54 protein-coding genes (1 of these 54 only partly in view) are annotated in these 55,988 nt (G+C 66.6%); 18 read left to right on the forward strand and 36 right to left on the reverse strand.

Annotated elements, in window-relative coordinates; all coding sequences use genetic code 11:
- Window positions 1-147, forward strand: the end of a protein-coding gene (locus SMD14_RS00720; RefSeq protein ID WP_157239982.1) for a flavin reductase family protein. 372 nt of this gene lie to the left of the window's left edge; the window shows 147 of its 519 coding nt (coding positions 373-519); the start codon falls outside the window, past its left edge; it ends in the stop codon at window positions 145-147.
- 38 nt (window positions 148-185) lie between these two features.
- Here SMD14_RS00720 and SMD14_RS00725 read toward each other — a convergent pair whose 3' ends face one another.
- A complete protein-coding gene (locus tag SMD14_RS00725; RefSeq protein ID WP_321214956.1) occupies window positions 186-1,571 on the reverse strand; it encodes an MBL fold metallo-hydrolase in 1,386 nt (461 codons plus the stop codon).
- Window positions 1,572-1,724: 153 nt separating this feature from the next.
- Window positions 1,725-2,192, reverse strand: a complete 468-nt coding sequence (locus SMD14_RS00730; protein WP_321214957.1) for an Hsp20/alpha crystallin family protein — start codon at window positions 2,190-2,192, stop codon at window positions 1,725-1,727.
- A 329-nt stretch (window positions 2,193-2,521) separates the two neighbouring features.
- Here SMD14_RS00730 and SMD14_RS00735 point away from each other — a divergent pair, with 329 nt between their 5' ends.
- The 3 genes from SMD14_RS00735 (at window position 2,522) to SMD14_RS00745 (ending at window position 4,950) form a co-directional block, all read left to right on the forward strand.
- A complete protein-coding gene (locus SMD14_RS00735) occupies window positions 2,522-2,989 on the forward strand; it encodes a DUF4383 domain-containing protein (RefSeq protein ID WP_321214958.1) in 468 nt (155 codons plus the stop codon).
- 105 nt (window positions 2,990-3,094) lie between these two features.
- The gene (locus SMD14_RS00740) at window positions 3,095-4,423 is read left to right on the forward strand and encodes an erythromycin esterase family protein (protein WP_321214959.1); all 1,329 of its coding nucleotides are present in this window, start codon (window positions 3,095-3,097) and stop codon (window positions 4,421-4,423) included.
- A 71-nt stretch (window positions 4,424-4,494) separates the two neighbouring features.
- On the forward strand, window positions 4,495-4,950 hold the full coding sequence (locus SMD14_RS00745; RefSeq protein WP_321214960.1) for a universal stress protein: 456 nt from the start codon (window positions 4,495-4,497) through the stop codon (window positions 4,948-4,950).
- A 681-nt stretch (window positions 4,951-5,631) separates the two neighbouring features.
- On the opposite strand, the gene SMD14_RS00750 is transcribed toward SMD14_RS00745, so the two are convergent.
- Window positions 5,632-6,513 (reverse strand): F510_1955 family glycosylhydrolase, encoded by an 882-nt coding sequence (locus tag SMD14_RS00750; protein ID WP_321214961.1) that lies wholly within the window; start codon window positions 6,511-6,513, stop codon window positions 5,632-5,634.
- A gap of 391 nt (window positions 6,514-6,904) precedes the next feature.
- On the opposite strand from SMD14_RS00750, the gene SMD14_RS00755 reads away from it, so the two are divergent.
- The 7 genes from SMD14_RS00755 (at window position 6,905) to SMD14_RS00785 (ending at window position 13,591) form a co-directional block, all read left to right on the forward strand.
- Window positions 6,905-7,345, forward strand: a complete 441-nt coding sequence (locus SMD14_RS00755; RefSeq protein ID WP_321214962.1) for a hypothetical protein — start codon at window positions 6,905-6,907, stop codon at window positions 7,343-7,345.
- Window positions 7,346-7,456: 111 nt separating this feature from the next.
- Complete coding sequence (locus SMD14_RS00760; RefSeq protein ID WP_321214963.1) at window positions 7,457-7,729, forward strand: DUF2933 domain-containing protein; 273 nt, start codon at window positions 7,457-7,459, stop codon at window positions 7,727-7,729.
- Window positions 7,719-8,390 (forward strand): isoprenylcysteine carboxylmethyltransferase family protein, encoded by a 672-nt coding sequence (locus SMD14_RS00765; protein WP_157239969.1) that lies wholly within the window; start codon window positions 7,719-7,721, stop codon window positions 8,388-8,390. The genes SMD14_RS00760 and SMD14_RS00765 overlap by 11 nt, the downstream gene beginning before the upstream one ends.
- Window positions 8,391-8,427: 37 nt before the next feature.
- Window positions 8,428-9,534 carry an FtsX-like permease family protein gene (locus SMD14_RS00770; protein ID WP_321214964.1) on the forward strand — a complete coding sequence of 369 codons (1,107 nt, stop codon included), beginning with the start codon at window positions 8,428-8,430 and terminating at the stop codon, window positions 9,532-9,534.
- Complete coding sequence (locus SMD14_RS00775; RefSeq protein WP_321214965.1) at window positions 9,531-10,259, forward strand: ABC transporter ATP-binding protein; 729 nt, start codon at window positions 9,531-9,533, stop codon at window positions 10,257-10,259. The genes SMD14_RS00770 and SMD14_RS00775 overlap by 4 nt, the downstream gene beginning before the upstream one ends.
- Entirely contained in the window at window positions 10,256-10,933 is a 678-nt protein-coding gene (locus SMD14_RS00780; RefSeq protein ID WP_321214966.1) for a TIGR00730 family Rossman fold protein, read from the forward strand. Before SMD14_RS00775 ends, SMD14_RS00780 begins: the two co-directional genes overlap by 4 nt.
- Window positions 10,934-11,122: 189 nt before the next feature.
- Complete coding sequence (locus SMD14_RS00785; protein WP_321214967.1) at window positions 11,123-13,591, forward strand: heavy metal translocating P-type ATPase; 2,469 nt, start codon at window positions 11,123-11,125, stop codon at window positions 13,589-13,591.
- Between the two features lie 17 nt (window positions 13,592-13,608).
- Here SMD14_RS00785 and SMD14_RS00790 read toward each other — a convergent pair whose 3' ends face one another.
- The 8 genes from SMD14_RS00790 to SMD14_RS00825 all read right to left on the reverse strand — a co-directional run bounded on the left by SMD14_RS00790 (window position 13,609) and on the right by SMD14_RS00825 (window position 22,004).
- The gene (locus SMD14_RS00790) at window positions 13,609-14,007 is read right to left on the reverse strand and encodes a nuclear transport factor 2 family protein (RefSeq protein WP_157239960.1); all 399 of its coding nucleotides are present in this window, start codon (window positions 14,005-14,007) and stop codon (window positions 13,609-13,611) included.
- Window positions 14,008-14,080: 73 nt separating this feature from the next.
- Window positions 14,081-15,349, reverse strand: a complete 1,269-nt coding sequence (locus tag SMD14_RS00795) for an alkaline phosphatase family protein (RefSeq protein WP_321214968.1) — start codon at window positions 15,347-15,349, stop codon at window positions 14,081-14,083.
- On the reverse strand, window positions 15,346-17,007 hold the full coding sequence (locus tag SMD14_RS00800; RefSeq protein ID WP_321214969.1) for an alkaline phosphatase D family protein: 1,662 nt from the start codon (window positions 17,005-17,007) through the stop codon (window positions 15,346-15,348). The genes SMD14_RS00795 and SMD14_RS00800 overlap by 4 nt, the downstream gene beginning before the upstream one ends.
- 128 nt (window positions 17,008-17,135) lie before the next feature.
- Window positions 17,136-17,861 carry an SDR family NAD(P)-dependent oxidoreductase gene (locus tag SMD14_RS00805; protein WP_321214970.1) on the reverse strand — a complete coding sequence of 242 codons (726 nt, stop codon included), beginning with the start codon at window positions 17,859-17,861 and terminating at the stop codon, window positions 17,136-17,138.
- A 269-nt stretch (window positions 17,862-18,130) separates the two neighbouring features.
- Window positions 18,131-18,703, reverse strand: coding sequence for an MOSC domain-containing protein (locus SMD14_RS00810; RefSeq protein ID WP_321214971.1), 573 nt, complete (start codon window positions 18,701-18,703; stop codon window positions 18,131-18,133).
- Window positions 18,700-21,111: an excinuclease ABC subunit UvrA gene (locus SMD14_RS00815; protein ID WP_321214972.1), complete on the reverse strand. Its 2,412-nt coding sequence runs from the start codon at window positions 21,109-21,111 to the stop codon at window positions 18,700-18,702. Before SMD14_RS00815 ends, SMD14_RS00810 begins: the two co-directional genes overlap by 4 nt.
- A 24-nt stretch (window positions 21,112-21,135) precedes the next feature.
- Window positions 21,136-21,558, reverse strand: coding sequence for a VOC family protein (locus SMD14_RS00820; RefSeq protein WP_157239941.1), 423 nt, complete (start codon window positions 21,556-21,558; stop codon window positions 21,136-21,138).
- Window positions 21,546-22,004 (reverse strand): helix-turn-helix transcriptional regulator, encoded by a 459-nt coding sequence (locus SMD14_RS00825; RefSeq protein ID WP_321214973.1) that lies wholly within the window; start codon window positions 22,002-22,004, stop codon window positions 21,546-21,548. The genes SMD14_RS00820 and SMD14_RS00825 overlap by 13 nt, the downstream gene beginning before the upstream one ends.
- A gap of 265 nt (window positions 22,005-22,269) precedes the next feature.
- Between SMD14_RS00825 and SMD14_RS00830 the strand changes: the two genes are divergently transcribed.
- The gene (locus SMD14_RS00830) at window positions 22,270-22,644 is read left to right on the forward strand and encodes a CBU_0592 family membrane protein (RefSeq protein WP_157239939.1); all 375 of its coding nucleotides are present in this window, start codon (window positions 22,270-22,272) and stop codon (window positions 22,642-22,644) included.
- A 38-nt stretch (window positions 22,645-22,682) separates the two neighbouring features.
- On the opposite strand, the gene SMD14_RS00835 is transcribed toward SMD14_RS00830, so the two are convergent.
- Genes SMD14_RS00835 through SMD14_RS00865 form a run of 7 tightly spaced genes read right to left on the reverse strand, consistent with a single transcriptional unit; the run spans window position 22,683 to window position 29,926 of the window.
- Complete coding sequence (locus SMD14_RS00835; protein ID WP_321214974.1) at window positions 22,683-23,810, reverse strand: Gfo/Idh/MocA family oxidoreductase; 1,128 nt, start codon at window positions 23,808-23,810, stop codon at window positions 22,683-22,685.
- The gene (locus SMD14_RS00840; RefSeq protein WP_321214975.1) at window positions 23,795-24,493 is read right to left on the reverse strand and encodes a ThuA domain-containing protein; all 699 of its coding nucleotides are present in this window, start codon (window positions 24,491-24,493) and stop codon (window positions 23,795-23,797) included. Before SMD14_RS00840 ends, SMD14_RS00835 begins: the two co-directional genes overlap by 16 nt.
- 54 nt (window positions 24,494-24,547) lie before the next feature.
- Window positions 24,548-25,552 carry a sugar phosphate isomerase/epimerase family protein gene (locus tag SMD14_RS00845; RefSeq protein ID WP_321214976.1) on the reverse strand — a complete coding sequence of 335 codons (1,005 nt, stop codon included), beginning with the start codon at window positions 25,550-25,552 and terminating at the stop codon, window positions 24,548-24,550.
- 37 nt (window positions 25,553-25,589) lie between these two features.
- Entirely contained in the window at window positions 25,590-26,780 is a 1,191-nt protein-coding gene (locus tag SMD14_RS00850; RefSeq protein ID WP_157239934.1) for a Gfo/Idh/MocA family protein, read from the reverse strand.
- A gap of 12 nt (window positions 26,781-26,792) precedes the next feature.
- Complete coding sequence (locus SMD14_RS00855) at window positions 26,793-27,698, reverse strand: carbohydrate ABC transporter permease (RefSeq protein ID WP_321214977.1); 906 nt, start codon at window positions 27,696-27,698, stop codon at window positions 26,793-26,795.
- Entirely contained in the window at window positions 27,698-28,600 is a 903-nt protein-coding gene (locus SMD14_RS00860; RefSeq protein ID WP_321214978.1) for a sugar ABC transporter permease, read from the reverse strand. The genes SMD14_RS00855 and SMD14_RS00860 overlap by 1 nt, the downstream gene beginning before the upstream one ends.
- A gap of 6 nt (window positions 28,601-28,606) precedes the next feature.
- Window positions 28,607-29,926 (reverse strand): extracellular solute-binding protein, encoded by a 1,320-nt coding sequence (locus tag SMD14_RS00865; RefSeq protein WP_321214979.1) that lies wholly within the window; start codon window positions 29,924-29,926, stop codon window positions 28,607-28,609.
- Window positions 29,927-30,223: 297 nt separating this feature from the next.
- Between SMD14_RS00865 and SMD14_RS00870 the strand changes: the two genes are divergently transcribed.
- Window positions 30,224-31,270, forward strand: coding sequence for a substrate-binding domain-containing protein (locus tag SMD14_RS00870; protein WP_321214980.1), 1,047 nt, complete (start codon window positions 30,224-30,226; stop codon window positions 31,268-31,270).
- Between the two features lie 33 nt (window positions 31,271-31,303).
- Here SMD14_RS00870 and SMD14_RS00875 read toward each other — a convergent pair whose 3' ends face one another.
- Both SMD14_RS00875 and SMD14_RS00880 read right to left on the reverse strand, forming a co-directional pair.
- On the reverse strand, window positions 31,304-32,410 hold the full coding sequence (locus SMD14_RS00875) for a GTP pyrophosphokinase family protein (RefSeq protein ID WP_157239927.1): 1,107 nt from the start codon (window positions 32,408-32,410) through the stop codon (window positions 31,304-31,306).
- Between the two features lie 174 nt (window positions 32,411-32,584).
- The gene (locus SMD14_RS00880; protein WP_157239925.1) at window positions 32,585-32,911 is read right to left on the reverse strand and encodes a GYD domain-containing protein; all 327 of its coding nucleotides are present in this window, start codon (window positions 32,909-32,911) and stop codon (window positions 32,585-32,587) included.
- Between the two features lie 120 nt (window positions 32,912-33,031).
- Between SMD14_RS00880 and SMD14_RS00885 the strand changes: the two genes are divergently transcribed.
- Together SMD14_RS00885 and SMD14_RS00890 are read left to right on the forward strand one after the other, a co-directional pair.
- A complete protein-coding gene (locus tag SMD14_RS00885; RefSeq protein ID WP_321214981.1) occupies window positions 33,032-33,853 on the forward strand; it encodes an alpha/beta hydrolase in 822 nt (273 codons plus the stop codon).
- Between the two features lie 39 nt (window positions 33,854-33,892).
- Entirely contained in the window at window positions 33,893-34,834 is a 942-nt protein-coding gene (locus tag SMD14_RS00890) for a carbohydrate kinase (protein WP_157239921.1), read from the forward strand.
- 169 nt (window positions 34,835-35,003) lie between these two features.
- Here SMD14_RS00890 and SMD14_RS00895 read toward each other — a convergent pair whose 3' ends face one another.
- The 5 genes from SMD14_RS00895 to SMD14_RS00915 form a co-directional block, all read right to left on the reverse strand.
- Complete coding sequence (locus SMD14_RS00895) at window positions 35,004-36,185, reverse strand: ABC transporter substrate-binding protein (protein WP_321214982.1); 1,182 nt, start codon at window positions 36,183-36,185, stop codon at window positions 35,004-35,006.
- 239 nt (window positions 36,186-36,424) lie between these two features.
- Window positions 36,425-37,081, reverse strand: coding sequence for a VOC family protein (locus SMD14_RS00900; RefSeq protein WP_321214983.1), 657 nt, complete (start codon window positions 37,079-37,081; stop codon window positions 36,425-36,427).
- 117 nt (window positions 37,082-37,198) lie between these two features.
- A complete protein-coding gene (locus SMD14_RS00905) occupies window positions 37,199-37,768 on the reverse strand; it encodes a sulfocyanin-like copper-binding protein (RefSeq protein WP_321214984.1) in 570 nt (189 codons plus the stop codon).
- Entirely contained in the window at window positions 37,765-38,016 is a 252-nt protein-coding gene (locus tag SMD14_RS00910) for an SHOCT domain-containing protein (protein ID WP_321214985.1), read from the reverse strand. Before SMD14_RS00910 ends, SMD14_RS00905 begins: the two co-directional genes overlap by 4 nt.
- Window positions 38,017-38,129: 113 nt before the next feature.
- Window positions 38,130-38,810, reverse strand: coding sequence for a metalloregulator ArsR/SmtB family transcription factor (locus tag SMD14_RS00915; RefSeq protein WP_321214986.1), 681 nt, complete (start codon window positions 38,808-38,810; stop codon window positions 38,130-38,132).
- Window positions 38,811-38,917: 107 nt separating this feature from the next.
- On the opposite strand from SMD14_RS00915, the gene SMD14_RS00920 reads away from it, so the two are divergent.
- A complete protein-coding gene (locus SMD14_RS00920) occupies window positions 38,918-40,174 on the forward strand; it encodes an MFS transporter (RefSeq protein WP_321214987.1) in 1,257 nt (418 codons plus the stop codon).
- 73 nt (window positions 40,175-40,247) lie between these two features.
- Here SMD14_RS00920 and SMD14_RS00925 read toward each other — a convergent pair whose 3' ends face one another.
- The 3 genes from SMD14_RS00925 to SMD14_RS00935 all read right to left on the reverse strand — a co-directional run bounded on the left by SMD14_RS00925 (window position 40,248) and on the right by SMD14_RS00935 (window position 43,096).
- On the reverse strand, window positions 40,248-40,442 hold the full coding sequence (locus tag SMD14_RS00925; protein WP_157239914.1) for a three-helix bundle dimerization domain-containing protein: 195 nt from the start codon (window positions 40,440-40,442) through the stop codon (window positions 40,248-40,250).
- Between the two features lie 151 nt (window positions 40,443-40,593).
- Window positions 40,594-41,550, reverse strand: coding sequence for a polysaccharide deacetylase (locus SMD14_RS00930; RefSeq protein ID WP_157239912.1), 957 nt, complete (start codon window positions 41,548-41,550; stop codon window positions 40,594-40,596).
- A 16-nt stretch (window positions 41,551-41,566) separates the two neighbouring features.
- On the reverse strand, window positions 41,567-43,096 hold the full coding sequence (locus SMD14_RS00935; protein ID WP_321214988.1) for a cytosine permease: 1,530 nt from the start codon (window positions 43,094-43,096) through the stop codon (window positions 41,567-41,569).
- 109 nt (window positions 43,097-43,205) lie between these two features.
- Here SMD14_RS00935 and SMD14_RS00940 point away from each other — a divergent pair, with 109 nt between their 5' ends.
- Together SMD14_RS00940 and SMD14_RS00945 are read left to right on the forward strand one after the other, a co-directional pair.
- A complete protein-coding gene (locus SMD14_RS00940) occupies window positions 43,206-44,756 on the forward strand; it encodes a PucR family transcriptional regulator (protein ID WP_321214989.1) in 1,551 nt (516 codons plus the stop codon).
- 148 nt (window positions 44,757-44,904) lie between these two features.
- Complete coding sequence (locus SMD14_RS00945) at window positions 44,905-45,852, forward strand: DUF559 domain-containing protein (protein WP_321214990.1); 948 nt, start codon at window positions 44,905-44,907, stop codon at window positions 45,850-45,852.
- 26 nt (window positions 45,853-45,878) lie between these two features.
- On the opposite strand, the gene SMD14_RS00950 is transcribed toward SMD14_RS00945, so the two are convergent.
- The 8 genes from SMD14_RS00950 to glyA form a co-directional block, all read right to left on the reverse strand.
- On the reverse strand, window positions 45,879-46,919 hold the full coding sequence (locus tag SMD14_RS00950) for an AAA family ATPase (RefSeq protein ID WP_321214991.1): 1,041 nt from the start codon (window positions 46,917-46,919) through the stop codon (window positions 45,879-45,881).
- A gap of 165 nt (window positions 46,920-47,084) precedes the next feature.
- Window positions 47,085-47,981, reverse strand: a complete 897-nt coding sequence (purU, locus tag SMD14_RS00955; protein ID WP_321214992.1) for a formyltetrahydrofolate deformylase — start codon at window positions 47,979-47,981, stop codon at window positions 47,085-47,087.
- A gap of 3 nt (window positions 47,982-47,984) precedes the next feature.
- On the reverse strand, window positions 47,985-49,358 hold the full coding sequence (locus SMD14_RS00960; protein WP_157239901.1) for an L-serine ammonia-lyase: 1,374 nt from the start codon (window positions 49,356-49,358) through the stop codon (window positions 47,985-47,987).
- Entirely contained in the window at window positions 49,359-49,997 is a 639-nt protein-coding gene (locus tag SMD14_RS00965; RefSeq protein ID WP_321214993.1) for a sarcosine oxidase subunit gamma family protein, read from the reverse strand. It abuts the gene before it with no gap.
- Window positions 49,990-52,935 carry a sarcosine oxidase subunit alpha family protein gene (locus SMD14_RS00970; RefSeq protein WP_321214994.1) on the reverse strand — a complete coding sequence of 982 codons (2,946 nt, stop codon included), beginning with the start codon at window positions 52,933-52,935 and terminating at the stop codon, window positions 49,990-49,992. The genes SMD14_RS00965 and SMD14_RS00970 overlap by 8 nt, the downstream gene beginning before the upstream one ends.
- Window positions 52,932-53,354: a sarcosine oxidase subunit delta gene (locus SMD14_RS00975; protein WP_157239897.1), complete on the reverse strand. Its 423-nt coding sequence runs from the start codon at window positions 53,352-53,354 to the stop codon at window positions 52,932-52,934. The genes SMD14_RS00970 and SMD14_RS00975 overlap by 4 nt, the downstream gene beginning before the upstream one ends.
- A 37-nt stretch (window positions 53,355-53,391) precedes the next feature.
- The gene (locus SMD14_RS00980; protein WP_321214995.1) at window positions 53,392-54,612 is read right to left on the reverse strand and encodes a sarcosine oxidase subunit beta family protein; all 1,221 of its coding nucleotides are present in this window, start codon (window positions 54,610-54,612) and stop codon (window positions 53,392-53,394) included.
- The gene (glyA, locus tag SMD14_RS00985; protein WP_321214996.1) at window positions 54,609-55,949 is read right to left on the reverse strand and encodes a serine hydroxymethyltransferase; all 1,341 of its coding nucleotides are present in this window, start codon (window positions 55,947-55,949) and stop codon (window positions 54,609-54,611) included. Before glyA ends, SMD14_RS00980 begins: the two co-directional genes overlap by 4 nt.
- Window positions 55,950-55,988: the final 39 nt, after the last annotated feature.

Consider the following 55,988-nt stretch of genomic DNA (forward strand, 5'->3'; position numbering starts at 1 on the left):
GAGTACGACGGCGGCGACCACACCATTGTGGTGGGTGCTGTCCGCGCACTGGGGGCGCGGGAGGGCGCCGAGCCGCTCCTCTTCTTCAAGGGCGGCTACTTTGAAGGAGTGGAACCCCGTGCCAATCGGCAGGAGAAGGTGGCATGACGGGGCCAGGTCCCGGCAGCCCCTTGACCGCGTTTTCTTCAGCGCGGGTTTTCGAGTGAGATGGCTTCCAGGTGCTCGGGAATGCGGGCTTTCCATCCCAGTTGGCGTTTGATGCGGGCCCGGAGGGCGTCGGAGGCGTCCGGCTCTCCATGCGTGACGTAGGTCATCGACGGGGCCTGAGGGGCGGTCCTCATCCATTGGATCAGTTCGCTGGAGTCGGCGTGGGCGGATAGTCCTTCCATCTGGATGACTTCTGCTTCGATCCTGACGTCCTGTCCGTAGATCCGGAGGCATTTTTCGCCTGCGGCGAGTGATGCGCCCCGTGTTCCACCGGCCTGGTATCCGCTGAGGATAATGGCGTTGCGCCGGTCCGGCCCGTAGGCCGTGAGGTGGTGCAGGATCCTGCCGCCGGTGAGCATGCCGCTGGCGGAGATGATGATCATGGGTCCGCCGCGCAGGTTGAGCAGTTTTGACTCGTCGGGGCTGCGGACGGGGGTGGCCACTTTGTACATGGCTTCGAATTCGTCCTGCTTGAGCCTGTGTTCTTCGCGATGGCGCTGATACATGCCGGATGCGTCGATTGCCATTGGGCTGTTGAGGTAGACGGGGATGGAGGGGATCGCATGTTTGGCGAGAAGCCGCGACAGGTGCAGCAGGACCGTTTCGGCCCGGCCGACGGCGAACGCGGCGATCATGATGACGCCGTTTCGCTTGGCCACCCGGGTGATGATGTCGCCGAGTTCAGTTTCCGGGTTGCCCTGCGGGTGTGTCCGGTTGCCGTAGGTGGATTCGGTGACCAGTACATTGACGCGCCCCGGCGCTCTCGGCGCGTACATCAGGGGGTCATCGGCCCGCCCCAGGTCTCCAGTGAAGTGGATAGTCCGGCCGGCAAGTTGGAGGTGCACCTGGGCCGCGCCGAGGATGTGGCCGGCAGGAAGGAACGTTGCTTCAATGCCCCCGGGCAGGGGGAACGGAGAGTCGAAGTCCCGGGTTTTGAAACTGTCGAGCGATCGGACGGCGTCCTGGGCTGTGTAGAGGGGCACGGGAGGGTGATGGGTTGATGATGCCCTGTGGTCTGCGTAGCGGGCTTCCTCTTCCTGGAGGTATCCGCTGTCGGGAAGCAGCAGCTTGCACAGTTCGGCCGTGCCCGGTGTGGCATAGACGGGGCCGTGGAATCCGTCGCGCACCAGTGCAGGGATGTATCCGCTGTGATCCAGATGGGCATGGGTGAGGACAACGGCATCGATGTTCGCGGGACTGACCTGGAAAGGTACGCGGTTACGGTCGCGAAGGTGTTTATAGCCCTGGAACAGGCCGCACTCTACAAGGACCCGGTGGCCTTGCGACCGGATCAGGTATCTGGAACCTGTCACTGTGTCGGCTGCGCCGAGAAACCGCAGCGTCGGGGGATGCTGTTCTCTCATAGCAGCTCCTTCGGACACCTCACTCAGCTCAGAGGCTTCCTGGTGTCAGCCGTGGGAATCCTGGGAAGCGGCTGGCCGACGACCCCGCAAAGCTCGGCGGTGATTTTGCGGGGCACAACGGTGGTGCCGGTGTGGTTGTGGGGCGCTGCCAGGTTACCCGCGGGTGATGGGGAGCTTCTTCGGCTCCGCGGGCAGGCCCTGCTCGGGCAGCGGGGCACGGACTTCCAGGACCCCGTTGACGTAGGTGGCCTTGATGTCTTCTTCCTTAACCCCTTCAGGGAGCGGGATGTTCCGGCTGAAGGACCCGTAGCGGAACTCCGACCGGTAGCGTCCTTTGTCCTTGTGCTCTTCTTTTTCCTGGCGCTCGGCGCGAATCCGCAGGAACCCGTCGTCCATGGTCACTTCGACGTCTTTGTCCGGATCGACGCCGGGCATCTCAGCACGCACCACAAGCGTTTTACCGTCGACGAACTCTTCGACCCGGATGGGGGCGGGGCCTGTTGCCGAGTCGAACATGCGCTCTACGGAGTCCAGCAGCTCGGCCGGGGATCGCAATACGGTGTTGAAGGGGGAGGTCCACCGGGTCGATGCAAAAGGGGACCATTTGAGCAGATCAGACATGACGGGTTCTCCAGATTCCATGCAGGCAAAGGGCCGCGTGAGGGGCCGGTGTCAATCCAGTTAACACCTGCGGATGTGGTCCAGATAGGGACAAAAGACCCTCCTCCCGGGAGCCTTCGCACACGGTCTGCGTTCATGCCCGGAGCCCGGAAAATAGCGGTTTTCGCCCTTCATCCCTAACCTTCACTGACCTAAGGACTTAAGCCTCTGAAAGCCAGGCAACCGTAGCTTGAAGCTGGAAGCATAACCAGCGTGGCGCTGCACCACTCCCCGCTGGCGGCCGCACTCGAGCACCAAAGATTCCACCCCTTCAAACAAGGAAGAAAGCCATGTCGGCATCATCAGCACATCCGGGAATCGGCGCACGCCACCACCGCACGCCCCTCGAAATCACAGCCCTGGGCGCTGGAGCAGTTTTCGCTCTGGTGGGCGTCCTCGGTTTCATCCCCGGGGTCACCACGAACTATGCGGAAATGACTTTTGCCGGCACTGGGTCCGGCGCGATGCTCCTCGGCATTTTCCAGGTGTCCATCCTGCACAACATTGTTCACCTGCTCTTCGGAGCCGCCGGCCTGCTCATGGGCAGGTCCGCACTCCAGTCGAAGTACTACCTCATCGGTGCGGGCGCCCTCTATCTGGTGATCTGGCTCTACGGGCTGCTGATTGACCAGGCGTCGTCTGCCAACTTCATCCCAGTGAACACGGCAGATAACTGGCTCCACGTCGTTCTGGGAGTCGTCATGCTCGCCGTGGGGATCTTGCTTGGCCGCGGTACCGGCCAAGCGAAAGCGCGCTGATCCGCCCGGCTGCTGATCCGCCCGTCTGTCCTGCGGATCCCGATGCACCCGGGAAGCAGCCGGCTTGCCAGGGAAACAGTCCAATGACGTGCGAGGGATGATGTTGTGAACCGCGGGACCGGGGACCGGCACCATCCCCACGGGCTGGAACTGGACGAGATCCGGGCCCTGGCCCGGCCGCTGCTAACGGCGTCCCGACACCTGGACGGCCTGGTGGATTTATGTGCCCGGGCACGCTTCGTCTGCCTGGGCGAGGCTTCACACGGCACGCAGGAGTATTACCAGTGGCGGGCAGCCCTCAGCCGTCGTCTCATCGAGGAACACCAATTCAGCTGGATTGGGGTGGAGGGCGACTGGCCGGACTGTTGGCGCATCAACCGCTGGGTCCGCGGCCAAACCGACCAGAACCTCGATGCCCGGCAACTATTGGCCGGCTTCGAGCGGTGGCCCACCTGGATGTGGGCCAACCAGGAAGTGGCAGAGTTCCTCACCTGGCTGCGCGAATGGAATCTGGCCCGACCGGAAGAACAGCGCACCGGCTTCTACGGACTGGATGTCTATTCCCTCTGGGATTCCCTGAGGGAAATCTTCGGCTGGCTCAACGCCAACGCACCCGAGGCCATGCCGGCAGCAATGAAGGCCTGGCAGTGCTTTGTACCGTTCCGGGAAAACCCCCAGCGGTATGCCTCGGACACCCGCCTGGTACCACGATCCTGCGAGGCGGACGTGGTGATGCTTCTGGCCGAGGTGCACCGGCAGACCTTCGGCCGGGTGGAGGACGATGCTGTAGCTTTTGACGCAGTGCAGAACGCCGTCGTGGCGGCAAACGCCGAACGCTACTACCGGACCATGATCCGCGGTGACCGGCAATCCTGGAACATCCGGGACCACCACATGAGCGACACCATAGACCGGCTGGCACGCCACCACGGCCCCGGCTCCAAGGGACTGGTCTGGGCGCACAACACGCATATAGGCGACGCCAGGGCAACGGACATGGCGCTGGACGGCATGGTCAACATCGGCCAACTCATGCGCCTGCGCCATCACGGATCAGTAGTCCTTGTCGGCTTCGCGTCCTATGGGGGATCCGTCACTGCCGCGCCGGCCTGGGGTCTCCCGGAAGAGGTCATGAACGTCCCGGCAGCCGTACCCGGAAGCCACGAAGACCTCCTCCACGCGGCCCTCGAAAGCCCGTCCACTCTCGTGTTCGGACCGGACCGGGCGGGCCACTGGCTCTCCTCCTGGCGCGGCCACCGCGCCATCGGGGTTGTCTACAACCCCGACCGCGAGAAAGGCAACTACGTCCCCACGACCATGGGCCACCGCTACGACGCATTGCTGTGGTTCCCGCAAACAACAGCGCTGCGGCCGCTCCACCATGAACACCTGCCCAGCGAACCTGAGCTCGAAACCGAACCGACAGGCTTCTAAGCGATGCCTCGAGACAGAAGCGCAACCCTGATTGCGGTAGGGCCCGGCGAGGCGATCGAAAGGAAAGACAAGTGACCAGCACCGGTTCGTTCTTGATTATTGTTGGTTTTGACGGTTCCGGGCATTCCCGGGCAGCACTGGACTGGGCCATGGATGAGGCCCGCCAGCGCCACGGCCAGCTCCGCCTCGTCACAGCCTGGAACAAGGCTCCGTTGGCGTGGTATCCGGCTGTCCTGGAAACGGCGGCAGGCGAAATTGCCGCCGAAGAGTCTCCAGAGCAAGCCGCGCGGACGCTTCAGGGTGAGGCGCTGAAGACCGCTGCAGACGGAGGCGTGACCGCCGCAGGACACCTCGTCAATACCAATTCACCCGCTTCGGCAATACTCGACGCCGCCAAGGACGCGGACCTTATCGTCGTCGGTTCCCGGGGTCATGGCGGTTTTCCCGGGTTGCACCTGGGCTCGGTTTCGACGCAGGTCGTCAATCACGCACAATGTCCTGTTCTGGTGGTCCACTCCAGGGCGTGACCTCCCCGGAGCTTCCCTTCACTGGTCCCAATGGACATGCCCCTTCCAGCCGGCACAAAGATGCAGTTCCCGCGGGATGCGATGCGGACCGTGCCCTGTTGTAGGGCGCAGTCCGGGCGTAGACTTAAATCGCCTGCAGGTAACCATCAGATGACGCCGGGTCGTTCAGGACATGAGAATGTCCGGGCCTTCTCTTAGCGAGATCGCGAAGGTACCTGCAGGTTCTGCGCTTAAGGACTTGCGCGGCGCTTGCAAGCAGAATCCCTGCGTTCGAGCGATGCGCAGGTGCCGTCGGGAACGCCCCAAATCCACTGGAATTGCCCTTGCGGTACCGAAAAGTAGGCGAGAAACTAGTTATACGTTCTTCGAAAGAAGGACGGGAACGAACAACCAGGGAACCTTGGAACACGCCGTGGATCTGATCCATGGTGGTCTGCCGGTGACGAGGCAGGAAGCGCCGGGATTCCCGCAAGTTCGGGAGATGATGTTCGTCATAACGGAATCAAAACAGTCGAAGCCCCTTCAGCCTAGCTGATGGGGCTTCCCCTTAGTCGGCGCCAGGCCACGCCCCCTGCTCAGAGCAGCCGTTCCCTGCCGTTTCCCCAAACCCCGTAGCGCAGTCGTGGTCATCAGCGCCGGCTGGCCATCCTCAAGGCAACGAAGCCGGCAGAGCCTGGCGGCTCAGGAGGAATCGGCGGCCCGGAAGCTGGCTCCGCCGTCGGTGGAAACGACGAGCCTTTCGGCGGTCGCGGCCCAGATCCGTGGCTTGCCTTCAGCGCCGGTTACAGCTGTCATTGCCTGGACCTGACCCTCGATTTGGCCGGTGCGGGTCCAGGTTCTTCCGGCGTCGGCGGAGTAATGCACGGTCCCGCCGGGTTCGACGCCGATGACCTCCGTGGCGCCGGCGAAGGCGACGAACTGGACAATGGGGGCTGTGGCGTTTAGTTCCCAGGTTTTCCCGCCGTCGGTGGAGCGCTGGAGCCCTTCGCGGGTGGTGGCCAGAACGGTGTCGCTCTCCGGGGTGCCTGCCAGGACGGCCGGAACGAAGCCCGCCCTTGCCGGGGTCCAGGTTTTTCCGTCCGGGCTGGTTTGAAGCGTCCCGTCGTAGGCGACGACGCCGGACGCGGTGGCGGCGAGGGCGTGAAAATCAGATTCGCCCTGTCGGGAGAGCTGTTCCCATGTCTTGCCGCCATCGACGGACCTGATCAGGCCCATGGGGTTGGGCAGATCGGAGCCGGGGCCGGGATGTCCGGATGCGTAGAAGACACCTTGGTCAGCCGCGGCGGTAAAGCCCATCAGATCGTTGGTGGCGCCAATTTTGGTGCCCGGTAGTTTGGTGACGTCAAACAGGCCTTCATGGGTGGCAAGCAGCACCTGGTCCGTTTTGCGGTTTACGGTCAGGCCGTGGACATGGGAGCTGGGCAGCCCGGAGGTGGCGGTTGCCGGGACAGGGCCGGCGCCCGGACTACCGGGTGTAGCGCCTGGGACGCAGGCGGAGAGGGTAAGCAGGAGGGCAGCGGCGGTGAACGCGGCCGAGAACCTGCCGGTGGTCAGAACACGCATGCCGAGGATCCGGTCATCGGGGCCGGAACAGCCGCGGGGAGTCCTGCGCGGCGAAGCGTGGCAACCGCAGGGGCGCAGGCCGGCTCGGTCATGGGTCCTCCTTCGCGGACAACGTTTATGTTCAAGACTATCGGCCCAATGGCAGGACGCTGTCCGGTACAACGAGCCTGCGGCGGGTTCCGTTTCACCCCGGTCAGCCGGCCGGGCGGGTAGGGAGTTTCGGCCCTTGCGGTGTACTTGAGGTTGGCATCACACTGGGGGGCAACAGTGGCAGGCACCTCCTGAAGGGCATAAGTCATAGGCGGTGAACTGTTCAGGATCGCGGCGGGCTTGGATGGTTCTGCACCGTCCGGGCACAGCTCCCGGGATGCCCGGGGTGAGCAGGATAGCCGTGACCGCTGACCATTCCTCCCACCACATGCACCGGGGAGCGGGGGCGCGGGGCGGAGCGATTCCTGCCGGACCGGGCATCCGGGGCAGGATCCAGGCGCTATGGCACACTGTGGTCGGCGCCGTCGGCCTGATCATGGGGCTGTTGCCGCACGTTCTGCACCACATCGGCCTGCTCGCCGGGACTGCCCTGGTGGCAGGGTCCGGCGGCACGGCACTTTTCGGCGCGCTGGGGCTTCTGGCATCGGTTCCCCTGCTGGTCCGGCTTTACCGGCGGTTTGGCAGCTGGATCGCACCGGTGCTGGGACTGCTGGTTTTCGCCGCCATGTTTTCCCTGTCCGCGTTTGTCATAGGTCCCGCGATCAGCGGCACCGGGACGGACATAACCCCCGGACCGGTGCCCACCGTGGATCACACCGGAGGGCATACCGGCGGCCACTGAACGCCCGTGTTCGTGTGAGCGCGCCAGGTCGTGGGGCATCCGGGAAACATCTGTTTTCCTCGGGCCGTTTGACCCTTTCCCCGTGCCGTGGTGCGGCCAATACTTTCCGGTATGAGCACTAGCCCGGAGCCGCAGCTTCCCATACCCAGGCCGTCGGGGCCTTGGGCGCAGGGGCTGCTGACGGTCCTTATCGCGGCCACCGCGGTGTACCTGGTCACGAACCACTGGCTGCATGTCCTGGACGCGTTGCCGTACCTGTGGGTGGTGCTGATGATGTCGATGCATCTCTTCATGCATGGCGGCCACGGCCATGCCGGTCACGGTGGCGCTGGCCGTGGTGCGGGCCGGCGGCACTCCGGAGGGGGTGCCGGGCATGCCCACTGACTACGGGTATGACCTGTGGTGGCTGGTTATCCTCAATTCGGCCGTGTTCATCATTTTCGCGTTCAGTTTTGTCCGGCCCAGGACGAAGCTGGACTGGCGCGCCCTGGGCGGTTTCTCTGCTTTCATCGTGGCGCTCTTTACCGAGATGTACGGTTTTCCCCTGACCATCTATCTGCTGTCGGGCTGGCTGGGGAACCGGGTCCCGGGCCTGGACCTGCTGAGCCATAACACGGGTCATTTGTGGCAGGACCTCACGGGATGGCAGGGGGACCCACACCTGAGCCCGCTGCACCTCCTCAGCAATGTGCTGATCGCAGCCGGTTTCATGCTGCTTTACCTGTCCTGGCAGGTCCTGTTCGCCGCGCAGCGCGAGCACCGGCTGGCCACGTCGGGCCCCTACGCAAAGGTGCGGCATCCGCAGTACATGGGGTTTTTGACGATCATGGCCGGGTTCCTGCTGCAGTGGCCCACGCTGCTGACACTGCTGATGTTCCCGGTCCTGGTCATCGTGTACCTTCGCCTGGCCCGGAAGGAGGAGCGGATGATGGAGGCCGAGTTCGGCGAAGCCTATGCCGCGTACCGCCGGGAGGTCCCCGGCTTCGTCCCCCGGTCCGGTCGGGGCCGTGCCGGGACCGGGCAGAAGTTGCAGGAAGGCCCGTGACAGCCATGCGGGCGACGACGGCCTGAAGGGTGGCATCATGCTGTTCCTGGCGGTAAAGAACCTCGTCCAGGAGAAAACCCGGCTGCTGATCAGCGTGGGCGGGGTCGCGTTCAGCGTGCTGCTGATCATGAGCATCCAGGGCCTGTATCAGGGCTGGAGCAACAAGATCGGTGAGTACATCCGCACTGTCCCTGCCGATTACTGGATCACCCAGACGGGCGCGACGGACATGTTCCACACCCCCTCCGTGCTGCCCCTGACCGTCAGGGATTTCCTGAGCGGGGTTGACGGTGTTGCCAGCGCCAAGCCCTTCAGCGGCCGCCGGGTGGCGTTCGCGCATAACGGCAAGGACATCAACCTCTACGTCATTGCCGATGACACGGAGAATAATGTCGGCGCACCCGCCCGGGTGGTCGAGGGCAAAGCCGTGCCCGATAAGGGCGAAATCATCATCGACCGGGTGGTAGGGCGCAGCCAGGACATCAGGATCGGGGACACCATCCCCGTCGCAGGCAGGACGCTGAAGGTCGCCGGCTACTCCGAGGGCGGATACATCCTCAGCTTCTCCTTCGCGTTCACCACCAAGGAAGACGCCGAAAGGATCCTGCAGCTCCCCGGAGCCACCAACTTTTTCCTTGTCACCGTCAAGGACGGCACCGACGCCGGCGCGGTCGCATCCCGGATCGAAGCGGACCCCGCGGTGGACGCGATCACCAAGGACAGGTTCGTGGAGAACAACACAAACATCGTCCGGGACACCTTCCTGCCCATCATCCTGGTGCTGCTCTTAATCGGGATTGCCGTGGGCATGACCGTGATCGGCCTGACCATCTTCACCTCAACCATCGAAAAAGCGCGCGAATACGGTGTCCTGAAAGCCATCGGGGTAAGCAACCGCCAGCTCTACACCGTTGTGATCGAACAGGCCATCACCGCCGCCGTGCTCGGGTACCTCGTCGGGGCAGGCCTTGCCTTGGCCGTCAGCGGGGCCGCGGGAATCTATGTCCCGGAGTTCATCACGGAAATCCGCTGGCTGGACGCCGCCTGGATCCTCGCGGTCACACTGGTGATGGCCGTGGTGGCTTCACTGCTGCCGGTGCGCCGGCTGTCACGGATCGACCCGGCGGAGGTGTTCCGGGCATGAGAATTGTCGACGTCCAGGACGTGTCCAAGACCTTCGGGTCCGGGCACACCGCCGTGACCGCGGTGGAGCACGTGTCCCTGAGCGTTGACCCCGGGGACATCGTGCTCGTCATGGGCCCCTCCGGATCCGGGAAAACAACCCTGCTGTCCATGATCGGCACGCTCATGTCCCCTTCCGGCGGCCGGATCCTCATTGCCGGGCAGGACACCTCCAACCTTTCACCTGCGCAACTGTCCCGGCTGCGGCTGCGCGAATTCGGTTTCGTCTTCCAGACCTTTAACCTGCTCTCGGCCCTGACTGCCGAGGAAAACGTCATGCTGCCACTGATCACGGCGGGAACACCGAGGAAAGCGGCGCGGACAAAAGCCCGGGCCGCGCTGGAACAACTCCAGCTCGGACACCGGCTGCGGAACCTGCCCCGGGACCTCTCCGGCGGCGAGAAGCAACGCGTGGCCATCGCACGGTCCCTGGCGAACGACCCGCGGCTGATCCTCGCCGACGAACCCACCGCCAACCTGGACGCGAAAACAGGCCAGGACGTGACCCTGCTCCTGTGCGGGACGGCCTGCCGGGAAAATCGGGCCGTCATCATCGTCAGCCACGACCAGCGGCTGCGGACCGCGGCCAAACGTGTCCTCACCATTGAAGACGGCCGGCTCACCGCCGAAGAAGCCGGGGAACACAACCGCTACTGCAGCATGCACCCGGAAGCGGCACCGGCATGAAAATGACCGATGAAGAACTGCTCGCAGTCCTCGCCGACCCGGCCGATGACCCGGCCCGGATGGAACGGATCAGCACCGAAATCGACGCCGGATTCAGCCTCCTCTCACACCGGCTCGGCAAAGCAGTCGCCGTCTTCGGATCAGCACGCCCCGGCCCCCAGGATCCCCGCTACGCGGTGGCCCGGACCTTGGGCGCCCGGTGCGCAAAGGCCGGGTTCGCCGTGATTACCGGGGGCGGCCCGGGACTGATGGAAGCTGCCAACCGCGGCGCCACGGAAGCCGGCGGCACCTCGGTCGGACTGGGTATCGAACTTCCGAGGGAACAGGTGTTGAACCCTTATGTCGATGTGTCCATGACTTTCCGGTACTTCTTCGCCCGAAAACTCATGTTCGTGCGCTACGCCTCGGCCTTTGTTGTCCTTCCCGGCGGGTTCGGCACACTTGATGAACTCTTTGAAGCCCTCACCCTCGTCCAGACCGGCAAAATCCATGAGTTTCCCGTCGTCCTGATCGGGACCAGGCACTGGACCGGACTGACCGACTGGATCCGGGAGCAGCTCCAAAGCCAGGGATTCATTGCAGCCCAGGACATCCGCCTGCTGCGGTGCACCGACGACATCGACGAAGCCGTGGAATTGATCCAGCACTGCCACCTGCGCCAGCTCGCCCGGTGATCCGGGCCGCGATGAATGTGCCGCCCGCTGAACAGCCCCGGACGCCGGGGACCAAAGACTCTGACGCTTCCCGGCGCCAAGGACGATAGTGAACGGTAGGGCAGTGGTGCATTGCTCCCACGCGGTGAAGGTCCGGCAACGGGTGAAACGCCCGCTGCCTTCCCGGACAACCCTGCGAAAGGACCCGCGATGACTGCTGACAGGAAGGCCACCGCCGACGGAGCAGTAGACGCTCCTTTGAAGAGCACCGTCGTGGAGGTGCGGGGCCTGCACTGGGCGACCTCCAAAGCGGTCATTGAACGCGTGCTGCTGCAGCGGCCCGGAGTCACCGCCGTCGATGCGAACCCCGTCGCCCAGACCGCCACCGTGAAGTTCGACCCGTCACTTACGTCCGTGAAGCAGATCTCCGGATGGGTCCGGGACTGCGGATACCACTGCCGGGGCGAATCGGTCCCGGATCACGTGTGCTACCCCATGGACGAGCCCCTGCACGCCCCGGCCAGGACCCAGGGTGCCGGGCATGCCCATCCGGCGGCCGGCGAACATGCAGGCCACGGCCCCGCCGGCCACGGGGCGATGCACGGAACCCCGCAGGAGATGATGGGCCACGGCGGACACCACGCCGGGATGTCGATGGATGACATGGTCAGGGACATGCGCAACCGGTTCCTGGTGGCCGCCGTCCTGTCCATCGGTGTGACGCTCTGGTCCCCGATGGGCCGGGACATGCTCGGCTTCACCGCCCCGACACCGTTCGGGCTCCGCGATGACGTCATGGCCCTGATCCTGTCCCTGCCCGTCATCTTTTACTCCGCCTGGATCTTCTTCGACGGCGCCTACCGGGCACTGAAGGCCCGCACCCTGGACATGATGGTCCTGGTCGCGATTGCCGTCGGCACCGGCTGGCTCTACAGCGTGTGGGTTACACTCACCGGCGGCGGGGAAGTGTTCTACGAAGCCGCCACCGTCCTGGCCGCCTTCGTGCTGCTGGGCCATTGGTTTGAAATGCGCGCCCGCGGCGGGGCGAATGAGGCCATCCGGACCCTGCTCGAACTCGCACCTCCGGTCGCGGTCGTCATCCGCGAGGGCGGGACAGTGGAGATCCCCACCTCCGAAGTCCTGGTGGGGGACCTGCTGCTGATCCGGCCAGGATCCAAAATCCCCGTCGACGGGCAGGTCGAAGAGGGCCAATCGGAGGTTGATGAGTCCATGGTCACCGGGGAGAGCCTCCCGGTCGCCAAGACCACCGGCTCCGAGGTGATTGGCGCGTCCATCAACACCAGCGGCACCCTGAGGGTCCGGGCCACCAAGGTCGGGGCCGACACCGCCCTGGCCCAGATCGTCGCCCTCGTCCAGGAAGCCCAGAACTCCAAGGCCCCCGGCCAGCGGCTGGCCGACCGGGCCGCGTTCTGGCTGGTCCTGGTCGCCCTGGTCGGCGGAACCGTGACGTTCGCGGCCTGGCTCGCCCTCGGCGCGGGGGTCCAAACCGCGCTGCTGTTCGCCATCACCGTCGTCGTCATCACCTGCCCGGACGCCCTGGGCCTGGCCACACCGACAGCCATCATGGTCGGAACCGGCCTCGGGGCCAAACGCGGCGTACTGTTCAAGAACGCCACTGCCCTGGAGGTTTCCGCCCGGATCGATACTGTCGTGATGGACAAGACCGGAACTCTCACCAAGGGCGAACCGGAAGTCACCGACGTCGTCGTTGAGGGCATTGACCAAGGAGAACTGCTGGCCCTGGTCGCCGCCGTGGAAAAGGAATCCGAACATCCCCTCGCCGCGGCAGTGGTTCGGCACGCCGAGGAACACGGCGCCGCCCCCCTGGACGCCAGCGACTTCCTGAACGTTCCCGGCCACGGGGCCGGCGCAACCGTCGGGGGGCGCAAGGTCCTGGTGGGCAACCGAAAACTCATGGCAGACGAGAACATCGAACTGGGGCCGCTGGCTGCGGTGCGCAGCGAGCTGGCAGGAACCGGACGGACCGCCGTGCTCGTCGCCGTCGACGGCCGTGCCGCGGCCGTGGTGGCCCTGGCGGACGCCGCCCGGGAAACCGCGCCGGCGGCGATAGCTGCCCTGCACGAGGCCGGGATCGAAGTCGTCATGCTCACGGGCGATAACGAAGCCACCGCCCAAAGGATCGCCGGCCAGCTCGGCATCGACACCGTCATCGCGGAAGTGCTCCCGGGGGACAAATCAGCGAAGATTGCCGAACTGCAACAGGAGGGCAGGAAAGTCGCCATGGTCGGCGACGGCGTCAACGACGCCCCAGCCCTGGCCCAGGCTGACCTTGGCATCGCCATCGGTGCCGGCACCGACGTGGCCATCGAAACGGCCGACGTCGTGCTGATGCGCTCGGACCCGCTGGACGTGCCCATCGCCCTGCGCATCGGCAAAGGAACCCAGCGGAAGATGCGCCAAAACCTGGGCTGGGCTGTCGGATACAACGCAATAGCCCTGCCCATCGCGGCAGGGGTGTTCGCGTTCGCCGGGATCGTCCTCAGCCCCGAGATCGCGGCCCTGTCGATGTCAGGTTCCAGCTTCCTGGTCGCCGTCAACGCCCTGCTGCTCAAAAGGCTCCGGCTGCCCCGGCCCGAAACGCCCGAGGCCACCACCGCCCGCCCGGCCCGGCCGCTGGCCCCGGCCGGCAACCGTTAGCCGCCCGGGCCAAGACCTCAGCCGGTTACTGTGTCGCCGTGCCGGTGGGCGACCTTCCATGCACCGTCCTCGCGGCGGTAAATCTGGGTTGCCCGGAGCACGTAGCTGCGCGGTTCGCCGTCGACCGAGGCTGAAGTGTGTTCCAGGCCCGCCGTATATGCCATGTCGCCCACAATGTCGTAGGCCTGCAACTCGAATCTGTACGAAGTGCAGTTGGAGAACTGCCTGGCAAGGCCCGTGAACAAGTCGTCCAGTTCCTGCTGTCCGAAGGCATTGCGCCATGCGCCAAGGACGCTCACGGGTTCGTTGCGGGACCAGAGTGCCCTGCGCGGGGCGGCATTACCGTTATGAATGGCGAGTTCCGCAGCGTGCAGCTCGGTCCTCACCCAGTCCAGGAAATCGGCGCGATCGCTCATGCCACCAGTATGATCCCGGCACCTCGGCCGCTGCGACCCCTTCCTCCGGTCCGGCTGCGGCCCTCACGCCCCCTCAGCCGCTGAACGCCGTCGTCCTGGCAACACCGTCGTAGCCGCCCGAAGGCGCCTTGAGCCCGTAAAGGGCACCGACGGTCGGGGCCACGTCCACCGTCCGCGCAGGATTAGAGGACGTCCGGCCGCGGAGCACCCGGGGGCTGCCGCCGGAGATGAAGAACGGGATGGGTTCGGTGGCGGGATGCCCGTGGTTGCCGGGTATGGGATTCGAGACGATGTAAGGGTCCGAGAACCGCCAGCCGGCACGGCAGAAGGCCACCAGGTCGCCGGCCTCCGCCCCCAGCCGCAGCTCGGCAGGTGCCTGCACCGACAGCACGCCGGGGTGTGATTCGACCAGGGAACGCACGGCCTGGAGGCCGGCCGCCTTCTGCTCCGAGGGGCCGGTCCAGTACAACAGGTCCGCACCGCCGTTCTGGGCCACGGTGATGGAGGACCGGAGGTCCGGCCGGGCCTGGAGGATCAGGTCCACCGAAACCACATTGGTGGGCAGTGACCAGTCCATGGAGTGGTCCGCAAGCACCACCAGGACACTGGACTCCCACTTGCCCGTATCAACCAGGTGGTCCACCAGCCGGCCCACCTGCAGGTCGGTGTCCGCGAGGGCAGCCGTGCGCGCGGCCTGCAGCGTGGTCCCGGTCAGGTCCGAGTGCCCCATCCGGTCAACGTCGCCGAGGTTGGTGAACGTGAAGTCCGGGTCGGGGCCGCTAACGATGGCCAGCAGGGCGTCCATGGTCGCGGCGTCCGGCGCGTGTCCTGTCACGGGCAGCAGGGGATAAGGCTCCCAGCGGTAGCTTGCCCGCGTGCCGAAGATTCCGTAGAGGTACTTCTTGCTCAGGACGGAGGCGGTGGTGAAGCCGGAGTCGCGCAGGCGTTCAAGCAGCGTGGGAAAGCGGAGGTCGGTTTCGCGGTCCATGTCCCTGGCTGCCCCCTCGGCGGGATCGTAAACCGAGTTGGCGGGGACTCCGGACCTGTCCGGCCGGACGCCGGTCATCATCATGACGTGGTTCGGGATCGTCTCCATCACCGGCAGCGACCTGGCGGCAGGGAAGTTGGTGCCCTGCGTCCGCAGCGCGGCGAGCCGCGGGGTCAGCTCAGGGGTGATCTCGTCCGGCCGGCAGCCGTCCACCACAAGGACATAGGTGCGCGTCCGGGCGGTGCCGGGATTCGTCGCCGGGCCGGCCCACGACGTGCCGGGCGCCGCTGAAAGGACGACGGCGGCACTTCCGGCGCCGGCGAGGCGCAGGAACTGGCGGCGGTCCGGGTTCACAGCGCGCCGCCGGTTGCCGCGACGACTTTGCCGGTGCCGGCACCGACCCTGAAGGAGGTGGACAGCGTGGCCGCCGAGGCCTGCGCCGTCCGGTCGGCAAGGACGTACCAGTCCATCCGGACTCCCGCAGGAGTGACGTCCAGGACGGAGTATCCATGCGAGTCGAAGTCGAGGTACTTCACGTGGGGGTTGGCCGTCCTGATGGCCGCCTCCACCGCCAGGGAGGAGGTCCGCGGTGGAGCGTTCAGTATGTCGTCGAGGTTGTCACTGGTCACCGACGTGCAGACCAGTTCCGCCGCCACCGAATCGCCGGTGGTGGGGTAGGTCAGGGGGTCGGCGGGGAGGTCGCAGGCCCACCCGGAGTGGATGTCGCCGGTGAGGAAAACGGTGTCCTTGATTGCCTGGTCCCGCAGGTGCCGGACCACCCGGCTCCGGTCCGCCTCGTAGCCGTCCCACTGGTCCACGTTGTAGGGGACGCCGTCGACGGTGGTGCCGCCCATGAGCTTCTGGACCCCCGCCAGTTCGGCCAGGCTGAGCGTCGAGGGAACCCGGACGGGGGCAATCATCACCGGGTTGCCCACCAGCTTCCACTGGGGGCCGCCGGAGGTGAGGTTGCCCAGCAGCCAGTCCATCTGCGCAGCTCCCGTGATGGTGCGGTCCGGGCTGTCCACGGCGGGGTCGAGGCCGTTGGCGGCCTGCTGGCTCCGGTAGGAGCGGAGGTCCAGCATGGACAGGCTGGCCAGCGAACCGAAGTCAAGGCGGCGGTACAGCGGACCTCCGGGCTGGTAGCGCACGGGCATCCACTCCGCGTAGGCCTGGTTGGCAGCCGCGCGGCGTTCGGCCCAGGGCCCCTCTGCGCCCTCGGTGTGGTTTTCCGCTCCTCCGCTCCAGGCATCGTTGGCCGCTTCATGGTCGTCCCAGGTGACGATGAAGGGTGCAGCCGAATGCAGGGCCTGCAGGTCGGCGTCTGTTTTGTACTGGGCGTGCCGGCGCCGGTAATGCGAGAGGGTGGTCATTTCGACGGCGGGATCGTGCGGGCGTACGACGACGTCCCTCGCCTGGTATTCCCCGGGTGCGTACTCGTAGAGGTAATCGCCGAGGTGGAGCACGGCGTCGAGGTCCCCGCGCTGGGCGAGGTGGCGGTAGGAGCTGAAGTAGCCTGCCTGATAGTTGGCGCAGGAGACCACGCCGAAGCGGAGCTGCTCCACCTGGGCCCCGGCCGCCGGTGCCGTCTTGGTCCGGCCTGTGGCGGACATCCCGCGGCCCACTGTGAAGCGGTACCAGTACGGGGTGCCCGGCTGCAGGCGATCGGCGACCACCTTCACGGTGTGGTCACGCTCCGGCCCGGTCTTCACCGAGCCCTTCGAGACGATCCTTGTGAAGGCGGGGTCGGCCGCCACTTCCCAGTTCACTGTTGCGGCGGGGCCGAGTCCCGAGCCGGGTGTGGCTTCCGGGCTGGGGGTCACCCGGGTCCAGAGCACCACGCTGTCCGGGTGCGGATCGCCGGAGGCAACGCCATGCGCGAACAGCGGATCAGCCGCCTGGGCAGGGCTCGAGACGAGGGGCGCCACTCCGGCGACGGCGGCGGCAAGGCCGCCTGCGCGGAGGACCTGGCGTCGAGTGGGCGATTGTCCGTACTGGCGGGTAACAAAAGGCATGTACTCCAGTATCAACGCCCCGTGCGGCGCAATTGGCGGATTTTGCCGGATGTTCACCAAACGTCCCACCGAGGTTCGCCTGCAGTTTCGCCTGGCCGCCGAAGCCCTGATCCCCGGCGGGCTTTGGGTCAGGCCAGGCGCTCGCCGGTGATCCGGGCCAGGTGGTCCAGGAGTTTGTTCTGGAACGCCTCGTCGTGGACGGCCGGGTGCGGTTCCTGCCGGTGCTGGTGGAACCAGTAGCCGCCACTCGTGAGCGCCGCCGGATCCTCGCTGGTGGCCAGCCACTCCTGCGTCAAGTGACCGAGCCGGAGATCGTCCGGGGCCCCGGCGCCGCCCATTTTGGTGGGCACCCAGCCGGGGTCGACGGCGTTGCTGAGGACGTCCGGCCATAAACGGGCGACGGCGGCCGCCAGGGCCGTGAGGTAAAGCTTGCTGTCCGAGTAGGTCACCGTCCGGGCGCCCCCGTCGAGTTTCCCGAGCTCGGCGCGGCCGCCGCGGTGCATGCCGCTGCTGACATATATCAGCCGGCGCGGGCGGTGGATGAGTGCGGTGAGGAGGTAGGGGGCCACGACATTGACTTTGAAGACGTCCGGGCCGTGCAGCACTCCCGCGTTATGGATGACGGCGTCCACCGGCCCCATCCGGTTGACTTGTTCGGCGACGTCCCGCGACTGCTCCAGGTCGGCCAAGTCGCCAACAACGGCGCCGGCGCCGCGGTCCAGGAGGTCCTGGACTGCGCCAAGGCGGGCGGCGCTGCGTACATGCACGACGACGTCGTGGCCCTGGTCCAGCAGCGCCCCGGCAGTGTGCCGTCCCAGCCCGTCAGCGGAACCGGTGATGAATATGCGCGGCACTATCCCTCCAGCAGTTGTTCATTGTTCCGACGGCGATGTTCACGCGTCCGTGGAATGCGGGCATGTTCCAAGGCTATGACGGTTGCTGCGGGCAAAGGGTGCCCTGCCAGGACCCGTTGTGCAATCAGATGTGCTGCGCTGGCCACCTGTCAGGGCGTCACGCAAAACACGCTTTTGGGGAAAAGGCGGGGGCGGCGGCGCGGGTTTCCGCGGCCCCGAGGCCGTGGTGGGCCAAAAGCGGGCCGTGTGTGACGCCGTCGGAAGTCCAGCTACGGCAGCCGGCCGGGCCGCAGCAGGCTCGGCACGCCAGCCTGCCCGGGGTCCAGCGGAACGGGGCTGACCAGGACCGCCGGGCCCCGGTACAGGGTGCCACTCGACAGGGCGCGGCAACGGATCCCGCCCCTGCCTCGCATGGCGGCATGGCCTCCCGGCGCCAGCACCTCGTTCATCCAGGCGCAGGGGTGTGCGGGACGCCCGCCGTGGAGCCCAACCCGGGAACCGCCGGACTCCAGGGTGAAGTCCTGCCCCAGCAGCGGAGCGAGGTGCGCTCCGCGGAGGATCACGTTCCGGCGGGTGGCCAGGGGATCAAACGGTCCGGCCCCAAGTTCCGCGGCCATGGCTTCCAGGGCCTCGACGGCGAACAGCGTCACTGCGGCGTCCATGTGGGCGGCTTTTCCGAAGAACCGGTCGCCCGCGATGCCCTTGCCCGCCACCACTTCGGCGGCCTGGGCGTCGAACGTCGGCACCTCCGCGGCGCCGTCCCGGGCCCGTCCGAAGTAGGCGTGCCCCGGTGACACCAGCAGGTGCAGGATCTGGACGTCGTACCGGTAGGTCTCCGTCATGCCACCTGCGAACCAACGTAAGCGGCCAAATGCTTGCCGGTGAGCGTCGAGGCGTCGGCCACCAGCCCAGCCGGCGTGCCCTCGAAAACGATCCGGCCGCCGTCGTGCCCTGCTCCCGGACCCAGGTCGATGAGCCAGTCGGCGTGCGCCATCACCGCCTGGTGGTGCTCGATGACAATCACGGACTTGCCGGAGTCAACCAGCCGGTCCAGCAGGCCCAGCAGGTTCTCCACGTCGGCGAGGTGCAGGCCGGTGGTGGGCTCGTCCAGCACGTAGACGTCGCCTTTCTCCGCCATCTGCGTGGCGAGCTTGAGCCGCTGGCGCTCGCCGCCGGAAAGGGTGGTGAGCGGCTGGCCGAGGCTGAGGTAGCCCAGCCCCACGTCGTCGAGCCGGTCCAGGATGGTCCGGGCCGCCGGCGTTTTGGCCTCGCCCTCCGCGAAGAAGGCGGCGGCCTCCGTCACGGACATGGCCAGCACGTCGGCAATGTTCCGGCCGCCGAGGGTGTATTCAAGGACGGAAGCCTGGAACCGGCGGCCTTCGCAGTCCTCGCACGGCGACTCGACCGTGGCCATGACCCCCAGCTCGGTGAAGATAACGCCGGCGCCGTTGCAGGTGGGGCACGCGCCCTCGGAATTGGAGCTGAACAGCGCGGGCTTCACGCCGTTGGCCTTCGCGAACGCCTTGCGAATGGGCTCCAGCATGCCGGTGTAGGTGGCGGGGTTGCTGCGCCGGGAGCCGCGGATGGCACCCTGGTCGATCACCACCACCCCCTCGCGCTTGGCGACCGAGCCGTGGATCAGCGAACTCTTGCCCGAGCCGGCCACACCGGTAACTACCGTCAGGACGCCCAGGGGGATGTCGACGTCGACCGCCTGCAGGTTGTGCGTGGACGCGCCGCGGACCTCCAGCGCCGCCGAAGCCTTCCGGACGGCGTCCTTCAAGGACGCGCGGTCCCCGAGGTGCCGGCCGGTAATGGTGTCGCTGGACCGCAGGCCCTCCACGCTGCCCTCGTAACAGACCTCGCCGCCTTGGGTGCCGGCGCCGGGACCGAGGTCGACGACGTGGTCCGCGATGGTGATCATTTCCGGCTTGTGCTCCACCACCAGGACGGTGTTGCCCTTGTCCCGCAGCTGGAGCAGCAGCTGGTTCATGCGCTCGATGTCGTGGGGATGGAGGCCGATGGAGGGCTCATCGAAGACGTACGTGACGTCCGTGAGCGAAGAGCCCAGGTGCCGGATCATCTTGGTGCGCTGGGCCTCGCCGCCGGAGAGGGTGCCGGCGGGCCGGTCCAGGCTGAGGTAGCCCAGGCCGATGTCGGAAAAGGAGTCGAGCAGGTGCTGGAGGCCCTTGAGCAAGGGAGCCACCGAGGGGTCCTTCAGGTCCCGGATCCACCCGGCCAGGTCGCTGATCTGCATCTGGCACAGCTCGGCAATGTTCTTGCCGTTGATCTTTGAGGACAGGGCCTGCCGGGTCAGCCGGGTCCCGTGGCACTCCGGGCAGGTCTGGAAGGTCACCGCGCGTTCCACGAACCGGCGCACGTGCGGCTGCATCGCCTCCGGGTCCTTGGACAGCATGGACTTCTGGATCTTGGGGATGATCCCCTCGAAGGTCAGGTTGACGCCCTCCACCTTGATCTTGGTGGGCTCCGCGTAGAGCATCGTGTCCAGCTGCTTCTTGGTGAACTTGGAAATCGGTTTGTCCATGGGCAGCGCCATGCCCTCGAACAGGCGCCCGTACCAGCCGTCCATGGAGTAGCCCGGAACAAGCAGGGCGCCCTCGCTCAGGGACTTTTCGTCGTCGTACAGCGCCGTCCGGTCAATGTCGCTGACGTTGCCCATCCCCTCGCACCGCGGGCACATGCCGCCGAGGTAGACGGCCTGCTGGACCACGGCCTTTTCCACCCGCCCGCCCTTCTCCGTGGACATCACGCCGCTGGCCTTGCGCGTGGGCACGTTGAAGGAATAGGCGGTGGGCGGGCCGACGTACGGGGAGCCAAGCCGGCTGAAAAGGATGCGGAGCATTGCGTGGGCGTCCGTGGCCGTCCCAACCGTGGAGCGCGGGTTGGCGCCCATCCGCTCCTGGTCCACGATGATCGCCGTCGTGAGCCCTTCCAGGAAGTCCACCTCGGGCCGGGCCAGCGAAGGCATGAAGCCCTGGACGAACGCGCTGTAGGTTTCGTTGATCAGGCGCTGCGACTCTGCGGCGATGGTGGCGAACACCAGCGAGCTCTTGCCGGAACCGGAGACACCGGTGAACACGGTCAGCCGGCGCTTGGGCAGCTCGACGCTGATGTCCTTGAGGTTGTTTTCCCGCGCGCCCTGCACGCGGATGAGGCCGTGGGTGTCCGCGATGTGCACGCCATTTCTTTCGGTATGGGCTTGGGTATGGATCCCGGTGTCGGTGCTCATGCGTCTCCCTGGGCTCGCTGCGGCTTACTGCTGCTGGTTGATGCGGACGGTGTTTCCGGCCGGGTCGCGGAACGCGCAGTCGCGGATTCCGTACGGCTGGTCCACCGGCTCCTGGACCACGTCCGCCCCGGTCGCCTCCACTTTTGCGAAGGCTTCGTCAACGTTCGGTGCGGACAGGATGACGGTGGCGTAGGTGCCCTTGGCCATCATCTCCGCGATGGTCCGGCGCTCGTCATCGGTGATGCCGGGGTCCACGGCCGGCGGGTGCAGGACGATGGACACGTCCGGCTGGCCGGCGGGTCCCACGGTGATCCAGCGCATGGTGCCGCGCCCAACGTCGTTGCGGACCTCGAAGCCCAGGGCGTCGCGGTAGAACGCCAGCGAGGCGTCCGGATCGGTGTGCGGAAGGAAGCTAGAGGAAATGCTGATGTTGTTCATGGCAGCCATGCTAGTTGCGGCTCCGGCGAGGACGCTTCTCGATTCCTGACCGGTTTGGTGACCTGTTTCGCCACGCACGCGGGGATGCCCGCCGTCGACATCGCCGCCTCCTGTTTGTACACGCTGGGCGGCATTCCCACGAGTTCCGTGAAGCGCGTGCTGAACGTCCCCAGCGAGGAACAGCCGACGGCGAAGCACGCCTCCGTGACGGAAACGTCGCCACGGCGAAGGAGCGCCATGGCCCGTTCAATGCGCCGGGTCATCAGGTAGCTGTAGGGGCTTTCCTGATAGGCGAGCTTGAACCTGCGGCTCAGGTGCCCGGCCGACATGTGGACCCCGCGGGCCAGGGATTCGACGTCCAGCGGCTGCGCATACTCCCGGTCGATCCGGTCCTTGACGCGGCGGAGGTCCCTGAGTTCGCGCAGGCGGGCATCGGAGAGGGGGCTGGTGGTCACCTTTCAGATGGTGCTACGCGGCGGGGGAGTTGTCCAGAGCGCGAAAAACCGGGCTTCGGGCGATAAAAGCACGCCCCCTCCGCAGAGTATGATTATCCCGCCGACCAACAAATGAGGTCCTCGCCCGCTTGCGGGCTCGAGTAAACGGTTTGTCCGGCAACGCCTGATCCAGCCAGCAGTGGCCTCCGGCAAAAGACACCCCGAAAACCCCGTCAACAACCTTGCCCGGCCTCTGCCTGCCGGGCACCGCCCTTGAGAGGTCTCCATGGAACTGCTATGGGAAATTGCCGGCTGGGCCGGTGCGGTTGCCATCCTCAGTGCCTACCTTGCCGTTTCCATGGGCTGGATGAAGGCCGGCAGGGGTTTCCAGACGGCGAATCTCCTGGGTGCCGTGGCCTTCATCATCAACGGATCCGTCCACGAAGCATGGCCATCCGTGGTCACGAACGTGGCCTGGTTCCTCATTTCCGCCATTGCGCTTCTGCGCATGCGCCAGGCGGACCGGCCGCCGGTGACGCCCGAAGACGCTCCGCAGGTCCAATTCCCCGGCGTCCCGGACACCACCGGCCAGCTCGCTGTTGTTGAGGTTCTTACCGGCTCCGTCCACGGCGACGACGACGGGCACCGCCCCCTTCGCTGACCGCACGACACTCGCCGCCCGATGAACAACGGAAAGGCCTAGGGAGCAGCTTCCTGGGCCTGGAGGACGTCCACGTCAGTGGCCAGGACGGCCAGTTCCACGCTTGCCGGCCGCTCAACCGTGCTGTTGATGCGTACTGCCGTGCCGCTGTGCGCTGACTCGAGCACGGATTCCATGACATCGAGGGCGTGGTAGGCCATGGCCCCGCCCGCGCGTGGCTCGGAGCCTTCAGGGGTGGAGGCGAGGTCGGCGATGCCGAAGCCTCTGCCGGAATCGACGTAGCCGGCGGACACGGGAAGGGTCTCCCAGTCCTCTGCCCCGAGGGAAAACAGCTGGACGTCGCCGTCGAAGTGGTTCGGGTCCGGCACCACCAGCGATCCGCGCTCCCCGTGGATCTCGATGTTCGGGGACTTGGACTTGACGGCGTCAAAACTCATGAAGAGCGTGGACAGCGCGCCGGAGGCGTGCACCAGGACACCGGTGACATGGGAATCGATGTTAACGGGGACCTTTTCGCCTTGGCGCGGTCCCGAACCGATGATGCGTTCGTTGCGCGTGTGGCTCGCCGCGCCGATGACCGAGACCACGGGACCCAGGAGGGTGACCAGGGCGGTGACGTAGTAGGGGCCCATGTCCAGCAGCGGGCCGCCGCCGGGCTGGTAGTAGAAGTCCGGGTTGGGGTGCCAGCGCTCGTGGCCCGGGGTCACCATCGTGGCGGAGGCGGATATCGGCGCGCCGATCAGCCCGTCGTCGATCGCCTTGCGGGCGGTCTGGATGCCGGTGCCCAGCACGGTGTCAGGAGCACAGCCGACGGCGACGCCCGCCTCGCGCGCCGCGTCCAGCACCTGGCGCGCCTCCGCAGTGGTGGCGGCGAGGGGCTTCTCGCCGTAGACGCTCTTTCCGGCCGCGATGGCCTTCAGCGCCACCTCCGCGTGCGCGGCGGGGATGGTCAGGTTCAGGACCAGTTCGACGTCGTCCGCAGCGAGGAGCTCGTCCACGGAGATGGCGCGGACACCCTCGTACTGCTCCGCCACGGCCTGGGCGCGTGCGGGATCCAGGTCCGCCACGGCCACCAGGTCGATCTGGCCGAGTTTGCGGAAGTTGGTGAGGTACTGCGCGATGATGGCTCCGCAGCCAATGATTCCGACTTTCAACGGCTTGCCCACAGCAGGCCCCTTTCGATGATGGTGCGGACGTTGGCGTCCTGGAGGATTTCGACCCGGTGGCCGGGGGTGGCAACGAAGATGCGGCCTTTGCCCCACTGGCGGGTCCAGATGGCGGGGGAGGTGACTTCGCGGTTCCAGGGGTCCCACTCCCGGACCTTCTGGGTGGTGGTGGCCAGGACGTCGATGTAGTCGTCGGAGAGCACCCAGTACTGCTCGGTGACCAGGTCGAAGTCGGAGATGCCCTTGGTGATCGGGTGTTCCGCGGCGGCCGGGAGCATGTTGACCGTGTAGGGGACGTAGTTGTCCGACTGCTCGCCGACGCATTCGTCCGTGTGTTTGCCGGGATGGCAGGCGAACTGCCCGCCGATCAGGTGCAGGTAGTCCGAGTTGTTGCGGTAGGAATCGGCGATGCCGCCGTGCCAGCCGGCCAGGCCCGTGCCGTTTTCGACGGCGGTCCGCAGCCCGGCGAACTCGTCCTTTTCGATGGTGGTCATGGTCATGCACTGCATGATCAGATCCACCCCTGCCATGTACTCGGCATCGGCGTACACCTTGGGGGATTCCTCCACGCGGACGTCGTAGCCGTTGTCCTTGAGGTAGGGGATGAAGAGCTCGGTTGCCTCGTACGGCTGGTGGCCGTCCCAGCCGCCGCGGACCACCAGGGCGTTCTTGCGATCTGTCATGTCGGGTTTTCCTTTTGTTTGGCTTCCGGCCCCGGAGGGCCGGCGAAAAATGGGTCAGCGGCTGGCGAAGGCGGCGTCGAAAGCGGCTGCCGGCGGGGCGATGCGGGCGAGTTCCTTGACCATGGCCAGCGCCTGCGGTGCGCCGACGAGCCGGTCCATGCCGGCGTCCTCCCACTCGATGCTGGTGGGGCCGTCATAGCCGATGGCGTTCAGGGTACGGAAGATCCGGTTCCACTGGACGTCCCCGTGCCCTGCGGTGACGAAGTCCCAGCCCCGGCGGGGGTCCGCCCATGCCAGGTGGGAGCCCAGGCGCCCGTTGCGGCCATCGAGCTGGCGGACCGATTCCTTGACGTGCACATGGAGGATGTGGTCCGCGAAGTCCTGCAGGAACATCACCGGATCCAGGTCCTGCCAGATGAAGTGGGACGGGTCGAAGTTCAGGCCGAAGCCCTTGCGGTGCCCGATCGCCTCCAGGGTGCGCTTGGCGGTCCAGTAGTCGTAGGCAATTTCGGACGGGTGGACCTCCAGCGCAAAACGGACGCCCACCTCGTCGAAGACATCCAGGATGGGGTTCCAGCGGTCCGCGAAGTCCTGGTAGCCGGCGTCGATCATTGCCTCGGACGCTGGCGGGAACATGGCCACCGCCTTCCAGATGGACGATCCGGTAAAGCCCGTCACGGTCTTGACGCCCAGGCGCGCGGCGGCCCGCGCGGTGTCCTTCATGGATTCCGCGGCCCGGCGCCGGACACCTTCGGGGTCGCCGTCGCCCCAGATCCCAGCGGACAGGATGCCCTGGTGGCGCTCGTCGATGGGGTCGTCGCACACAGCCTGTCCGGTGAGATGGTTGGCGATGGCGAAGACCTGCAGGTTGTTCTTCTCGAGGATGTCCAGCCGGCCCTGGAGGTAGTCGTCGTCCTCAGCCGCCCGGCGGGGGTCCAGGTGGTCGCCCCAGCAGGCGATCTCCAGCCCGTCGAAGCCCCACTCGCCGGCGAGCCGGGCCACCTCCTCGAAGGGCAGGTCGGCCCACTGGCCGGTAAACAGTGTGATTGGTCGTGTCATCAGGATTCCTTGGTTGTACTGTCGCTTGCGGCGATGCTCAGACTTTTTGCCACTGGCTGGAATTGGCGGCGCTGGACTCCACGGCGGCCAGGACCCGCTGGACCTGCAGGGCATCGGCAAAGGACGGTTCGGGCTGGCGGCCCTCGCCGATGGCTGTGACGAGGTCCACCACCTGGTGGGTGAAGCCGTGCTCGTAGCCCAGGCCGTGGCCGGTGGGCCACCAGTTGCCGACGTACGGGTGCTCGGGTTCGGTGACGAAGATTTTCCGGAAGCCGGCGTCCGGGGACTCGGCCGCGTCGTAGAAGGACAGGACATTCATGTCCTCGAAATCGAAGGCGAGGGAGCCTTTGGTGCCGTTCAGTTCCAAGCGCATGGCGTTCTTCCGGCCCAGCGCGTACCGCGTGGCTTCAAAGACGCCGATCGCGCCTGCGGAGGCGCCGCCGTCGAACTTTGCGCTGAAGATGGCCGCATCATCCACGGTGACCTTCCCGCGGGGCGCGTCGCCGCTGAGGTCGCCGTGGCCGCCCAGGCCCACGAGGTCGCCGGCCAGCGGGCGCTCGGGAACAAACGTTTCGAGCAGCGCCGAAACGCCGGTGATGTCCTGTCCGGTGACCCACTGGGCCGCATCGATGCTGTGCGCCCCGATGTCGCCGAGGGATCCTGATCCGGACTTGCTCTTGTCCAGCCGCCAGGTCATGGGGGCATTGGCGTCGGAGAGCCAGTCCTGCAGGTACTGGGCCCGGACGTGGCGGATCTCGCCCAGCCTGCCCTGCTCCACGAACCGTTTGGCCAGCGCCAGGGCAGGTGTGCGGCGGTAGCTGAAGCCGCACATGGACATGACTCCCTGCTTGGCGGCGGTCTCCGCGGCGAGGGTCATCCGCTCGGCCTCCTCCACGGAGTTGGCCAGCGGCTTCTCGCACAGCACGTGCTTGCCGGCCTCAAGGGCGGCGATGGCGATCTCGGCGTGCGTGTCGCCGGGGGTGCAGATGTCGATCAGGTCGATGTCGTCGCGTTCGATCAGGCGGCGCCAGTCCGTCTCGGCCGATTCCCAGCCAAGCTTGTCCGCTGCGGCCCGCACGCCGTCGGCGTTCCGGCCGGCGACGGCGGTGAGCCGGGGCTGCAGCGGCAGGTCGAAAAACCGGGGAGCGGTGCGCCAGGCGTGGGAGTGGGCTGCACCCATGAAGGCGTACCCCACCATGCCGACGCGAAGGGGCTTGGGTTGTGTCATCGGAAGTCCTTTCTATTTGCTGAAGCCGGCGGTCAGGCCGCTGAGCAGCTGCCGGCGGGCGACGACGTAAATCACCAGGAGGGGGAGGGTCGCCAGGACAACCGAAGCGAGGACGGCGGGAATGTTGACGCTGAACTCGCCCTGGAACGTCCAGAGTGAGAGCGGCAGGACCCTGGTGGACGGGCTCTGGGTCAGGATCAGCGGGAAGAGGAACCCGTTCCAGACGTGGAGGGCGTTGTAGATGCCCACGGTGATGACGGCCGGCTTGGTCATGGGGAGGGCGAGCCGCCACATCATGGCCCAGTCCGAGCAGCCGTCCAGCCGCATGGACTCGAACAGTTCGTTGGGCACGTCCCGCAGGAAGTTGGACAGGATGAGGACGCTGACGGGAATGGCGAAGGCGACGGACGGGAGGATCAGGGCCAGCAGCGTGTCATACAGGTGCGCCCTGGTGATCATCCAGTAGATGGGGATGATGGTGGCGTGCAGGGGAATGGCGAGGCCAAGCAGGAAGAGGTTGTTCGTCAGGCTCAGGAACCGGCTCCTGCCGCGGACGATTGCGTAGGCGGCCATGAAGGACACGAGCAGGGCCGGAAACACTGTGCCGAGGGTGACGATGAGGCTGTTCGTGAAGTACTGGACGAAGTTGTTCTCCAGGACCAGCCTGTAGTTGTCCAGGGTTGGTTCCGTTGCCGGAAGCATCGGGTTGGAGGTGAAGAACCCGGCCTGGTTCTTGAAGCTGGTGATCACCACGTAGTAGATCGGGACGATGATGATCGCCAGCCATAACCAGCCGCCCAGCCCTCCGAGGAGGTTGGGGCGCTGCCGCCCGGGCCCCTTGGTCCGGGGAGCCGGCTTTGCTGCAATGGTGCCGGCTGTCGGGGAGGGAGGAACGGGGAGTTGGGTCGTGGAGGCCATCAGGCACCTTCCAATTGGCTTGCATTGCGGTTTTTGCCGCCCAGTCGCTGCAGCAGGAGCGCCAGTCCCAGGCCGATGACGATGAGGATGACGCCGAGGGCGCTCGCGGCGCCCATGTCATTGGCTTTGAATCCGGTCAGGTACATGTGCAGCGGCAGCAGCCGGGTGCTGTAGCCGGGTCCGCCGCCGGTCAGCACGAAGATGAGGTCAAAGTAGGCGAGGCTGCCCACCACCATCAGCGTGGATGAGGTGATGATTGTGTACTTCAGCTGTGGCAGCGTGATGTTCCAGAACTGGCGAAGACGTCCCGCACCGTCGATTTCCGCGGCTTCATACAGGGATGTTGGGACTTGGCGCACGCCGCCCTGGTAGATCAGGGTGTGGAAGGGGACGAACTGCCAGGCGATCACGAAGACCACCACAAACAGCACCAGGTCCGAGTTGCCGAGCCAGTCCTGGGTGAGGACGGGCAGGTTGAACCCGGGTCCCAGACCGAAGTTGGGATCCAGCAGGGCCTTGAAGGCAATGGCAACGGCTGCCGAGGAGAGCAGCAGCGGCAGGAAGTACAGGACGGCCAGGGCAGCGCGGTATTTCTGTCCCCCGGCCGTGAACACGCCAAGCAGCAGGCTGACCGGCGCCTGGACGATGAACGAGAAGAACATGATCTTGGCTGTCACCACCAGTGCGTTGCCCGTGACCGGATCCGTCAGGACCGTGGTCCAACTGGACAGGCCCTCGAGCTTGATCTCGCCCAGGCCGTTCCAGCTGGTGAAGCTGAGGAAGACCACGCCCAGGAGCGGGATGACGGCGAAGGCCAGGAAGAAGACCAGGGCCGGTGCTGCGAGCCACCCCGAGGGGCCCGCGTCGCGGACCCCCCGGTTTGCAGAGCTAAGGGATGTCACGGTCTTTTACTTTCCGATCGTGGCGTTCATGGTGGTGACGAACTGTTCCGGGCTGATCTTCTTCAGGAAGATCTGGTCCAGGTTGGACAGCATCGCGTCGCCCTGCGCCGGGCTGAGTGCCTGGTCCCAGGAGAGTGTGAAGCTGGGGGCGTTCTTTGCCATGCCGTACACGAAAGTCAGGAAGTCCTTGTCCGGGGAGGCCGCGAGCTTGGACTCGATGCCCTGCACCACCGGTACGGCGCCCGAGCTGATCAGGGCGTCGGTGTTGGAGTCGGTGAACATGCCGTTCTTGACGTAGTCCAGGGCAGCCTGCTTCTGGGCGTCCGTGGCCTTGGAGGAGATGGACCAGAAGTTGGAGGGGTTGCCCACAACGTTTGCAGGATCGCCCTTGCCGCCCGTAACCGTCGGGAAGGTGGTGTAGCCGAGCTTGCCGCTCTTGACGAAGTCGGCGGCGTCCTTCTTCATGCCCTGGTAGATCCAGCCGCCCTGCAGGATCATGGCGGCCTTGCCGGTGTACATCAGGGCCTGGTCGGCATTGCTGTCGGCGGCAATGGAGGAGAAGCCGTTGATGAACCCGCCGGCGTCAACCAGTTCCTGGATTTTGGTAAGCGACTCGACCACGGCTGGGTCGGACCAGGCGCCGGGCTTGTTTGCTGCGATGTTCTCGAAGACTTCCGGTCCGCCGATGCGTTCCACGAGGTACTCGAGCCACATCAGGTCCGGCCACTTCGACTGGCCTCCCAGCGAGAAGGGGGCGATGCCTGCGTCCTTGAACTTCGGCACGAGGGCCATCAGCTCGTCCCAGGTCTTGGGTGGCTGGGCGCCGACCTTCTCGAAGACTTCCTTGTTGTAGTAGAGGACTACGGGCTGGACGTTGTTGTTCGGCAGGGCGTAGGTCTTGCCGTCCACCTCGCCGTTCTTCAGGACGGACGGAAGGTAGCGGTCCTTGACGTCGGGGTTTTCCTTGATGAAACCGGAAAGGTCAGCCACCTGCCCTGCATCCACGTACGACTTCAGCACCCCGCCGCCCCAGCCGTAGATGAACGTGGGGCCTTCGCCGGCCCCGACGGCGGTCCGGACCTTTGTCTTGTAGGCATCATTGGCGAAGAAGTCCAGCTTGATCGACTTCTCCGGGTTCGCCTTGTTCCATTCGTCCACTGACTTCTGCAGGACGGGCTGGTTGCCTCCTGTGAGGCCCCACATCGTCGCCGAGTCACTGCTCACATTGGTGCCGGCAGGACCTGCTGAACCGCAGGCGGCCAGGCTGATCGCCATACCAGCGGCGGAAACTGCCAAGAGTGCCGAGCGCAACTTTCGAATCTTCATTTCGCATCCGTTCATCCTCCGGGCTCAACGCTGGGACCCGGTAGCGTGTGTAAGTGGACTTTTACGCCTCGGCTTCGAGGCGGCACGTCCGCATTCGTTCAGTAGTTGACCGCGGCAGTCTTTCGAAATATTTCGAAAAGTTGCGGTCAGTGAGGTAAACCTAGCGGTGAGCGCCGTCACAGTCAAGGGATTTTTCTTCGAGAGCGAGCTCACACCGCACGACGAGTGCCGCTGTCTGTTGACGCGCTCTACTAGCAAGGGCATGATGGACTTCTCGAAATGTTTCGAAAGACGGGAATGACGTTGACCACCACCGCCCAGCCGGAAAAGACCACCCTGGCAGCTGTTGCGCTGCGGGCAGGAGTCTCGGCGCCCACAGTTTCCAAGGTTGTCAACGGGCGCGAGGACGTTTCGTCAGCCACTCGCGCCAGGGTGCTCGCCGCGCTGGAGGAACTGGGGTACCAGTCGCCCCTGCAGCGCCGGACGGCACTGCCGGGACAGACCGTCGTCGAAGTCATTTTTGACGCGCTGACCTCCGCCTATGCAGTCGAGATCCTCAACGGGGTGCTGGAATATGCGGGGGCCAGCGACGTGGAGATCATGATCAGCGTGACCAGCCACCTGGGTGGCGCCACCCTGAGCCCGGAACGGCGGGCGCAGCGCATGGTGGAAGCGGGCCGCAGCGGCATGATCGTGGTGACCTCGGCTTTTAGCGCCGCCCAGCTGCACGCGTTCCGGCGCCGGAAGATTCCGGTGGCCGTCATCGACCCGCTGAACCCTCCGCCGGCGGATGTGGTGAGCGTCGGTGCGACGAACTGGGCCGGCGGCAAGGCTGCCACGGAGCACCTGCTCCAGCTTGGGCATTCACGGATCGCGTACCTTGGCGGCCCTGAGACGGCCGAATGCAACCAGGCGCGGCTGCACGGCTACATGGCCGCGTTGATGGCGAAGGGCGTAGCAGTGAACCCTACCTACGTTATCCCCGGACGCTTCCGCGCCGAGCACGGAGTGCTGGGACTTAAGAAGCTGCTGGACCTCGTCGAACCCCCTACGGCGATTTTCGCCGCCAGCGACAGTATTGCGCTCGGGGTTCTCAGTGAAGCGCGCAAGAACGGCCTCCGGATCCCGGAAGACCTTAGCCTTGTGGGGTTCGACGGAACGTACCAGGCGGAGGAGTCCATCCCGCCCCTCACCTCCGTGTCACAGCCGCTGCAGGAGATGGGCCGCACTGCGCTTCGGGCCGTGCTCCGGCAGTTGCACGGTGAAGCGCTCGACTCCCAGCGCGTGGAGCTGGCGACGCACCTGGTGGTCCGGGAATCGACCGCGGAGCTGAAGCCGCGTTAGTCCCGGGTCTGCGCGACAGGCAGGGGGCGAGCCCTACTTCTTGGTGAGCCGGTAGCGCTCGATCTGCCTCAGGCGCCGCATCAGGCTGTCGCGCCGGGGGTGCGGGACGGCCTCGGCCGCCTCTGCCGTGAGGTCGATGTGCCTGGTGCCGTACTGCCATAGCAGCAGGTCGTCGAGCAGCCGGTCGGGACCGGGGGAGTAGCGGTGGTCCAGTGCCTTGCGGACCTCGGTGATCCGGTTGGCGCTGAGCAGCCCGGCCAGCTGCATGGTCTGGTTCAGGCCGTGGGCTGCGAGGAGTTCCGCCGCCCAGCCCCAGTCATCGTCCACTTTGCGGTCAACGTGCGGAAGCAGCGTGCGCCACACGTCGCGGATCCGGTTGGGCGTCAGCGGTGCCGCCCCTTCGCCGTCGGCATCCCAGAAACCGCGGACTTCCTCGTAGCGCTCGTGCAGGTCGGCGAACGCGGTCTCCACTGTTTCCAGCATGGCGGCCGTGGCCGTGAACTGCCGGTCGAAGTGGGGTGTCCAGGCCCGCGGGTCCTCGGCCTTGAACCGGATGTCATGCTCGATCTCGCTCCACGCGTGGGCGAAAATGGTGCGGATCTGGCATTCGAAGAAGTAGCTGCCGTTGGGCACCGCATCCGGGTTGAAGACCGACTGGTACTCCTTGACGGCCTCGTTCTGGATGGTGCGCAGGATCAGGTGCCGGCTGGAGTACCCGTAGGTGCCCGATTCGATGGAGCCGATGTCCTTTTCCCGGTCCCCGCGGCAATCGAAGAGCTGCCGCTGGTGCTTGATGATGTTGGCCACCAGGGCATTCTCTGCGGGCAGCTTGGTGATCACCCGGATGCCCACCATGTCATTCAGGGTCCGGAACGGGTCAGGGAACTTGAGGACAGGGGGCGCGCCCGGCTCCAGGGGTTGCTCGATCCGGGAGATCTTCTCCTTGAACGATTCCACGGTCTTGGTGCGGCCCGTGACGAACAGCGGCGTGACCTCGGAGTCCTTGAGCATGTCCCGAAGCGTCAGCAGGACATCCCGGGTGACCAGCTTCAGGGCAGGGCGGACCCGCTCATAGATCTCCACGTTCTGCTCCACGGATTCGCGGAGGCTCGCATCCAGGCTGTCCCAATGACTCGGCATGGTTCCAGCTTACGGCGGAGGCCCGGCCGTGATCCGCGCACCGCCGTCGCTCCTTCACCGCGTTGCCCGGCGCCGGCTTGCGATTCCATCGACTGCTCCGTACCTGCCGTTTTCACGCGCCAAAAGGGCCGGTACGGAGCATTCGATGAAGGGGAGGCGTGCCGGGTGAGGTCCTCAGGCGCCCGGAGGCTGGTATTTGATCTCGGCCGCCTTCTGCAGGGCTTCGATGGTCTCCTCGACGCTCATCAGTACCGTGGTTTCGAATGAACTCAGGGCGCCGCCCCCGCTGATGGCCAGGGCCACCGCCGCCATGGACACGTTGTCCGGCGCCTCCCAAAGGTTGTAGCCATCGTGGCTGCCGAAGGCGTACCAGAACCCATGGAGCTTTCCGCCCACCGATTCGATGTACGCCTGGGCAGCTTTCCGCCGGTCTTCCGGGTTGTTGATCAACCGGCCCCAGGTCTCCGGCGTGTAGCTGAACCTTGACAGATAGAGCGGCATTTTTCCGATCCTTTCGGTCGGTGGAACGGAGGTAAGGTCCACCCAGAGTGGCACTGTGCTGCCCGTCCGGCAATGGCCTGTGTTGAGGCCCGGCAATGCACTGCGCGGTACGCTCGGCAGATGGCAAAGCGGCATAGGTATCACTACGGCGATGACCCCAGCCAGTGGGGCGAACTGTTCCTTCCCGAAATGCCAAAAGGGGCGGCCCACCGCGGCGTGGTGGTGGTGATCCACGGCGGCTACTGGCGGTCAAAGTACGGTGCCGAACTGGGGGAGCCCCTGGCCGCGGACCTTGCCGGGCACGGGTTCGCCGCGTGGAACCTCGAGTATCGCCGGGCGGGCAACGGCGGGGGCTGGCCGCACACTTTCTCGGACATCCTTGCAGGCATCGACAAGCTCCGGGAGCTCGCAGGGCCCCACGCCCTTGATTTGGGCAAGGTGGTGGCGCTGGGCCATTCCGCCGGCGGGCATCTCGCAGTGTGGGCGGCGGGCCGGGACCGCCTGGGCCGCCTGGGGCTGGAGGCCGAGCACCGCGAGGCCGGCGCCAGCCCCGACGGCGTCCGCCTCGCCGGCGTGGTCAGCCAGTCCGGCGTGCTCAACCTCGCGGCAGCGGAGGAACTGAACCTCAGCGATGGTGCCGTGGCCAACCTGCTGGGCGGGCCGTCGTCGGACTTCCCCGGCCGGCACAGGTACGCGGACCCGATGGCCGCGTTGCCGCTGAGCGTCCCCGTCTATGCCGTGCATGCAACGGACGACGCCGACGTGCCGCTGGGCATGTCAGCGTCCTACGTGGAGGCGGCCAGATCCGGGCCGGCTCCCGCGCGGCTGGTCATGGTGCCGGGGGACCACTTCGCACTGATCGATCCATCAACGGAGGCGTACGCGAAGTGCCGGGAGCTGGTGGGGGAGTTGCTGCACTGGGCTGAGCGTCATCGTGCTTAGCAACGTGCCGGCCGGCCTCTCCTCTGGCAGAGTATGAGCATGCTCACAGTTATTGGCGAAGGCCTCGTTGACGTTGTCCAGCGCGCCTCCGGAATCGAAGCCCATGTAGGCGGCAGCCCCCTGAATGTCGCAGTGGGCCTGGCCCGCCTCGACCACCCGGTGCAGTTCATCGGGCGATACGGCCGGGACGCCTACGGTGACTCCGTCGCGGCGCACCTGCGCGCCAGCTCCGTGATGCTTCCCATGGGCCCGGATGACCTGCCCACCAGCGTGGCCACCGCACTGATTGACGATGACGGCGCCGCCACCTACACGTTCGACCTCACCTGGCAGCTCCCCGGCATCGCCGACCGGCTCGCGTTCATGCTGCAGGGAACCACCCTGCTGCACACGGGATCCATAGCAACAATGCTGGCGCCGGGCGCCACCGAGGTGCTCGCCGCCGTCGAATTCGCCCACCCGCACGCCACCATCAGCTACGACCCCAACTGTCGGCCCAGCATCATCAGCGATGTTGACTATGCCCGCCGCCACGCGGAAAAGTTCGTGTCCCTCGCCGACGTGGTGAAGGCCTCGGATGAGGACCTGGCCTGGCTCTACCCAGGGCAGGATGTGCTGGAATCGGCGCGCAAGTGGCTGGCCCTTGGCGGGGAGGAGGGGCCGGCGATGGTGGTGGTTACGCGCGGCGCCGAAGGGCCCTGGGGGGTGTGCCGGGCGGGCGAGGCGCAGGTGCCGGCTCCCAAGGTTGTGGTGGCGGATACCGTGGGCGCGGGCGATTCCTTCATGGCCGCGCTCCTGTCCGGCCTGGTGGACCGCGGCCTGGACGGAGCCCAGAACCGGAAGGACCTGCGCGAACTCCCGGCGGAGGGGCTGGAGGAACTCCTGGCCCATGCAGCGAAGGCCGCCGCTGTCACGGTGTCCCGGCCGGGCGCAAACCCGCCGACCCGGGCTGAGCTGAACGGGGTGCCTGCGGAGGATTAGGCCGGATCATCAGTTGCTCCGATCAAGTATCCCTAACTGATACCTGCAGACTGCGACGCTCTCTCACTTAATGCGCTTAAACGGCCAGCGCTCTCTCACTTTCTAAAGGAAAGTGAGAGAGCGCTGGCCAGGATGGCGCATTAAGTGAGAGAGCGTGTTGGCTGGGGACCTAGTCCTTGCCGAGCCCCGCGGCCGAGGTCTTCTCGCCGGACACGCTGTTGAGCGCCCGCAGGTCGAAGATACCGTTGATGTCCGCCTGCTTGGTGGTTCCGGCGGTCACGCCGTCAGCCAGGAGCTTCTGGTAGGTTCCGGCCAGCGGATCCACGGTGAACACGATGTTCTTCAGCGACCGGTCGATCACGTCGGCCTTCAGCTCGGCGCCGGCGGCTTCCCTGAGTGCGGCGTTGATGACACTGGCCTTCTCGCCGTCGGCTGCCCCGTTCAGCCACTCGACCGACTTCACATGGCCCTTCAGGAGAGCCTTCACGGTGTCCGGGTGGTCTGCGGCAAACTTCTGGTTCACGATCAGGATGGTGGTGGGGAACTCGCCCGGCTTGCCGGACAGCGAGCCGTCCCAGAGGTCCTTCTCGTCCACCAGGACCTTCGCGCCGGCGGTCAGCACCAGGCGGGAGGCCCAGGGCTCAGGCAGCCACGCGCCGTCGAGCTTTCCGTCCTGGAACAGTTTCAGGGTCTGGGCGTTCTCGGTGGGGTTGATGGCGACGTCGCCGCTGCCGTCCACGTTCGTCTTGTAGCCCTGGGAGGCCAGCCAGGCGCGGAGGGCAACGTCCTGGGTGCCGCCGAGCTGCGGGGAGGCGAGGGTCTTGCCTTTGAGGTCCGCCGCGGAGTTGATCTCCGGCTTGACCACCAGCTGGGCGCCGCCGGCGGCAGCGCCGGCGATGATGTTGATCGACTCGCCGCCGCTCTTGACGTACGAGTTGATGGCGGGGTTGGGGCCGATGTAGGTGGCGTCGATGGCGCCGGCGTTCAGGGCCTCGATGGCTGCCGGCCCGGCGTTGAACACCTGCGTGCTGAGCTTGGTGTCGCCCAGTTCGCCGGCAATGTAGCCCTGGCTGACGCCCACCAGGGCGGGGGCGTGGGTGACGTTGCCGAAGTAGCCAAGCTTCAGTTCGGCAGCGGGGTTGCCGGAGGGGGCGGTTTCCTGCACGGCAGCGGGAGTGCCGCCGCTGTTCACCGCCGCGGCGACGGCGGTACCTCCGCCCACCAGGGCGAGGAGCGCAGCGCCGATCCCGATCTTCTGGCCGAGGGAACGCCTGGGAGCGGCGGACTGTCCGGCCACGATGCGGGTGGAGCCCGGCTGGCTCCGGGGGCTCTTGTTCGAGGGGTCTGACACTGGGAATTCCTTTGCTGGGGCGGATGCTGAGACGAGATTACGGAGCACCCGGCAGCGCCACAATCATTCCCGTAGCGGGCGTTCACGGAAGGTCGCGAACGCTCAACAGGACGTAGCGCGGCGTCAAGAAACGTCGCGGGACGTCTTCCGGGGCCCCGGCGGGATTGCCTACGCAGCCCTGATGAGTGGAGCTCGCTGAGGACCCGCCGCAGCCCGGCGGCGGTGGTAACGGGGTGTGGTCAGCCCGTGTCCAAGGTCACGTAGCCCAGCGGCGTGGACAGCACGGCGCGCAGCGCCGGGGCCGCGGCATATGCCACGCCAGGCAGCGCCAGCAGCTGGCGCACCGGCGGCGGCAGGCCGCCCAGTTGCAGCTCGCGCAGCGCGACGCCGCTGGTCGCCATGCGCGCGGTGGGATGCGTGCCGTCCCACTGGATCAGAGTCGGTAACGCGCCGCCGAGCTGCAATGCGCCGTCGTCGCGCACCAGGATCTGCCAGGCCAGCCTCCCCTGCAGCGTCTCGCGAGACATGGCCAGCGGCTGCCCCGGGTCGATCCCGACATTGACGAGACCTTCTCGGTGCAGGCCGAGCATGCGGGTGCGCGCCACCAGGTGCACCAGGCGCGGTGCATCGCTGATGCGCTGCTGCAGTGCCGGATCGTCGAGGCCGAACCAGCGCCGGCGCGCTGGCGGCGAAGCTTCCGGATCGATCGCGATGATCTCGAAGTACGCGCCCGGGAACGCAGCCGACGCGATGCTGAACACCCGGTTGTGCGTGCCCATCAGCAGGTGCTTGCCACCCGGCCCGGGCGTGATGCCGAGCGTGGCCTCGCACCAGGCCACGCCCTGTTCCAGGCTGGTCGCGGCGACGACGAGGTGATCGACTTCGGCGCTGCTCACAGGCCCTCCTTTACGCGGTTACAGGTCGCGCGATAGCCGCCGATCCGGGTGCCGCCGGCTCCGGTCACCCCGCGCAGCCGCCGTTACGTGCGGCCATCTGAGGGACCGTTTGCCGGTTTAGGTGACGGTCAGCTGGGTGTACATCCCGGCCCAGTAGTGGCCCGGCAGGTTGCAGAACAGTTCATATCTTCCGGGCTTCAGGTCAAGGGTGATCCATCCGGCAGCGGACGGGAGGATTCCGTTGCCCTCGCCTTCGGCGCAGGTGGCGGCGGCCTCGGCCAGGCTGCCGGCCTCGTCGATTTTCCCGTCCCGGCCGACCGGGCGGGTTCCGGCGACCTGGGTGTCCGCCAGCGGGATGATCATCATTTCATGAGGGATATTGCCGGCGTTGGTGACCAGGAAGGACACCTCGCCGCGCGTCACGGTGGACCGGTCGGCGGTCAGCTGCATGCTGCGCCGCATCATCCCGCGGCCGCCCATCATGGGGCCTCCCATATCGGATGCCGTGACATGGATGACCGCGCCCGGGAGCCTGGGCGGAGTGCACCGGGAGGTTCCAGGGAATCCGTAGCCGCCCGGTGCCACCCCGCCGTTCATGAACACTATGGCCGTCATGGATGCGGCCGTCAGGACAAGGGCCGCGAGGATACCGAGCAGGACCTGCCCCCTGAGGGACCGGGTTTTCACGGGTTCCGTCTCAGCACGGCGCGGCGTTCATTGAACTCGGTGGCGTCAATCTCCCCCCGTGCGAAGCGTTCGTTGAGGATCCGCTCAGGATCGTCGTGCGGGGGCCCGTAGGATCGCCAGGCGCCGGGCTGCCCGCCGCGGATCAGGAGGATGACCACCGTCACCACGCCTCCCCAGAACAGCAGCATCATTAGCGCCATGGCCACCCAGCCGCCGATTCCCCCGTCGCCGTACCATCCGTACATCATGCCCGGACCTCCCTTTCTGTAGTTGTGACTGCTGCTTGCTTTCACCATTGCCTGTGGAGCGTCCGGCGAACAGGGTCCTTGGTCACGAGGGAGGCGCCTGCGCGCGCGGTTTTCTAGGCGGCCGAGCCTGCCTCGACCGGCAGGCCGCCGATGCGCCATTCAAGCATTCCTTCGTGCAGGCGCCGGGCACGGCGGCCGGCTGCGTGCAGCAGGGCCACGGCTTCGTAGGCAAGGACGCAGTAGGCGCCCCGACAATAGGCCACGACCTCTTGGTCGCCGGGCAGTTCGGACAACCGGTCGCTGAGCTCCTCCAGCGGGATGGAGATGGCCCCGGGGATATGGGCGGCGTTGTATTCCTCGTCCGGGCGCACGTCGAGGACCGTTGCGGTTCCAGCCCGGGCGCGGGCGAGGAGCTCTTCGCGGCTAATTTCCTCCTCATCTCCCCGGCGATCTCCAAGTTCCAGATAAGCGACGCGTTTGGGTTCGACGCCGGCCACGTGCTCCTGCGCAACGGATCGAAGCAGGCTGTAGAGCCGCAGGATGTCGGGGCCGGCGAGGTCGTAGTGGATTCGGTTGCCGTCCCGCCGGGTGGTTACCAACCCGGCCTGTCGAAGGGTTTGGAGGTGCGCCGAGGCCGTGCTTAACCCCAGCCCGGCGGCGGCGGCCAGGGTTTCCACGCTCCGTTCCCCCTGGCTGAGCAGGTCCAGCAGTTCCAGCCGCTTGCCGTTGGCCAGAGCCTTGCCTACCCGGGCGAACTCCTCAAAGAGTTCAGATTTCCTTGCCTTGTCGCCCACTCTAGTCCTCCAGAGATCCATGTAATACTGGAACAAATACTATTCCACGTTTTCTTGGAATGCCAGCCTATTGCCGGTTCACCACCGGCACGGAAGGACCGTGCGCCATGGGCATCCGGGACGTGACCACGCTGGGCCTGCGGCAGAACCTGGCCCAGTTCATGCTCCTGGTCGCCGTCAACGCCCTTGTTGGCGGCACCCTCGGCCAGGAACGCACGGTGCTTCCGCTGCTGGCAGGGCAGGTCTTCCATCTGGACCTCTATACCTCCGCGCTCACCTACATCCTGGCGTTCGGCGTGGCCAAGGCCGGCACCAACTACTTCGCCGGCACCCTCTCGGACCGCTACGGCCGCAAACCGGTCCTGGTCGCCGGCTGGCTTGTGGCGCTGCCGGTGCCGCTGATGCTCATATTCGGAACCTCCTGGGCGTGGATCGTCGCGGCCAACGTGATCCTGGGCGTCAGCCAGGGCCTGACCTGGTCCACCGCCGTCGTGATGAAAATGGACCTCGTCGGACCGTCCCGGCGCGGCTTTGCCATGGGCTTGAACGAAGCGGCGGGCTATCTCGGCGTGGCCGCCACCGCCCTGGCCACCGGGTACATCGCCGCCGCTTACGGGCTGAGGCCGGGTCCGTTCCTGCTCGGCGCCGCCTACATTGCCTTGGGCCTGGGCCTCTCGGTCTTTGCTGTGAAGGAAACCCGGGACCACGCCCGGCTGGAGGCCGCGAACCACGTTTCCGCCCATGCCGGCGCCCACGGGAGGCTGAGCAACCGGGAAATCTTCACCCTGACCAGCTTCCGGGACAGATCCCTGTCTTCAGTCAGCCAGGCCGGCTTGGTCAACAACCTCAACGACGGCCTCGCCTGGGGACTCTTCCCCGTCCTGTTCGCCGCCGCGGGACTCACGATCGAGAAGATCGGCATCCTTGCCGCCGTCTACCCTGCGGTCTGGGGCGCAGGCCAGCTCGTCACCGGGGCACTGTCGGACAAATACGGCCGCAAATGGCTGATTGTCGGCGGTATGCTCCTGCAGGCCGTCGCCTTGGCGATGATCGCCGTCGGCCAGGACTTCGGGATCTGGCTTGCCGCCGTCGTTCTCCTCGGGGCCGGAACGGCCATGGTGTACCCGACCCTGCTCGCCGCCGTCAGCGACGTCGCACACCCGGAATGGCGTGCTCGCTCAGTGGGAATCTACCGTCTGTGGCGCGACGGCGGCTTCGCCGTCGGAGCCCTCCTTGCCGGCGTCCTCGCCGACGCCTACGGGATCCCCGCGGCGGTCGCGGTCGTCGGCGCTGTCACGGGGGCGTCCGGCGTCGTGGTGGCGGTCCGCATGCGGTCAACGGATCATCACCGGCAGACGGCCTAGAAACGGACTCCCGGCCGCGGGGGCGGTTCAACCTGCTCCCGACTCGAGTGGAGTGCCGATGGGGCGAGGTCCGCTAATGCTGGGTCAGCCGGAGCCTCGCAGCCCGTTCCACGAGGACCGGCACGTAATCCCGGATAGGGCCGTCATCGAGGACGCGGTGTTCTTCGGCGACCACGTTTTCGATGACGGAGCGCGGTTCCTCGGGGAAGCGCTCCGCCAGCCGGTCGACAACAGCCATGAGGGCCCGCACTTCGGGTTCGTTTGTCATTCCCAAAGCTTCGGCCTGGCGGGGAGGAGAGTCAACCATCACTTAGTCGTCCCACGTCAGCGCCCTTTAAGTGCCGTCCTGCACAGGAGGAATGGCCGCTGCCCCTGGCGGGCCGCGGCCACTCCTCATAGTGGTCCGGCTCTGTGCGGCTTCAGCCGGCGGCAGCCACCGGCCACGACTCGCGGACGGCCGACGGCGTGAACCTGGCGCCGGTGTCGGGGAAGCCCGGCACCTCGATCCGGGCGTGGGTGTGGACTTCCCGGACTGTCCGGCGGGTGTGCTCGGCGATCTCTTCCATGGTGGCCACCCACATGCCGTCCAGGCCCTTGACCCGTTCGATCAGCCGTTCCAGGGCTGCCGCCTTGGAGGGCCGGCCGGAGATGAAGGGATGGTTGGTGAGGACAAAGCAGCTGCCCTGCGCGTGGTGGGCCTCGGCCTCCAGCGTCCACATCTCCAGGACCTTCGCGGGGCTCTCAATGACGCCGCTGCCTGTCACGCCCGGGTAGAAGGCGTACTGCTCCCAGTCGTCCAGCGCCCAGTCCACCGGAATCTCCACAATGTCCCGGGAGTCGCCCGGGGCGACGCTGAAGCGGTAGGGGGCGTCGCCGTCGAGCAGGCTTGAATCGTAGAGGAACCCGCGGTCCGCCAGGAGGCCGGCGGAGTGCCAGTTCAGTTCCCACCACGGCGCCCGGTAGCCTGCCGGCTCCACTCCGGCGGCCTTGGCCAGCGCCTCGAGCCCGCGGTCGATGTACCGCGCCTCCGCCTCGGCGCTGATGCCCTTCATGGGCTCGTGCAGGTAGCCATGGTGGGCCACCTCGTGCCCCGCGTCCACGATCCGCCGGACGGTATCCGGGTAGCACTCGGCCGTGAAGCCGGGGACGAAGAACGTGGCGCGGATGTCCTGCCGCTGGAGGATCTGCAGCAGCCGCGGGACGGCAACCTTGGGTCCGTACGACTGGTGGGTCATCAGGGACATGCGGCTTGTGCTCTTGGGATCGTGGGAGATGGTGCAGGATTCTGCGTCGACATCGAACGTGAAGGATGCTGCGGCACGCTTGCCCTCGGGCCAGGTGATCGGGTGGGCGGAGTCGGGGAATGCTTCAGTCATGGTGGGATCCTGCGTTTCAGAGGGCTGCGGGCGTGCCGGGCTGGGCCGCGGCGCCTGTCAGTTCGGTGGGCAGATGGTGGGCGGCAGTTGTGGACGGAGCCTGCTCAATGAACCTGCGGTGCACCTTCGGGCCGAGGATGGCGTAGCTGGCGGCGCTTGCAAGGCCGCCGGCCAGCCAGGACAGGTCCCAGCCGCCCAGGGCCACGGCCATGGGGCCCTGCATCGCGGGAACGAGCCCGTACATGAACAGCCAGGTGGCGAAGATGCCCACCAGGAGGGAGCTCACTCCCGCCCAGTTGACGCCGGGGAGCCGCCTGGTGCCGACGCCGTCGAACAGTCTTTCGGGGTTGCCGGGCCAGCGCTTGTCGATCCAGAAGTAGTGCACCAGCATCACGCCGCCCCAGGCAGCCACCCAGGCCACCAGGCCGATGAGCCACGCGTCGAGGACTGCGGCGAAGTCCTCCTGGAAGATGAAGAAGACGACGGCGGCGAGTGAGAAGACGCCGACGAACAGGTTGAGCTTGCGGCGGCTGATAGTGATGTCCAGCGCCTGGGTGGCCACCGAGAAGGTGTAGATGTTCAGGATGTTCGTGGCGATGGGGCCGTGCAGCACCATCAGCAGGACGGGCAGGGCGAGGACCCCGAAGTTCTGGACGATCAGCTTTCCGGGATCGATTTCGCCGCTGTTGGTGGCCAGGCTCGCACCCAGGATGCCCAGCCAGACGACGGGAATGAACTGGCCCAGGACTGATGCGAGGTAGACCTTCTTTTTGGGCACTTCGGTGCTCACGAAGCGGGAGTAATCCGCGGCGTAGGTGAACCAGGTGATCCCCCAGCCGATGCCGATGGCGGTCATGACGGCGCTCATGGCGGCGATCCGCTCGGAGCCTTCCAGGATGTTGCCTGCCGGGCCGGCGTAGCCCCAGTCGATCTTCATGCCGAACCAGGCCACGGCGGACATGACCGCCAGGATGATGATGGTGGGCGGTACTGTCCACTTTTCGAAGGCGGCAATTGCCTTGTAGCCGAACCAGGCAATGGCTACCTGGGCGGCCATGATGGCTGTGGCCACGCCGATCTTCCAGCCGTAGTTATGGGCTGTGGGATCCACCCAGCCGAGCGTTCCGAAGAGCGCCATGACCAGGTCCAGGATGATCCAGGTGTTCACCGCGCACCAGCCGATGACCAGGAGTGCCTGGATGGCTGCCGGGAGGTAGTTGCCCCGCCGGCCGAACGCCGCGCGGGCCAGGACCATGCCGGTGGCTCCGGTCTTCTGGCCGAGGAGGACGAAGCAACCGAAGAGCAGCATGCCGATCAGGTTGCCCAGCACCAGGACGGTCACGGTGTCCGCGAAACCCAGCCCCAGGTGGATTCCGAGGGCACCCAATACCCAGTTGATCGGTGCGAGGTTGGCACCCGCCCAGATCCAGAACTGGCCTGAAACTTTGCGTGTGCGCTGGGACTCGGGGATTGGCTGGAGCCAGGCTTCGACGTCTTCCGCGTGGACGGACTGCTCGATTCCTGGCGTTGTGGGTTGTTGTTGCATCGAAGCCTCTTCGTTGAGGGGATGGGAGTTCTCCAAGATTATGTGTCGGGCGCCACACGCACCATCTACAATGTGTCTTTAGGTTTCCGATTAAACGCGACGGAGTGTCATGCCAGTCCGCTTGGAGGATGTGTTGAAACATCCCACCCTCACTGCTGCCGAACCGGTGGTCCGGGCTGCGGCCGGCGCTGTTCCCCGCACGCAGCTCCGCTGGGTCCACTCAAGCGAAGTCCTGGACATCGCTTCGCTGCTCGGAGGCGGTGAACTGCTGCTTACGGGCGGCCAAGCCCTAGCCGCGGCCTCCGATGAGCGCCGGACGGGCTACATTCGGGACCTTGCCAGGCGCGGGGTGGCGGCGCTCGCCGTCGAGACGGGAAGCGTCCTGCCTTCCATCCCCTCCTCGATGGTTTCCGCAGCCGAGGAAGCCGGGCTTCCGTTGATCGAGCTGCGCCGCGTGGTCCCTTTCGTTGCGGTCATGGAAGCGATCAACTCGCAGCTCGTCAGCCAGTCGGCCGCCCAGTTGCAGCAGGCCGACCAGGCCAGCCACGCCATGGCGGTGGAGCTCGCCCACGGGAGTAGCCTGGACAGGATTCTGGGCGTCCTTGCTGCTGCAACGGGCGCGGAAGTGGAGTTGATTTCCACAGCCGGGATCACCTTGGCCAGCGCCGAACCTGCAGGGGACTCCGATGCACCTGCGCACGTCGCTTCGGCCGACGAAGCCCCGGACCACCAAAGAACGGTCCACGTCGAGGTTCCGGTGCGTGGGATCCCATCTGCCCGGCTGACCCTGCATGTCCGCGAGGACGCGGATGTGAACCTGGCGAGGATCGCCGGGAACCGGTCCGTGGATATTCTTTCCCTGGCTCTTTTGCAGCGGATGCCTCCCGGGCTGAAGGAGCTGGCGGGCGCGGCCCTGATCCGGGCGATAGATTCCGGCAAGCAGAACTGGCGGCTCCAGGAGCTGGGTCCGGCCGCGGGAATTCCAGTGTCTGCGCGGGTGGTGGCGGTGGTTGTCCGTTCCCCGGCCTCCAAGGAGCTTCGGAGAAGCGTGGAGCACCTTTTGGACCCGGGCGGGCAGTACAGCGCCAGCTACGCGGACAACGCGGAGCTTCTCGCCTTGGCGGTCCTCCGTTCCGCCAATCCTTATGTGGAACGCCAGAAGATCGTGGACGGCCTGCAGTCGCTGGACGTGCCCGAGGGGACTGTCAGTGCCGTCGGCCCCGCCGCGTCGGGGATAGCGGCCGCCCCGTGGTCCCTGTCCGAGGCGAGGCTCACGCTGGAACTTGCTGCCGACGTCGGGCGCGGAAGGTCAGGAGCAATCTCTCCCCGGCGGGTGTTTGACGCCCAGGCGTTCGCCGTGGAGCGCCTGGCGGTCCAGTCAATGGATGAGCCCGTTCGGCGGGATTTCATCCGCCAGCAACTGGGCGCCGTTCTTGAGCACGACGCCCAGCGGCACTCACAGCTGGTGGAGACGCTGCGGGTCTGGCTGGATTCCGGCTGCAACACTGCACAGGCCGCGCGGGACCTTCATCTTGAACGGCAGTCCATGCACCAGCGAATGCAGCGCATCTTCTCCCTGTGCGGCGGGGATCCCCGCGGCACCGGACGCCTCGCTGCCCTGCACCTGGCCACCCGCCTCGCCGCCCTGCAGCCCAAATAGGACGCTCTCCCACTTGATGTCGGTTTTCCGGTGATCCTCTCTCACTTGATGCGGGTTTTCGGGCATCCCTCTTTCACCTCCAGCACCCCGACGGCAGGCCTGTGGATAACTTCTGCAGCGTCCTGCCGTCTCGGGGCACAATGCCAGCATGCGAAAGCAAGTTCTGCCCCTGCCGTTGGCAGCGGCTCCCTTCACCTTCAGCTCAGCCATGGCTTCCGGCGTCCCGCTAAGCAGGCTTCGCCGCAAGGATGTGGTCAACGTGGGCCGCGGCCTGTACCGTCCTGCGGCCTGGGACTTTGATTTGGAGGGCGCGGCCAGGGTGTTGTCCGCCGCGTCGCCGGGAGCCTGGATCTCCCATGTGACCGCGGCCCGGCTTCGATGTCTGGTATTGCCTCCGTGGCTTGCCGATTCCACGGAGTTGCACCTCAGCAAGCCGCGTTCGCTGCCATCAGTCCGCCGGAAGGGCGTGTTCGGCCATACCGTGCTGGCACGCGAAGATGAGATCGAACTTGTCGACGGCATCCGCCTGAGCACGCGGTCCCGCACCTGGCTCGACTTGGCACGCGTGCTGCCGCTCCATGACCTGGTCAGCATGGGTGACCAGCTGATCCGGATCCCGCGGGTGGATTTTGAGGGAAGGACGGAGCCCTATGACACCATCGCGGGCCTTCGGGTGCTGGTCGGCCGCCACCCGAATCTTCAAGGCATCGTCCGCGCCCGTGAGGCGCTGGATCTGATGCGTGTGGGTGCAGACTCCGCGCCGGAATCGCTGCTTCGTCTGGCCATCGCTGACGCCGGGCTGCCTGAGCCCGGACTCCAGGTGCCGTTGCGCGCGGGAGACGCGCGGTCGCCGTCGGCCGATCTGGGCTACCGTCATCGCCGCCTTGCGATCCAGTACGACGGCGGACATCACCTCGGTGACGCACAGATCCTCAGCGACAGGAGGCGGGATAGGGCCTTCGAATCCGCCGGCTGGACCGTCCTGGTCTTCGACAAGGATGATCTTGCGGACGAATTTCAGCGCGCAGTACAGCGGATCAAACGGGCCCTTCGGAACAGTTGGCTTGACCACCCCCAGGCATCCGGGCTCGCCTGACAGCCGCACTGCCGCCGCAGATGGGATCAGACCAGCCAGCGCCACCAGCGTGGCTGCTCCGGTACCGGCGTCGGTTCCGGTTCCGGTTCCGGCTCCTCGCCCAAGGCCAGTGCGGCCTCGACGATGTCGTCCGCGGTGAGCGTCATGACGGCCTCACGATCGAGCGCGTCGAGACTTTGTTCCTCGTCGCGCGACAGCCGCAGCGCCTGACGGTTGAGCGCCTGCTCGAACAGCGTGCGGGCGAACCGTGCGTTGCCAGAGTCCTCGCCCGCGTGGAGCCCGGTGAAGATGCGGCGCAGCATCTGGTCCGCACCCGGCTCCAGCCTGTACTCGTGCTGGGCCAGCATCCGGTGGAAGATCGTCTGGAGGGCGTCGACGGAGTAATCGGGGAACGTGATTTCGCGGGCGAACCGGGAGCGCAGTCCGGGGTTCGAAAGCAGGAAGGACTCCATCAGCCGCGGGTACCCGGCCACGATCACGACCAGGCGGTGGCGGTGGTCCTCCATCCGCTTCAGCAGGACCTCGATCGCCTCGGGGCCGAAGTCCATCCGGCCGTCCTCCGGGGCCAGGGCGTAGGCCTCGTCGATGAACAGGACGCCGTCCAGCGCACGCCGGATCACCCGGTCCGTCTTGATGGCGGTCGTGCCGACGTACTGCCCCACCAGCCCCGAACGGTCCACCTCGACCAGATGGCCTTTCTGCAGCAGACCGACCGCGCGGTACATCTCGGCCAGGAGCCGCGCCACGGTGGTCTTGCCCGTGCCCGGGTTTCCGAGGAACACAAGATGCTGTGACGTGGCCACCTCCGGCAGGCCGTGCGCCTTACGGCGGGCCTGGACCTGGAGCAGTGCGACGAGCGCCCGCACCTGTTCCTTCACTGTCTCCAGTCCGACCAGCGCGTCGAGCTCGGCCTGCACTTCCGACAAGGCCCGGGCCGGCCCGGGCCTTGCAGTGATGAGATCGCCGACCAGGTCGTCGACGCGCTCAGAACCGGGCAGCTTGATCTGATCGGCCAGGCGGCCGATGGTTTCGCGCAGGTCGTCGAGCGGATTGCGGCTGGCAGCCATGCATCCACTGTAGTCCTTGATCCCCGGTCGGTATGGGGGCTCCAGGAACAGCTACGGCAATGCTCCCCGAATGTGAGAGAGCGTCCCGTCAAAACCCGCGTTAAGTGAGAGAGGATCGCCCGGAACCCCGCGTTAAGTGAGAGAGGATCGGGTGGGGAGGGCGGGTCAGCGGAGGACCACTGTGCGGTTGCCCTGCAGGATGACCCGGCCCTCGCAGTGCCAGCGGACCGCGTTGGACAGGGCCTTGCACTCGGTGTCGCGGCCGGCCGCAACCAGGTCCTCGGGCCCGTAGGTGTGGTCCACCTCCACGGTCTGCTGGGAGATGATCGGACCCTCGTCCAGCTCGCTGTTGACGTAGTGCGCCGTGGCGCCGACGGTTTTGACGCCCCGGGCGTAGGCCTGGTGGTAGGGCTTGGCGCCCTTGAAGCTGGGCAGGAACGAGTGGTGGATGTTGATGGCCTTCCCGTCGAGTTTGCGGGTCAGGTTGTCACTGAGCACCTGCATGTACCGGGCAAGCACCACAAGTTCCACATCGAACTCGTCCACCAGCTCCAGCAGCCGCGCCTCTGCCGCAGGCTTGGTGTCGGCGGTGACGGGCACGTGGAAGAACGGGATCCCGTGCCACTCCACCAAAGCCTGGTGGTCCATATGGTTGGACACCACAGCCACCACGTCCACCGGCAGTTCGCCGATCCGCGCCCGGAACAGGAGGTCGTTGAGGCAGTGCCCGAACTTGGACACCATGATCAGCACGCGCCGCTTGGAGCCGTGCGGCTCCAGCCGCCAGCGCATCCCAAACTTCTCCGCAACGGGACCGAACGCGGTCCGCAGGGTGTCCACGGTGGAGGCATCGCCGTCGGACACAAAATGCACCCGCATGAAGAAGTGCTTCTCGGAACGCTCGCCGAACTGCTGGTTGTCGATGATGTCGCAGCCGTGCTCCAGCAGGAAGCCGGACACAGCGTGGACGATGCCCGGCGACTCGCTGCAGTCCAGCGTCAGGACATGCTCCACCGTGGTCACCGGCGCGGAACGGGAAGTTTCAGTCTCAATGGCAGTCATGGCTCAGCACTCGATCACATTCACGGCGAGTCCTCCTCGGGAGGTTTCCTTGTACTTGGTTTTCATGTCGGCCCCCGTCTCGCGCATCGTCTTGATGGCTTTGTCCAGGGATACCTTGTGGCTGCCGTCGCCGTGCAGGGCAAGGCGGGCGGCGTTGATGGCCTTGACGCTGGCGATGGCGTTGCGCTCGATGCAGGGGATCTGCACCAGCCCGCCCACCGGATCGCACGTCAGGCCCAGATTGTGTTCAATGCCCACCTCGGCGGCGTTCTCCACCTGTGCCGGCGTTCCGCCCAGCACCTCGCAGAGCCCGGCGGCTGCCATAGAGCAGGCGGAACCCACTTCACCCTGGCAGCCCACCTCGGCGCCGGAGATGGAGGCGTTGATCTTGAACAGGATTCCGACGGCGGCCGCCGCCAGCAGGAAGCGGACCACGCCGTCGTCGTTGGCGCCGGGGACGAACTTCACGTAGTAGTGCAGCACCGCCGGGACGATGCCCGCCGCGCCGTTGGTGGGCGCGGTGACGATCCGGCCGCCGGCTGCGTTCTCCTCGTTCACGGCGAGGGCGAACAGGTTCACCCACTCCATGGCCCGCAGCGGATCGGTCACGCCGGTGTCCGCCGTCAGGGTCTGGAACAACGACGGCGCGCGGCGGCGGACGTTGAGGCCGCCCGGAAGGATTCCTTCCGCGGCGCAGCCGTTGTCCACGCATTCGCGCATGACGGCCCACAGCTTCAGCAGTTCCTCCCGGAGCTCGGCTTCGGTCCGCCACACCAGTTCGTTGGCGAGCATGACGTCCGAGATGGACATGCCTTCGCGGCTGCAGATCGCCAGGAGCTCGTCCGCCGTGCTGAAGGGGTAGGGGAGGACCGTGGCGTCAGCGACCACGCGGTCGCCGGCGTCGGCATCCCCGTCCACCACGAAGCCGCCGCCAATCGAGTAGAAGCTCCGTTCGCTGAGGACAGCCCCGGAGTGGTCCAGGGCCCGGAAGGTCATGCCGTTGGGGTGGGCCGGGAGGGACTTCCGCCGGTGAAGGACCACGTCCTCGTCCCAGTTGAAGTCCACCCGGTGGTCGCCGCCCAGCCACAGTTCGGCGTCGAGGGCGGCCGCAGCCACCTGGTCATCGGCCGTCGACGTATCCACGGTTTCGGGGTCCAGGCCCTTGAAGCCCAGGACCACGGCCTTGTCCGAGCCGTGGCCCCGCCCCGTGGCGCCCAGCGAGCCGAACAGTTCGGCCTGCACGCGCCGGGTGGAGCTCAGGAGCCCGTCGCCCTTGAGCCCGTCGGCGAACAGCTTCGCCGCCCGCATCGGGCCGACCGTGTGTGACGACGACGGCCCGATGCCAACGGTGAACAGGTCCAGGACGCTGAGTGCCATTTAGGGGACCTCAGGGGATGCGTACTCGCGCATGGCGTCCAGGAGCCAGCGGCCCAGGAAATCGGCGAACGAGGCGCGGGGGAAAATCCGATAGCTCTGGTCGCCGGTCTTCCACAGGACCACCGGGATGTTGCCAACCTCCGTCGAGAGCGCCGTTCCGGCCTTCAGCACGCGCGGGTGCAGGTCCAGCGAGCAGCCCTTCTCCAGGACGGCGCGGGCCCGGGGGCCGGTGAGTTCGAACGTAGTGCGGTTGGCGGAGAGGTCCACCACCTGGCCTTCGCCGTCCCCGAGCGCTTCGCGGAGCGCCTGGATCAGGCTGCCGCCGAGGGATTCGTGGGCTTCCCTCGGTGCCACCACCAGGAACTCCTGGGGCCCGAGCCACAGCACGGACGTATCACCCGTGCCGGCCACGCCGCCGCACGCTGCGGGCAGGCCGCCGGTGACGGAGGCGATGCGCTGTCCGGCGTCGCTGTCACGGCTGACCCGGAGGCCCACCATGGTCAGGAAGGACACTTCGCTGATCTCCGCCACGCCCGGGACGGAGCCGGTTTCAAAGTCTGCGCGGAGCTGGGCGGCGGGGCTGACGCGGAGTGAGAGGTTGTTCTCGTAGGAGGTTGCGGGTGCTGCTGTTTCAGCCATCTTTGCGGGTCCCTTCGGGGTCAAAAAGTACGGTTTCGGCGACGACGACGTCCACCAGCTGGTCGCCGGCGGCAGCCACGAGGGTTTCACCGATGCGGTTGCGGCCGTTCTTGATCAGGGCCAGGCCGAACGACCTGCCCAGCGCCGCGCTGTGGTAGCTGGAGGTGACGAAGCCTTCCATCGGGACCGGTCCGTAGGCCGGGTTGGTGGAACGGCCCTTTTCAACGAGCTGGGTCCCTTCGGGCAGCCGCAGCGTCCCGTCCACGGGCAGCACGCTGACCAGGTGCTTGCGGTCCTCGCGCTGGCCGTCGGCCCGGGCGTAGGAGCGCTTGCCGATGAAGTCCTTGGCCTTGGAGACGATCCACTCCATGCCCGCGTCCTGCGGGGTGACGGTGCCGTCCGTGTCCTGGCCGACGATCGGGTAGCCCTTCTCGGCGCGGAGCACGTGCATGGTTTCGGTGCCGTAGGGGGTGATGTTGAACTCGGCCCCGGCGGCGGCCACGGCTTCCCAGGTGTTCAGCCCGTACCAGGACGGCACGTTGATCTCGTAGGCAAGTTCACCGGAGAAGGAGATCCGGCAGATCCGGGCGCGGACGCCGGAGGCCAGGGTGGTTTCGCGGAAGGTCATGAACGGGAAGGCTTCGGCTTCCAGTCCGCCGTTGGCGGCCAGTTCCGGGGCCACCTTCGCGAGGACGGCGCGGGATTTGGGTCCGACCACGGCAATGGTGCTCCACTGTTCGGTCACCGAGGTGCAGTGCACGTCCAGTTCCGGCCACTCGGTCTGCAGCCATTCCTCCAGCCAGTCCAGCACCTTGGCGGCGCCGCCGGTGGTGGTGGTCATGAAGTAGGTCTCCTCGTCCAGGCGCAGGGTCACGCCGTCGTCGAAGATCATGCCGTCCGCCATGCACATCACGCCGTAGCGGGCCGAGCCCGGGGCGAGCTTCTTGAAGGCGTTTGTGTAGATCCGGTTGAGGAACTCGCCGGCGTCCTTGCCCCGGATTTCGATCTTGCCCAGGGTGGTGGCGTCCATGAAGCCCACGGATTCGCGGACGGCGGCGCACTCGCGCAGCACGGCCGTGTCCATGTCCTCCCCGTCCTGCGGGTAGTACCAGGGCCGCTTCCACTGCCCTACATCTTCGAACAGGGCACCCTTGGCCACGTGCCAGGGGTGGATGGAGGTCTTGCGGGCGGGATCGAACAGCTCGCCGCGCTGGCGTCCGGCCAGTGCCGCGAATGCCACCGGGGTGAACGGAGCGCGGTAGGTGGTGGTGCCGATGTCGCCGATGCCGCGGGATGCTTCTCCTGCGGTGCGGAGCGCGGCGGCGATGACGCCGATCGCGTTGACGCCTGAGGTCTTGCCCTGGTCGTTGGCGGTGCTGATGGAGGTGTAGCGCTTGATGTGCTCCACGGACCGCATGCCGGCACCGGTGGACCGCAGCACGTCAGCCACGGACTGGTCGCGCTGGAAGTCGACGTAGTGCTGGTGCCAGTCGTCCGGGGTTCCGGTCTCGCCGGGGACGAGCCACAGCTGGCGGGTGGGAGCGGAGGCCTTGGGCTCGGCGAGTGGGGCGGGTTCGACTGAGGAACTGAACCCGGCAGCGATGGCTGCGGAAGCGCCGGCGGCGACGCCCTCGGCGAGGCAGTCGCCCAACTCGAAGCTGCCGCGGCCCGAGCCGATGGTCTGCTGGTTGGGGACCACGGTGCTGGGCACGAACGCGGCCAGCTCGTCGTCCCAGCGCAGCTTGCCCTGCCGCTGGGAATGCAGGTGGACCAGCGGGCTCCAGCCGCCGGAGACGGCCAGGAGGTCGCAGGCGATCTGTTCGACGCCCGAGGTGAGCTCGCCGTCGTCGTTAATGCTGCGGACGGTGACGCCGTCCACGCGGCCGTCTGCTGACTGCGAAGACGTGTTGGCCACGGCGCTGCCGATCAGCACCCGCGTGCCGGACTCGACGGCGGCAGCAGCCACGGCGGTGAGCTGCGGACGGGCGTCCACGACGGCGGCAACCTTGACGCCGGCGGCGCGCAGGTCAGCGGCCACGGCGTAGGCGCTGTCGTTGGTGGTGCTGATGACCACGCGGCGGCCGGCGGCCACCCCGTAGCGGTTCAGGTAGGTGCGGACGGCCGAGGCGAGGATGATGCCCGGGCGGTCGTTGTTCTCGAACACCAGGGGACGCTCGTGGGCGCCGGGGGCCAGCACAACCTGGTTGGCACGGATGTGCCAAATCCGCTGCCGGGAGACGCCCGGGGCGGCGGGGGAGGACAGGTGGTCGGTGCGGTTCTGCACGGCGATGACGTAGTTGGCGTCATACGCGCCGAAGGCCGTGGTGCGGTTCAGGACGGTGGACTCGGCGCCGGAGACGAGCTCGGCTTCGACGTCCGCCACCCATTCCAGCGCCGGCTTGCCTTCGATGGTCTCGGCCAGCCCGGGTGCCGTGGACCCGGAGAGGAGGGACCCGCCCAGCTCGGGCTGGTCGTCCAGCAGCATCACGCGGGCGCCGGAGCGGACCGCTTCACGGGCCGCGGCCAGGCCGGCGGGACCGCCGCCCACCACCAGGACGTCGGTGTGGACGTACTTCTTGTCGTACTCGGCGCGGTCCTCGGCCGGGTCGAGCTTGCCAAGGCCGCTGAGCAGTTCCGCCTTCAGGCCGTCCACCAGGGTGACGGTAGTGGCCGGAAGCATGGATTCGGCCACGTCACCGGGGAAACGCGCAGCGATCTTCACCATCGCGTTGGATTCCTCCACACCGGCGGACATGATGCCGCGGGGCCGGTCCTCGTAGAGGGAGTTGCCGGCGCTGATCCGGCCGTTGGCGATCAGGGCCGACGCGAGGGTATCGCCGGGGTGGCCGGTGAATTCCTCGCCGTCCACGGTGAAACGCCATGAGATGGTGCGGTCGATGCGTCCGCCGGCAGCGAGGCGGGCGTTCTGGGAAGTCACTTGGTTGCTCCTTCCGGGGCGGTGGTGCTGGCGGAGGTTGTGCTTGGGGCGATGCTGGTTGCAGCGGTGCTGGGTGCCGCGGTTCCAGTGGTGGTGCTGTCCGGGGCGAGGCTGGCGGTGCCGGTCTCACGGGTCACCTGGCCCGCTGCATCCGGCCGGGGCGTGCCCATGGGGTAGATCGCCTGGATCTCGTAGGTGACGGTGTCGCGGAGCATGTTGAACCACTGGCGGCAGCCGGTGCTGTGCAGCCAGCGCTCGGCGAAGGCGCCCTTGGTGTTGTCCCGGTAGAACAGGTACTCGGCCCATTCGCGGTCGTTGAGTTCGTTCGGGTTTTCCGGGTACGGCACGTGGGCCTGGCCGCCGTAGTGGAACTCGGTCTCGTCACGGGAGCCGCAGTTGGGGCAGGAGATGAGCAGCATGTGCGTCTTCTTTCTAAAGTGCAGTGTTCGCTGGCGGCTAGTGGGCCACGGCGGCGGCGCCGTGTTCGTCGATCAGCGCGCCGGTTTCGAAGCGTTCCAGCGCAAACGGCTTGTTCAGCTTGTGCGGGGAGCCCGTGGCGATGTTGTGCGCGAAGGTGAGCCCGGCCGCGGGGGTGGCCTTGAAGCCGCCGGTGCCCCAGCCGCAGTTCACGAACATGTTTTCCACCGGCGTGTTGCCCACGATGGGGGAGGCGTCCAGCGTGGTGTCCACGATTCCGCCCCAGGTCCTGAGCACGTGGGCCCGGGCGAAGATGGGGAAGAGCTCGACGGCGGCGGCCATCTGGTGCTCGATCACGTGGAAGGAGCCGCGCTGGCCGTAGCCGTTGTAGGAGTCCACGCCGGCGCCCATCACCAGTTCGCCCTTGTGGGCCTGGGACACGTAGACGTGCACGTGGTTGGACATGACCACGGTGGGGTGGACGGGTTCGTGCAGTTCGGAGACCAGCGCCTGCAGCGGGTGGGACTGGATGGGGAGCCGGAAGCCGGCCATCTCGGCCAGGACCGAGCTGTGTCCGGCGGCGGCGAGGCCCACCTTTTCGGTGTTGATGGTGCCGCGGTTGGTCTTGACGCCCACCACGCGGTTGCCGTCCTTGACGAAGCCGGTGACTTCGCAGTTCTGGATGATGTCCACGCCCATTTCGTCGCACTTGCGGGCGAACGCCCAGGCCACGTGGTCGTGCTTGGCGATGCCGGCGCGGGGCTGGTAGGTGGCGCCCATGACGGGGTAGCGGATGTTGTCGCTGATGTTCAGGATGGGGCAGAGTTCCTTGACCTGCTTGGGGTCCAGCCACTCGGCGTCCACGCCGTTGAGCTTGTTGGCGCCCACGCGCCGCATGCTTTCACGGACGTCGCCCAGCGTGTGGGCCAGGTTCATGACGCCGCGCTGGCTGAAGAGGAAGTCGTATTCCAGCTCCTCGGGCAGGACTTCCCAGAGCTTGAGCGCGTGCTCGTAGATGGCGGCGCTCTCGTCCCAGAGGTAGTTGGACCGGATGATGGTGGTGTTCCGGGCCATGTTGCCGCCGGCCAGCCAGCCCTTTTCCAGGACGGCGATGTTGGTCATTCCGTGGTTCTTGGCCAGGAAGTACGCGGTGGCCAGGCCGTGCCCGCCGCCGCCCACAATCACGGCGTCGTAGGAGGACTTGGGCTCCGGGTTGCGCCAGAGGAAATCCGGGTGCTCGGGGAGGAGGTCTGCGCTCACTGGGCTGCTCCAATCAGGTCTGCTTCAAGGGCGGCAACTTCAGTGCCGTTGCTGAGATGGGGGTAGAGGGGGAACTTCTCCGCCAGGGCGGTGACGCGGGCGCGGAGTTCGACGGCGGTGCTGTCGCCCAGGGTGCCGCTGGCCGCCGATGCGATGAGCGCCGTCGCGATGATGTCGGCTACCTCGGCGAATTCCTTGGCGCCGAAGCCGCGGGTGGCGAGGGCAGGCGTGCCGATGCGCAGTCCCGAGGAGACCATCGGCGGGCGGGGGTCGAAGGGGACGGCATTGCGGTTGACGGTGATGCCGATGCGGTGCAGGGCGTCCTCGGCCTGCTGTCCGTCCAGCTCGGAGTTGCGGAGGTCCACCAGGACCAGGTGCACGTCGGTTCCGCCGTTGACCACGGAGATTCCGGCCGCGGCAACGTCGTCGCGGAGGAGCCGTTCGGCCAGGAGCTTGGAGCCCTCCAGGACGCGTTCCTGGCGTTCCTTGAATTCGGGGCTCCCGGCGAGCTTGAAGGCCACGGCCTTGGCGGCGATGACGTGCTCCAGCGGGCCGCCCTGCTGGCCGGGGAAGACGGCGCTGTTGATCTTCTTGGCGTGCTGCTCCTTGGCGAGGATGACGCCGCCGCGCGGTCCGCCCAGGGTCTTGTGGGTGGTGGTGGTGACGACGTCGGCGTACGGCACCGGGTTCGGGTGCAGGCCGGCGGCCACCAGCCCGGCGAAGTGGGCCATGTCCACCATGAGGTAGGCACCCACCAGGTCCGCAATGCGGCGGAACTCGGCGAAGTCCAGCTGGCGGGAGTAGGCGGACCAGCCGGCCACGATCAGCCTGGGCCGGTGCTCGAGGGCCAGCGCTTCGACTTCGGCCATATCGATGCGGAGGTCTGACTCACTCACGTGGTACGGGACCACGTTGTAGAGCTTGCCGGAGAAGTTGATCTTCATGCCGTGCGTCAGGTGGCCGCCGTGGGCCAGGCTCAGGCCCATGATGGTGTCGCCCGGGTTCAGCAGTGCGAACATGGCGGCGGCGTTGGCCTGCGCGCCGGAGTGGGGCTGGACGTTGGCGAACTCGGCGCCGAAAAGGGCCTTGACCCGGTCGATGGCCAGCTGCTCCACCACATCAACGTGCTCGCAGCCGCCGTAGTAACGCTTGCCGGGGTAGCCCTCCGCGTACTTGTTGGTCAGGACTGAGCCCTGGGCCTCCATGACGGCGGACGGGGCAAAGTTTTCGGAGGCGATCATTTCCAGCGTTGACTGCTGGCGGGCCAGCTCACTGGCAATGGCCTCCTGGACCTCGGGATCGACGACGGAAAGTCGCTCGTTCAACTGCTCAACCACGGATGCTCCTTTGAAATACCACTTGCTAACTAACTGATA

Source organism: Pseudarthrobacter oxydans (genome assembly GCF_034258515.1).
Taxonomy (GTDB): domain Bacteria; phylum Actinomycetota; class Actinomycetes; order Actinomycetales; family Micrococcaceae; genus Arthrobacter.

What these genes read in the sequence shown, in the direction of transcription:
- SMD14_RS00820 (WP_157239941.1), bottom strand. Translation starts at nt 21,558, where the DNA reads ATGGCTGCCATGAACAACATCAGCATTTCCTCTAGCTTCCTTCCGCAC.
- SMD14_RS00975 (WP_157239897.1), bottom strand. Translation starts at nt 53,354, where the DNA reads ATGCTGCTCATCTCCTGCCCCAACTGCGGCTCCCGTGACGAGACCGAG.
- SMD14_RS00865 (WP_321214979.1), bottom strand. Translation starts at nt 29,926, where the DNA reads ATGAAGATTCGAAAGTTGCGCTCGGCACTCTTGGCAGTTTCCGCCGCT.
- SMD14_RS00725 (WP_321214956.1), bottom strand. Translation starts at nt 1,571, where the DNA reads ATGAGAGAACAGCATCCCCCGACGCTGCGGTTTCTCGGCGCAGCCGAC.
- SMD14_RS00950 (WP_321214991.1), bottom strand. Translation starts at nt 46,919, where the DNA reads ATGGCTGCCAGCCGCAATCCGCTCGACGACCTGCGCGAAACCATCGGC.
- SMD14_RS00890 (WP_157239921.1), top strand. Translation starts at nt 33,893, where the DNA reads ATGCTCACAGTTATTGGCGAAGGCCTCGTTGACGTTGTCCAGCGCGCC.
- SMD14_RS00785 (WP_321214967.1), top strand. Translation starts at nt 11,123, where the DNA reads ATGACTGCTGACAGGAAGGCCACCGCCGACGGAGCAGTAGACGCTCCT.
- SMD14_RS00765 (WP_157239969.1), top strand. Translation starts at nt 7,719, where the DNA reads ATGCCCACTGACTACGGGTATGACCTGTGGTGGCTGGTTATCCTCAAT.
- SMD14_RS00870 (WP_321214980.1), top strand. Translation starts at nt 30,224, where the DNA reads ATGACGTTGACCACCACCGCCCAGCCGGAAAAGACCACCCTGGCAGCT.
- SMD14_RS00855 (WP_321214977.1), bottom strand. Translation starts at nt 27,698, where the DNA reads ATGGCCTCCACGACCCAACTCCCCGTTCCTCCCTCCCCGACAGCCGGC.
- SMD14_RS00945 (WP_321214990.1), top strand. Translation starts at nt 44,905, where the DNA reads ATGCGAAAGCAAGTTCTGCCCCTGCCGTTGGCAGCGGCTCCCTTCACC.
- SMD14_RS00940 (WP_321214989.1), top strand. Translation starts at nt 43,206, where the DNA reads ATGCCAGTCCGCTTGGAGGATGTGTTGAAACATCCCACCCTCACTGCT.
- SMD14_RS00845 (WP_321214976.1), bottom strand. Translation starts at nt 25,552, where the DNA reads ATGACACGACCAATCACACTGTTTACCGGCCAGTGGGCCGACCTGCCC.
- SMD14_RS00815 (WP_321214972.1), bottom strand. Translation starts at nt 21,111, where the DNA reads ATGAGCACCGACACCGGGATCCATACCCAAGCCCATACCGAAAGAAAT.
- SMD14_RS00935 (WP_321214988.1), bottom strand. Translation starts at nt 43,096, where the DNA reads ATGCAACAACAACCCACAACGCCAGGAATCGAGCAGTCCGTCCACGCG.
- SMD14_RS00800 (WP_321214969.1), bottom strand. Translation starts at nt 17,007, where the DNA reads ATGCCTTTTGTTACCCGCCAGTACGGACAATCGCCCACTCGACGCCAG.
- SMD14_RS00910 (WP_321214985.1), bottom strand. Translation starts at nt 38,016, where the DNA reads ATGATGTACGGATGGTACGGCGACGGGGGAATCGGCGGCTGGGTGGCC.
- SMD14_RS00735 (WP_321214958.1), top strand. Translation starts at nt 2,522, where the DNA reads ATGTCGGCATCATCAGCACATCCGGGAATCGGCGCACGCCACCACCGC.
- SMD14_RS00760 (WP_321214963.1), top strand. Translation starts at nt 7,457, where the DNA reads ATGAGCACTAGCCCGGAGCCGCAGCTTCCCATACCCAGGCCGTCGGGG.
- SMD14_RS00930 (WP_157239912.1), bottom strand. Translation starts at nt 41,550, where the DNA reads ATGACTGAAGCATTCCCCGACTCCGCCCACCCGATCACCTGGCCCGAG.
- SMD14_RS00925 (WP_157239914.1), bottom strand. Translation starts at nt 40,442, where the DNA reads ATGACAAACGAACCCGAAGTGCGGGCCCTCATGGCTGTTGTCGACCGG.
- SMD14_RS00810 (WP_321214971.1), bottom strand. Translation starts at nt 18,703, where the DNA reads ATGACGGAGACCTACCGGTACGACGTCCAGATCCTGCACCTGCTGGTG.
- SMD14_RS00960 (WP_157239901.1), bottom strand. Translation starts at nt 49,358, where the DNA reads ATGGCACTCAGCGTCCTGGACCTGTTCACCGTTGGCATCGGGCCGTCG.
- SMD14_RS00790 (WP_157239960.1), bottom strand. Translation starts at nt 14,007, where the DNA reads ATGAGCGATCGCGCCGATTTCCTGGACTGGGTGAGGACCGAGCTGCAC.
- SMD14_RS00770 (WP_321214964.1), top strand. Translation starts at nt 8,428, where the DNA reads ATGCTGTTCCTGGCGGTAAAGAACCTCGTCCAGGAGAAAACCCGGCTG.
- SMD14_RS00850 (WP_157239934.1), bottom strand. Translation starts at nt 26,780, where the DNA reads ATGACACAACCCAAGCCCCTTCGCGTCGGCATGGTGGGGTACGCCTTC.
- SMD14_RS00965 (WP_321214993.1), bottom strand. Translation starts at nt 49,997, where the DNA reads ATGGCTGAAACAGCAGCACCCGCAACCTCCTACGAGAACAACCTCTCA.
- SMD14_RS00920 (WP_321214987.1), top strand. Translation starts at nt 38,918, where the DNA reads ATGGGCATCCGGGACGTGACCACGCTGGGCCTGCGGCAGAACCTGGCC.
- SMD14_RS00885 (WP_321214981.1), top strand. Translation starts at nt 33,032, where the DNA reads ATGGCAAAGCGGCATAGGTATCACTACGGCGATGACCCCAGCCAGTGG.
- SMD14_RS00780 (WP_321214966.1), top strand. Translation starts at nt 10,256, where the DNA reads ATGAAAATGACCGATGAAGAACTGCTCGCAGTCCTCGCCGACCCGGCC.
- SMD14_RS00750 (WP_321214961.1), bottom strand. Translation starts at nt 6,513, where the DNA reads ATGCGTGTTCTGACCACCGGCAGGTTCTCGGCCGCGTTCACCGCCGCT.
- SMD14_RS00840 (WP_321214975.1), bottom strand. Translation starts at nt 24,493, where the DNA reads ATGACAGATCGCAAGAACGCCCTGGTGGTCCGCGGCGGCTGGGACGGC.
- SMD14_RS00730 (WP_321214957.1), bottom strand. Translation starts at nt 2,192, where the DNA reads ATGTCTGATCTGCTCAAATGGTCCCCTTTTGCATCGACCCGGTGGACC.
- SMD14_RS00880 (WP_157239925.1), bottom strand. Translation starts at nt 32,911, where the DNA reads ATGCCGCTCTATCTGTCAAGGTTCAGCTACACGCCGGAGACCTGGGGC.
- SMD14_RS00875 (WP_157239927.1), bottom strand. Translation starts at nt 32,410, where the DNA reads ATGCCGAGTCATTGGGACAGCCTGGATGCGAGCCTCCGCGAATCCGTG.
- purU (WP_321214992.1), bottom strand. Translation starts at nt 47,981, where the DNA reads ATGACTGCCATTGAGACTGAAACTTCCCGTTCCGCGCCGGTGACCACG.
- SMD14_RS00775 (WP_321214965.1), top strand. Translation starts at nt 9,531, where the DNA reads ATGAGAATTGTCGACGTCCAGGACGTGTCCAAGACCTTCGGGTCCGGG.
- SMD14_RS00830 (WP_157239939.1), top strand. Translation starts at nt 22,270, where the DNA reads ATGGAACTGCTATGGGAAATTGCCGGCTGGGCCGGTGCGGTTGCCATC.